Below are 57,671 nucleotides of genomic sequence, written 5' to 3'. Positions count from 1 at the left end.
TTTTGAAAATTTCAGAAAGTATCCAGATCGATTTCGGCGCGGAATACGCGCTGATGGCCGCAAACCTAGTGTATTTAAAATCAAAAGCGCTTCTTCCGGATCCGGGTTTCGAGGAGGAAGACTACGATCCTCCTCTTCCTCCGGAGCTAGTGGAAAAGCTGTTGGAGCATAAGAAATTCCAACTCACGGCGCAAAAACTGTCGGAAATCGATAAGGTCCAGTCTAGCGTCTTTGCGAGAGACACCAACCAAGTGATCGACGAGGAAGAAAATTGGTTGGATTTAAGTCTTTTGGATCTCATTTCCGCCTTCAATACGATCCTGGAAAAACGGGAGGAAGAAGGCGAGATTCCCGCTTTACTTACCGCGCCCCACCGGTATTCTGTCGAGGAAAAGATGGAGACAATCTCCGCTCTCCTCGTCCAAAGATCGGATATCTCTTTCGAGGAATTATTTTCGTCGGTTCAACCCGAGAAAGCCGAAGTTGTCGCCGTCTTTTTGGCAATGCTGGAACTCTGTAAACAGAGGATCCTAGCGATTCGCCAGCATAAAACCTTCGGCGAAATCCGTATTTTCTTGGTGGGAGAACCGTGGAACGCGAAAAATCCGGCTTAAAAGGACTGATAGAGGCCCTTCTTTTCCTTTCCGGGGAACCGCTAAAACTGGCTAGCATCGCCAAATCGGTAGAATGCGAAAAGCACGAAGCCCGGGAAATATTGGACGAATTGATTCTGGACTACCAGGAAAGGGACGGAGGTTTCGTATTACGGGAAATCGCCGGCGCCTACCAATTCTTCACGAACGAAAAATTCTCGGAGATTTTAGCGCAATTATTCAAGGAAAAGAAGCGGGACCAGCTTTCCCGCTCCAGTCTGGACACTCTTGCGATTATCGCTTATAAGCAACCCATCACTTTGTCGGAAATAGACGATATCCGCGGCGTCTCTTCCCGTGCGATGGTAACCTCTTTGATTTCCAAGAAGTTGGTCAAACCGGTGGGGAACAAGGAAGTTCCGGGCCGTCCGGCTTTGTACGGAACCACGAAGGAATTCCTTCTCCATTTCGGTTTAAATAAACTCTCGGACCTACCGGCCCCTGTAGAAGTGAAGGAACTGAAATTCGAAAACCTGGACGATCTGATCGAAAATGAGCAAGAATAACGATAAACTCAAGGAATACCGGGATAAGATAGATTCCTTGGATAAGGAAATCGTACGGGCTATCCAGGCCCGTGCGGATATCGCCTCTTCCATAGGGGAGATAAAAAGGGAAAACAAAGAACCGATTTATCGTCCCGACAGAGAAAAGGACGTATATGAGAAAATTTTAAACTTAAACGGCGGACCTCTACCGGATAAAGTATTGCTCGCGATTTATCGCGAGATCATGTCCGGTTCCTTTTCCGTGGAAAAAGGACTTTCCGTAGGATACTTAGGACCGGAAGGATCCTTTTCCCACCAAGCCGTCCGAGCCAGATTCGGAGCTTCCGTAGAAGCGAGCGAATTTTCTTCCATTCCAGAGGTTTTTCGTGCGGTGGAAACGGACAAGGCGGATTACGGAGTGGTTCCCGTGGAGAATTCCTCCGAAGGACTCGTCAACTCCACTTTGGATCAATTCTTGGTTTCCGATCTGAATATTTATTCGGAGATTTATTTAAGGATCACTTTGAATCTGCTCGGATTCGAACACGATCTGCAGAAGATCAAGACATTGTACGGAATCAAAATCGCGAACGCTCAGTGTCGGAATTGGATCGCGGCGAACTTGGCTCACGTGCAGATTTCGGAAACTCCCTCCACTTCCAGAGCGGCGAGTATCGTCGCGGAAAAAAAGGAAGGCTGTGCCGCCATCGCTTCCACTATCGCCGCCGAGATTTACGGTCTAGACGTGATCCGGGAATCCATAGAGGATATGCCGGGCAATTCCACCCGCTTCCTGATCATCGGAAAGAATCAATGCCCTCCAACGGGAAACGACAAGACATCCATCGTTTTTTCCGTTCCGGATAAACCGGGTTCGTTGTATTCCGTTCTGAAGCCGTTCTTCGATCGAGGAATCAACCTGTCCAAGGTCGAGACTCGTCCGACGAGACGGACTTCCTGGGAATACAATTTCTTCATCGACTTTCAGGGGCATAGAAAGGATCCGATCATTGAGGAAGTTCTTGGCGTTCTTAGGGAAAATACAATCTATCTGAGGATATTGGGTTCTTATCCGATATCTCCACCGAGTCCGTGAATCTTCCGTTTCGAAACATTCTGATTTACGGCCTAGGTCTTATGGGCGCTTCGCTTTCCCTCGCACTGAAAAAGAAAGGGGCCGACGCGAAAGTGACGGGAGTGGTCGGTTCCCGAAAGAGCAAGGAAAAGGGAATCTCTCTCGGCTCCGCCGATCGCATACTTACCTCGGAGGAATTCGGAGAGAATCCGAATTGGAACGATTTCGATCTGATCGTATTCGGAGTTCCGGTCAATACCATCGTGGAACTCATTCCTTCTCTTCCCGAGGATTGGCCCGGATTGATGACGGATATGGGTTCCACCAAACGGGACATCATATCCGCAGTGGAATCTTCCCATTCCTCTTCTCATCGATACGTTTCTTCCCACCCCATGTGCGGTTCGGAGGAATCAGGCTTGGAATTCGCGAATGCGGATCTGTATGAAGGGCGACTCTGCATATTGACTCGTCCCAAAGGCGCGACCGAAAAAGCGTTTTCGGATCTCGAATCCTTTTGGAGATTTCTCGGCATGGAAACCGTGGAGATCCCCGCGCTCGAACACGATAGGATTTTGTCCTACGTTTCCCATTCTCCTCATATCATCGCATCCATCATGACGGATTGGGTTTGGGAAAGCGAATGCGTCCAGAAATTTACGGATCGTTCCCCCTTACCTTTAACGGGAGGAGGATTTCGGGATATGACTCGGATCGCGGGTTCGAATCCTAAAATGTGGGCTCCGATTTTCTCCTCGAATCGGGATGAAATTCTCTCATCGTTACTGGATTTTAGAGGTCATTTGGATCGGATCATTTCCGAGTTGGGGCCGGAAAAGCCGCTCGACCTGGACCATTGGAAGTCCTTCATGGAAAAATCCCGGAACCACCGGGATGGAATCTTAAAGAAGAAGAATGATCCCAAGAAACTCTAGATCTTTCGGTAGAGAAATCCTTGTTCCGGGAGACAAATCCCTCTCCCATCGCTCCGTTTTGTTTTCCGTTTTATCCAAAGGGACGACGTATGTTTCCGGATTTTTGGAAGCGGAAGATCCTCTGAACACCATGCACGCTTTTTCTCGAATGGGATTGAAAGTGGACAAGAAGGGGAGCGGAGAATATCTTTTTACGAGTCCCGGAAAATCCGATTTGCACTCTCCTTCGGGCGAGTTGGATTTCGGAAACGCGGGCACAGGGATCCGACTTTCCGCAGGACTGCTCTGCGGAATTCCGGGAATCCATGCGATCTTAACCGGAGATGCGTCTTTGCGGAAACGACCCATGTCCCGGATCATGAAACCTTTGGCGGCCATGGGGGCTTCCATTCGCGGAGAAGGAGATAAGGCTCCTCTGAAAATTGAAGGAAGAAAGTTGGAATCCTTTTCGTACAAAAGTCCGATCGCTTCCGCGCAAGTAAAATCCTGCCTGATGCTCGCGGCCATGGCGTCCGAAACCACGTTGGATTACGAAGAGGAGATTCTGTCCCGCGACCACACCGAAAATATGCTTCGCTATTTGGGAAACCGGATCGAATACGAGAGCCCTACGCATTTTAAGATCTCTCCGCCTTACCGTTTCGAACCGGCCGAATTCAGAGTACCGGGAGACATCTCTTCCGCGGCTTTTTTCCTCGTCTTAGGATTGTTGTTAAAAGAAGGTTCGATCCTAGTCCGAAACGTGGGGTTGAACCCGTCTCGAACGGGAATTCTGAAAGCTTTGGAAGCGATGGGGGGAAGGATCCGAATCCACAACCGGAGAGTGGAGTGCGGAGAGCCCGTCGGAGATTTAGAGGCGATTTCGTCTAACTTGCATTTTGCGGAAATTCCCGAGAGTTGGCTTCCTTCCTTGATAGACGAGATTCCGGTCCTGACGATCGCGGGACTTTTTGCGGAAGGCGGATTTAAAATACGTCATGCAAAGGAACTCCGGGCAAAGGAATCGGATCGCATCTCGGCCATGGTGGAAAACCTGAGGTCTCTCGGCATTGAAGTTTGGGAATACGAGGACGGGTACGAATTCTCGGAACCGACGAAAAACGGAGTTTCTTCGGAATTGGATTCCTGGTTAAACGGAAAAGGCGGGAATATCCTAACGAATATGGACCATCGGATCGCGATGAGTTTTATGATCCTGAGAGCGGCGACGGGATTGCCTCTGGATCTGGACGAAACTTCCTGGATAGAGACTTCCTTTCCCGGCTTCGAAAAAAAATTGGATTCCGTCTTGCTATGAATGATAATGTAATCGCCTTGGACGGTCCCGCGGGTTCCGGAAAAAGCACGGTAGCCAGAGAACTGGCGACCAAATTGGGATACGAATATCTGGATTCGGGAGCTTTTTACCGAGCGTTAACCTTTTATATTTTTCGAAAATACGAGAAAGAAAATCCCTCGGAACATTTTCAAAATTGGTTGGAAAAGAACGATCCCGAAAGTCTTTATTCGGGTGCGGTGGTCGTGTGCGAATTTTCGAAACTGGGAGAGAATCGGATTTTATTAAACGGAGAAGATGTTTCTGCTGCGATCAGAACTCCGGAAATCACGAGAGAAATCAAACATATCGCGAGTAAGGGTCCTTACCGGGATTATGTGAATGTGCAGCTTCGAAATTTGGCTCTTACCCATAAATTGGTCATGGACGGTAGAGACATAGGTACGGCCGTATTTCCGGATGCACGCTACAAATTTTACCTCACGGCATCTTCCAGAGTTCGGGCTGAGAGAAGGCATTCTCAATTAAAAGACCAAGGAATCGATTCGGATTTGGAGGAAATCGAAAGAGAAATCATTTCTCGAGACCGATCCGATACGGAGCGTGAAATCGCCCCTTTGAAACAGGCAAAAGACGCAATCCTCATTGACACAGATAACTTGCCAAAAAATAGTGTTATTGGTAAGATTCTTGAATGCCTGGACACGGCACTTTAGGCGATCCGCACTATTCCCAAATTAATAATCGAGTAATCCACCCCAATGAATAGCCAACAAGACAAGTCCACTTTTGCAGAAGTCTTCAAACAGTGGGAAGAAAAGAAGAACGATGAAGCCGAGGTCCGGAAAGACCAGGTCGTAGACGGAAAAGTCGTTTCGGTTGATACCGATTTTGTCTATGTAGCTATCGAGGGATTGAAGCAGGAAGGTAGAATTTCCCGCTCCGAGTTTGACGAAAAACCCGAGTTGGGCAGCGTAGTAACCGCGCTCGTAAAACGCAAAGAGTCCACCGATTCCGGATGCATTCTTTCTAAAAAAGAAGCGGACCAGAGAAAGGGTTGGGAAGTAGTCAAAGACGCATTTAAAAATAATTACCAAGTAACCGGTCGGCTCGTAAACGAGATCAAAGGCAAAGGTTATATCGTAAATGTGGAAGGATCCGAATTGTTCCTTCCCGCTTCCCAACTTAGCTATAAGTTCGGAGAAGGAGAAAATTACAAAGGCGTCGAGCTGGATTTTAAGATCATCGAAGTCAACGAGCGGACTCGCTCGGGTGTTGTTTCCCGCAAAAAATTATTGGACGAAGTCAATAACGAGAAGTGGGACGCGTTGGTCCAAAAGGTTAAGGTAGGGGACAAGGTTAAGGCTGTGGTCTCTAAGATCGCGAGCTTCGGGGTCTTTTGCGATTTGGAAGGGGTCGTCGGACTTCTTCGTCAGAAAGATATCTCCTACAAAAAATTCGCACCGTTTAAGCAATATTTTACGATCGGCCAGGAAGTGGAACTCCAAGTCTTGGAAATGGACAAGGAAAATAACAAACTTGCCCTCGGTCTCAAGCAATTGTATGAAGATCCCTGGATCTGGGCACAACGCTCTTTGGAAAAAGAAATGGTCGTTCGGGGAACGGTCACTTCTCTTACCAATTTCGGCGCATTCGTAGAATTGAAAGAAGGTTTGGAAGGCTTGATTCATACTTCCGAATTGACCTGGTCCAAAAAACCTCCTCATCCGAAAGACCTTCTCAAAAAAGGGCAGGAAGTCGAGGCTCTGATTCTGGACATCGATTTCGATAACAGAAGACTTTCTCTAGGATTAAAACAATTACAACCGAATCCTTGGGATACGTTAGGACCGGAAGTTCGCGTAGGGAACACCTTGTCCGGAAAGATCACCGGAATCACCAAATACGGCGCATTCGTAGAAGTGGAAAACGGTATCGAAGGTCTGATCCACATCAGCGATATCACCTGGGACGAAAAACAGAAAAACCCGACTTCTCTTTTGAAAAAAGGGGAAGAAGTCAAGTACGTGATCCTGGACATCAATTTCGACGCTCAAAGAATTTCTTGCGGACTGAAACAGTTGCAGGAACATCCATACGAAGCTTTACGGAATCGTTATCCTGTAGGCTGTGTGGTCGAAGGTAAGATCAAAAGCATCGTGGATTTCGGAATGTTCGTGGAAATAGAGCCCGGATTCGAAGGTCTGGTTCATATTTCGGAAATTCCCGGCGGAAAGGACGTCAATCTTCAGGAGACCTACAAACCCGGAGATATCGTAAAGTGCGCCGTGGTTAAGATCGACTCCAAAAATAAGAAGATTTCCCTTTCCATTAAGGACTTTGACAAGGCCTTAGAAAGAGAAGAGATGGCGAAATATCTCAAAACTTCAGACACTCCTTCCCGGGAAAGTCTGGGAAGTTTTATCAATTCCTCCCTGAAATAAGGGAGGCCAGAAAGCCCAAATGAAGAGGTTCGAGCAAAACTCCACCAATTCCTCCGTGCAGGTGAATGTGGATCCGTATGCGGATCTCAAAGGCGCGGAGCGGGCCTTTACGATCTTTTTTGCCAAGGTCGGAGAATACCGAAAACAGGTTCTGATCGGAGTCGCGATTTTGCTTGTGACGACGGTTGCGGTAGTCGGTTGGAACGAATACAGAGCGGACCAATTCCGAAAAGGAACCATAGCAGTGGAAGCTCTGGAAAAGAAATTTCTACTGAATCCGGGTATCGACATTGCGGAAAAAATCAAGCAGTACGAAGAACTTTCTTCCAATTATCATTCCGAGTCCCTCCGCATCCGCATTTCCAAAACCTTAGGGGACTTGTACGCCCGTAACGGAGAATTCGCAAAAGCGGGCGAAAAATTGGAATGGGCGGGTAAGAAAATCGACGAGTTACCCGAAATCAAGGCGTATTATTTTTATATTGCGGGAAATTACCGGGAAAGCGGCGGGCAGTTTCCCCAAGCGGAATCCGATTTCGATACCGCCGTTTCTCTTTTGAACAACCGAAGAAACGTTTCCGGTTTTTACGCATGGAGTCTTTACCAATCCGGTAGATTGAAGGCCAAGAACGGTAAAAAGGCGGAGGCCAAGGAAAACTTGCGCAAAGTATTGGAGCAGGAACTTTCTTCTCCTTCGGACGAATACAAATCGGTCCGAGAGTTGGCCACGTATCTCTTAGTAAAACTCAACCAAGGAAGTTGATATGCTGACTCTGGCGCTTCCGAAAGGACGGCTTGCGGAGGAGAGTATAGAACTTATGGTCTCCAAAGGTTGGCTGGAAGGCAGACCTGATCCGGATTCCAAAGAATTAATCTATCGGGACCCGAAGGGAAGGGTGCGCATCCTACTCGTGCGTTCCCAAGATGTGGCGACTTACGTGGAGCAGAATGCGGCAGATGCCGGTATCGTAGGTTGGGATGTGCTAAAGGAAGGGGGGTACGACCTGTTACTTCCTTTGGACTTGGGAATCGGAAAATGTAGACTGTCCGTGGCCGCTCCGAACGGTTGGAATTTGAGTTCCGGAAAGAGAAAAGTGCGCGTAGCTACGAAATATCCGAATCTGGCACGGGAATTTTTTCTCTCCAAAGGGATTAGCTGCGAAGTGATAAAGCTCTACGGAAGTATAGAATTGGCCCCTTTAGTGGGTTTGTCCGATTGTATCGTAGATCTGGTTTCCACGGGAAGCACTTTGCGGGCGAATAACCTGAAGGAAATCGAAACTATTTTGGAATCCACGGCGAGGCTCGTATTCAATCGGTCTTCCTTGTATTCTAAGAGACAGGAATCGGGAGAATTTCTGGATTCCTTCGTAGCTTTTGAAAAACGGTTGTGAAATCACGGCCAAAAAAAAACATAGTCGTAAAAAACGATCTTATCTATAGAGAAGAACAATGGCAGTTCCTAAGAGACGAAAATCCAAATCCAAAGTAAGGATGAAGCGTGCACACCACGCGATCGGTAAACCGAACCTAGTTCCTTGTCCGAACTGCAATTCTTTCCGCCCTCCTCACAGAATTTGTCCCGTATGCGGCTTTTATAAAGATCGCGTCGTTCTGGAGCCTAAAGTCAGGAAGTCGAACGAAGAGACCTAATCTCAGTATGGCGCCTTTTTTTCTCGGCGACCGGACCGGAGCCAATCTCCAAATCACTTTTTCCCTCCTGGGGAAGTCCTACAACCGACTGCTTTCGGTGATTTCCGGCAGTCTCCTTAGCGGCATCTAAAGGTTTCTATGTGGGTCGCCGTCGACGGAATGAGCGGCGATTACGGTCCCGATCGGATCGTGGAAGGCGTCGTAGCAGCCGTTAATGAAGACAAACGAAAGGTTGTTCTCGTCGGCAAAGAGGAAGAAATCAGTGAAATTCTTCTGAAATACGAATACGATCCCGAAAGTATTCGTATCGTTCATGCCGGGGAAATCATAGAGATGAACGATTCCCCTTCTATCGCCGTAAGAGCGATGCAGGATTCTTCCGTCGTCCAATCCGCTCAACTGGTGGCGGACAAAACCTGCGTCGGAATGTTTTCTCCAGGGAATACCGGGGCTACTATGGCCGCGTCTCTCCTGTATTTAGGAAGAATTCCGGGTGTTCTCAGACCTCCGATCGCGGCTCCGATTCCGAGAGAAAAAGGTCCTCCCGCTCTTTTGATCGATGCAGGTGCAAATGTGGATTGCAAACCGGAATATCTGGCGCAGTTCGCGATCATGGGGGAAATCTATTCCAAAATGATTTTCGAGATCGAAAGACCTAAGGTAGGTCTGCTTTCCAACGGAGAAGAAGACAAGAAAGGGAATTCCGTCACCTTGAAAGCCTTCGAGTTATTGAGAAAGCTACCGATCGAATTCGTCGGGAACGTGGAGGGCAGGGACTTATACGGCGGTGGCCGCGACGTGGACGTCGTGATATGCGACGGTTTTATCGGAAACATTGTCCTGAAGGCGACGGAGGGGTTATCCAAATCCATCTTTAACGTTTTGAGAGAGAGCATCGCGCAGTCGAGTTTGGCCCAGACGGGGGCCCTTCTTCTAAAACCTACTTTCACCGCTATAAAGAAACGCCTGGATTATGCGGAATATGGGGGCGCGCTTCTACTCGGGGTCGACGGGATCTGCCTGATCGGACATGGTTCGTCCAATGCTCATGCTGTTCGCAGTGCGATTCGAGTTGTGACCGAATGCGCGGAACGGAACGTAAACCGGAGAATTACGGAAAGTATTAAGGAATATGGGATTGGGTAGTCCCCACCCTGCTCTGGGAGGGGGCCGGTGCGGTGGTACCCCCTGCGGTGACGCTCGGACGCGCATAGCATGCAATTTCTCTTACGTAAAGTTTTTTTTGGAAAAATTGTGTGCAGGAGTTCCTGCAGGTTCAAAATCTAAAAAGAAGTTGCCGAAAAGACGTTTTTGTGATAGGCGCTTTGGAGGATTGGCCCACGAGCCCACCTCCTCCACCCGAACCAGGGTGGGGGCCGCACCTTACCCCCCGTACCTCATTACTAGTCCAGAACCTTCTCCTTCATTCGCGCAATAACACCCGATCGCACTCACTCGACTCCTTCCCCCTTAAAACCCCTTGACCCCTAGGAAGGTAAAAATAGGCTAACCGCAGAATCTGGTGAGGAAAGAAACCGATGATTGATTTGAAAGGCAAAAACGCCATTATTACCGGGTCGGCACGCGGAATCGGAAAAGCTACTGCTTTAAAATTAGCACAGGCCGGTGCGAACGTTGTAATTGCAGACTTGAATGAGGAGGCCAGTAAGGCTACGGCCGCGGAAATCGCTAAGGCGACTGGCGTGAAAGCGATCGGAATCTCCGTTAACGTTGCCAACGCGGATTCGGCTCATGCCGGAATCCAGGCGACGGTGGACGCTTTCGGTTCCGTGGACGTTCTCGTTAACAACGCAGGAATTACGAAAGACACTTTGTTACTTAGAATGAAACCGGAACAATGGGATGCAGTGATTGCGGTAAATTTGACCGGTACCTTTAATTGTACCCAAGCCGCCGTCAAATTCATGGCAAAAAATCCGAACGGAGGATCGATTATCAATCTGTCCTCGATCGCAGGCGTGAACGGAAACATTGGGCAAACAAATTATTCCGCATCTAAAGCGGGTGTAATCGGTTTCACTAAAGCTGTGGCTCTGGAGATGGCTTCTCGTAAGGTCCGTTGCAACGCAATCGCACCGGGATTTATCCATACGGAAATGACGGATGCGATTCCTGAAAAATTACGTCTGGCTATGGTAGCGGCGATTCCTTTGAAAAGAGCGGGACAACCGGAGGATATCGCGAATACGATCGCTTTTCTGGCTTCCGATCTGGCTTCTTTTATCACCGGTCAAGTGATAGAAGTGAACGGCGGAGGATTCTTGCCGGGAGTTCAAGCGTAAATTCGTTCGCACTCCCAAGCGATCCTTACTAGAAAAGGCCCGATTTTCATCGGGCTTTTTCATATTTGTTCCGATTTAGGTGAACGCCGTTCGAATCTTTAGAAAGAAAGGCTCTTTTTCTCCTAGCGTTCGTTCGAAAGAGAAGTCGGCTCGCATAACTGGAAGGAATCTAAAGTTGAATCTCCTCTTTTTTTTTGAGCTGGAAAGTTACAATTCTGGAATAAAAAAACTTACTGATCTCGCAAAAGAAAAACTGATTCAATGCGACTTTTCACTTACGAAAAATTTTCTTCGGTTTTTTCTTTTCTAATAGGTTTTTTTCCGAATCTCGCCCGTTAACGCTTGCCAAAACTTTCCGGATAAAAATGTTTAAAAATCGGTGGATGAATTCATCCCCGATTCTAAACCTAACTAAAACTTACATACCACTTCGCTGGTACGGAGGAAACAAATGGCAGATTTCGAAAAGATAAAGTCCATCATAGTTGAGCAACTCGGAGTCGACGAATCCGAAGTTACTCCTGAAGCGCACTTCATCGACGACCTTGGAGCAGACTCCCTTGACACCGTTGAGCTAGTAATGGCTCTCGAAGAGGAGTTCGGTGTTGAAATTTCCGACGAGGATGCTGAAAAGATCCAAACCGTCGGAGACGTTATCAAATTCATCGACGCTCTTAAGTCCTAATCAGACTGGATTTCCGGGTTCTTTTACGGGAACTCGGAACTCTCTTTTCCTTCTTCTTTTATCAAAATCCTTTGATAAAAAAAAATCCCCTCCAAGCAAACGAATCTAAGAAAGCCGTAAGGCTGAAAGACCTTAAAATATTCGCTGAATCGCTCGGGATTCGCTTTAAGAAAATCGAACTTTTGGAACTGGCTTTCGTGCATAGTTCCTATCAAAACGAACATTCCGAATTCGAAGAGGACAACGAAAGACTGGAATTTTTAGGAGATTCCGTTTTAGGTCTAGTAGTCGCAAGATACCTCTATGGTAAATATCCGAAGGCTAGCGAAGGGGAACTTTCACGCCTAAAGTCGAAACTCGTATCGACGACCGTATTGAACTCGATCAGCGACCAACTCGGTCTTAGCGCTCATGTTCTTCTTGGTCGTGGCGAGGGAAGCGGCTCCGGTCAAAAGAAATTAGGAGCGAATCTCTTCGAAGCCTTGATCGGTGCCGTCTATCTGGACCAAGGGATGGAAGCAGCAGAAAAGATTATCCTCAAAAATCTGATCGAATTCGCGGAGAATTCGGAAAAACTGGAATCGGTTAAGGATTTTAAGACCCTTTTACAGGAGGTCTGCCAGAGAAAATTCAAGACGCTTCCCACATACCGCCTGCTTCGGGAATCCGGTCCGGATCATGCAAAAACCTTCCAAGTTTCCGTTAAAATCAGGGATAAGTATGAAACCGAAGGCATCGGAAAAAATAAGAAGTTTGCCGAACAGGATGCCGCACGGAATATGCTACGTATTCTAGGTATCAAGAACGGATAACGAATTTGAATGGAATTCTTCTTTAAAAAAAAGGGACTTCGGGTTCGGGTCGCGGCCCTGATCCGTAACCGAAAAGGCGAAATTCTCCTCCTGCAACAAAGAAAGAAGGACTCCTACTATTGGTTATTGCCCGGCGGGGGAATCGAATTCGGGGAGAATGCGGAAGACGCCCTTCGCAGAGAGTTAAAGGAGGAATTATCCTTGGACGTCACTTCGGCTTCTTTTCTATTCCTGAACGAATCCATAGATCCGAAAGGGAATCGTCATCTGATACAATTGGTGTTCTTAACGAACGTAAGAAAGCAGGATCCGGAAATGAATCTGAAGGAAAAAGCGATCACAGGATTCGGATATTTTCCGATCGCAGCCATCAAGGAGATGGACATACGACCGGACATAAAATCCTATCTTTCTGCCGGAAAATTCAAGCCTTCTCCTTATCTGAAAAGCCAATGGGTGTACGATAAATGAATCCGATCCGGGAAATAAAAGTAAGGACTTCCTCCAAGGAATATTCAGTAATCTTAAATCAAGATTTTCAAGGTTTAAAGGAAGTCGTGGAATCCGTTCGCGAAGTATCTTCGATTTTTATCTTAACCGAAAAGAAATTGTCTAAGTTATTTTCCGGACAATACACTTCCGAGCTTAAGGGCCTGGAACGACCGATTCACGAGATCCATATCCGTAGCGGGGAAAAAAACAAACACATAGGTCGCACCGCGGAAGTCTATAACCGTCTGATTCGATTGGGTGCGGATCGCAAGAGTCTTATCCTTGCCGTAGGCGGCGGAGTCGTCGGTGATTTTGCCGGCTTTATCGCTTCTACTTTCTTGCGCGGAATTAAATTCGCGCAGATTCCGACGACTTTATTGGCCTGCGTGGATTCTTCCGTGGGTGGAAAGGTGGCGGTAAACGCGGATCTGGGCAAAAATATGATCGGCTCTTTCTACCAGCCCGAGTTCGTATTTGCACCTTTATCCGCGCTCGCAAGTCTTCCTAGAAAGGAATGGCGGTGCGGAATGGCGGAAATCGTGAAACATTCCGTTTTGGAAGGCGGGGAATATTTCGAGAAAATCAAATCCCATGATTCGGAGATTTACGACCAAGGATCGGATGTCCTTCATGATTTTATCGCGGAATCGGTACGTTTTAAAGCCAAAATCGTCGGACAGGATGAAAGGGAAGCGGGACTCCGTAAAACCTTGAATTTGGGACATACCACCGCGCATGCGATCGAGTCCCTAACAAAATATCGCAGGTATTCGCATGGAGAAGCCGTCTCGATCGGACTCGTCACCGCTGCGATTCTTTCCTCCGAAAAAGAAGGACTCGATCCGGACTTCATAAATTCCCTGAAAGAGATCCTGAAAAAATACGATTTGCCTTATCGGGACGGCAGCAAATCGAAGAAGGTCGCACAACACGCTCTTCACGATAAGAAAAACGTAGGTTCTTCCGTGCGTTTCGTGTTATTGAGATCTCCTGGAAACGCGGTCTGGGATATCCCCGTATCTTTAGAGGAAATTGCGGACGTTTTTAGACGCCAAAAGAAACTTTAAAAGTCGGAGCCTCGTTCGGATTAGCCTTGATTGCAGGAAGGCGGACCGGTTAAATTGTTCCTTCTAACCTATGTTGGAAATAGTAGAATTATTAAACCCCTTATACTTGCTCGGTTTAAAGGAAAGGTCCTTTACCCAGGACTTCGTTCTCGTTATCTATTTCATTCTTTCGCTTATTGTAATATACAAAAGTTTTGTCTTTTTATTGGATCGCCTGATCCCGCCCGCAGACGCATCGGCACAATACAATAGGAGAAGATTGACCCGGATTTCCTTCGTCTTAGTCGGCGTGATTTCCCTGTTGCCCGTCGTTTTTTCGGGACTTTCTTATCTTCCTACCGTTATGGGATTGGCCGGGGCCGGTATCGTGATCTCTCTCAAGGACGTCACATTGAATTATGTGGGTTGGTTTCTCATCCACGGAAGCAACGGTTTCGAAGTAGGGGACAGGATAGAAATTGAAGGTGTCAAGGGAGACGTGGTCAACATAGGGATCAACCGATTTACGCTCATGGAAGTGAGCGTCGATCCCAAATCCGAGCAATCGACCAATCGTTTGATTCACCTTCCGAATCATTCCGTGATTCTGAATAAAGTGTACGTAATCAAAGAAAAAATGGGGTTTGTCTGGGACGAATTCAAAGTTAAGATCCCTCATTCCGCGGATTGGAAAAAAGCCGAAGAGATATTGAACTCCATTATAAAAAACGAATCCGTGATCGACAGGCCTCAGATCGACTATACCGCTCGCGAACTTTCCAAGAACTATTTGGTCCGCCTAGGGATCACCACGCCGATCGTTTATATTCTTACGGAAGAAGGCGGCGTCCTTTTTTCGTTAAGATACCTGACTCATATCAAGGAAAAGAGAAACCAAAGAGCGAATATCTCCAAGGTCATATTGAGGGAATTCGAAGAGGCTCGGATTCCCTTATTATGAAAATCTATTTTATCCTGTAGATTTGTAAAAAATCCACCGACTTTGCCTGCCCTCCGGGAGCGCCGGATAAGATCACGATGATGTCTCCGGGAGTAAGCCTTTGGTCCTCCGCGAGTTTAGTTTCCATGTAGCGTATCATATCCTGAAACGTGTCCATAAAAGGCATTACGTAAGGTTGGACTCCCCGATATAGTTTCATTTTTCTCGCAGTCGCAAGGTAGGGTGTAAAGGAAAGGATAGGTACCTTCGGTCTCATTTCCGAAGTGATTAACGCGGAGTAACCGCTTCTGGTAAAATTGACGATGGCTCGCGCTCCTATATCGTGGGCGATTTCTCTCGCCGCGGAACCGAGAGCGGCCCTTTCCACTTCCAACTCTGATTTTTTGAGATTCCAGTGGATTTCGTAGATACGATCTATATTTTCCGTTTCCCTTAATATTTTCGCCATCATCTCCGCGGATTCCACAGGATACATCCCGCTGGCGGATTCTCCCGAAAGCATTACGGCATCGGTTCCATCCATAACCGCGTTCGCGACGTCGCTCGCTTCGGCTCGGGTCGGTCTGGGATTTTCCACCATCGATTCGAGCATCTGCGTTGCAGTGATCACCGGCTTTCCCGCGCGATTGGCCTTAAAAATCAGTTCTTTTTGGAGTACCGGGACTTTTTCCGTTTCCACTTCCACGCCCAAATCGCCGCGAGCGATCATGATTCCGTCGGCCGATTCAATGATTTCGTCGATATTCCGGATCGCTTCCGGACGTTCAATTTTCGCGATCAGTCCTATCTGCGAGCCTCTCATCATTTCTCTGGCAAGTTCCAAGTCGCTTGCACGGCGAACAAAACTTAATGCGACGTAATCCACTCCTAGGGTTAAGGCGAATTTCAGATCCGATAAATCCTTTTCGGAAAGCGCAGGGGCGGAGATGGGAGTTCCGGGGAGGTTGATTCCTTTGTTACTTTTTAATATTCCTCCGATCAAAATCCTTAAAACGGCTTCCTTTTCCGTCTTAGAATCCACCTCCAACAGCAATTTACCGTCGTCGATAAGAAGTTTGTCGCCAGTTCTTAGGTCTTCGATTAGAGTGGGAAAGGTAGTGCCGATCGCTTCAGAATCGCCTAGATAATCGGGATCCGCAAGAAGTCGTATCGTTTTGCCCTTTTCGAGTTGGATTTGGGGAACGCGAAGTTTTCCGGTTCGGATTTTAGGTCCCTGTAGGTCAGCGATGATTCCCAGGGGAGTTCCGGATTCGGATTCGCATTTACGCAATTTTTCAAAGACTCTTTTGTGATCTTCATGGGTGCCGTGTGAAAAATTCATCCGCGCGATGTCCATTCCCGCCCTTAAAAGAGCGGTGATGATCGGCTCTTCCGAGGAGGATGGACCTATGGTACAGACGATTTTTGTTTTCTTTTCAGGACTAAACATGAATTGGAGCCTCCGAGATGTTGGACGTATATAAGACCGCGATTTCGTTCTTTACGGGGCAAAACGAAAGGGTAAGCTTGGGAAAAAAAAGGCACGCCCCTTTGCGACAGAAGTTAGATCGGATCGCTCTTGTTTACCATCCGGAATATAATATGGACTTGGGCGCGCATGTGTTTCCCGCACGCAAGTACGGGATGATATATAATCAAGTCAAGGAAGATTCTAGGCTTTCTAATCTTCCTGCATTGCAACCTTCCCCGGTCGGACCTGAGGAATTGTCCTTGGTCCACACTCCCGAATTTCTTTCCGACTTCATGAATCTTCGTTATACGGACAGGACCATGTATTCCGAATTACCTTTGAACCGGGAAATCGTGCGTAGTTTCTGTCTTGGAGTGGGGGGAACCATTCTTGCCACCGAGTCGACCGAGAACTACAAATACGTGTATCATATAGGCGGCGGCTTTCATCATAGTATGCCCGATCGAGCGGAAGGTTTTTGTTATCTGAACGACGCGGCGGTCGCTACCAAATTATATCTCCAAAAATATCCCGATCGAAAAGTGCTGTACGTCGATTTGGACCTGCACCAAGGAAACGGAAACGCGAAAGTCTTCAAGGAGGATCCGTCAGTCTGGACTTTTTCCATGCACCAAGAGCATTTGTACCCTAAAAAGGAACAATCCAGTTTGGATGTTCCCTTGGAAAACGGTACGAATGATAAGACGTATTTGAAAGCTCTGGAAGCCGGGCTATCTCAGACGAGAGCAAATTTCAAGCCGGATTTGATCTATTATTTCGCGGGCGCGGACCCTTTCGAGGACGATTCTCTGGGAGATCTAAAATTGACCTTTGACGGATTGAAAAGAAGGGACAAGATGGTCAAAGAATTTGCCGATTCTTTGGATGTGCCCGTGGTCGTGTTGCCTGCCGGCGGATATGCCAGAAATTTTCACGATACGGTGAGGATTCATTTCAATACGATACGAGTGTTTGCGTCGCTGATTTAAGAATGAGTATTTTTTCCAATTCCGACAAATCCGGTAACGGCCAAAATTACATAGACCCTGACGCTCTCGGTTTGATCGACATCAATCGAGAGTTTAAAACGCATTTAGGGATCGAGGACACCTTATTCAACCGCTTCTCTAAGGAGGACGTGAACGATCTCCTTGTGCAGAGCGGGATGTTCGAACTGTTGGCGTTGCGGGGATTTTACGAGACGAAATTGGAGATCCAGGGGATTTCGGAAGTGGATAATCGGATCTTCATTAAAACTCCGAACGGGGCGGTTTTAGTCCACATGAGGCTGAAATTTTCGGATTTCAGTTTTAAAAAAATCGGTGAATCCTTTCCGATGATCTATATAGATTGGCTATTAAGTCAGAACGTCCGTCTCGGAAAATTGAAGGAAAAAAAAAGATTATTCGAAGGTCAGGAGTATCCGGGATTGAACGTGATGAATGAGATCACGATTTTTATCCGTCTATTGGCTAGTAAGATCGGGGCCGCAGGCGCCTTTAATATCCCGGAATACTTTCATGACGCGGTCCTCTTTCATAAGAATTTTCGATTTTTGAGTCCCGAAAAAGAGGGCGAATTTAGGGCTCTTTTACGCTCTTTCCGGAAGGAAAACCTCCGCTCCCTTTCCGGGGCCATTCATTCCGGACAGGTGGTCGATGCGGAAACTTCGAAAGTATACAACTGGACCTACGGCGAAATGGTCTCTTGTATAAATAACTATTTGGAAAAATCCTTGTTCGACCACGAATACAATTCTACCGTTGCAAAAATTTCCAACACGAAGGAATTCTCCAGGATCAAAAAATGACCTCACTTTCGATAAAGCCCGAAATTCTGATCATCGATGACGATCGCGACGTAGGGGAAGCACTCGAAATTCTGTTGGTAAAGTTGGGATACAATTCGACTTTTTTCGATTCCGTGGACAGGGGAAAGGAATACTTCGAAAAGGAAGCCAATCCGATCGTATTTCTGGACATACACATGCCCCGTACCAGCGGATTGGACGTGCTGCCCTACTTTAAAAACCTAAGTCCTTCCACACAAGTGATCATGATGACCGGCGAAAGGGACATCAACGACGTAATGACCTCCCTGACCCACAAGGCCTCGGATTTTCTTTTAAAACCCTTTTCGCTCCAGACGGTGAGGATCGCCGTCCAAAGAGCCCTGGATTACTATACTCTGGTGAAGGAAAAAGAGGCTCGGGAGGAAAGTATACTAAGAGACCTGCGATTGGCCTCCAAAATACAGAGAAAAATCCTTTCCGTTCCGGATTTATCGCCGTATAAGGTGCTGGTCGATAATATTCCCGCGTCCTTTGTCAGCGGGGATTTTTACGTGCTATCCAGATCGAACGGCTCGGTGATGGCCATGTTAGGCGACATAGAAGACCATGGGGTCACTTCCGGATTGATAGGTCTCCTGATGACGAGCGTGGCCCGGGAAGCGTTCCGCGAAAAGGAGGATCCCTCGCACGTATTACGTAAAATGAATATGGAACTTTCCACCGAGATCGGCACTCACAGCCTGACTGCGGCCGCGGCGGTGATTCGACCCGACCAAAAAAAAATACGATATGCTAGAGGGGGGCATCCCTTTCCCGTTCTGTATAGGCAAGAAGGGATGGAATTGCTGAACAAAAAATCGGGTCAATTGCTCGGGATTATGGACGACCTGGATTTCGAGGCTCACGAGATTTCTTTTCAGAACGGGGACATTCTGTTTTTATACAGCGACGGCCTTCTGAATAATCTCTCTAGTCCTTTATTTGCCGAGTTGGAACAATTGAGAAAGAGGGATAGACCGATCGAGGAATTACAGGCGGCTATCCAAATATATTCCAAGGCGACATTGCCTACCCGGGAATTTCGGGACGATTCGAGTTATATTCTGATTCAGCTTTAGGAGCGCCTCTAATTCTCCGTGTTCGACGGTTCTTGTGATTCACGAGGAGAGGCTTTCGGAAAGGAACCTTTCCGAATATTAAAGAAAATAAGTTCGGGCAGAGAAAAAAACGCGGATTGTAGGCCGCTTTTGACTCTCGCTCCCTTATCGAAGGGAAGGGTGAAGATTCCGACGAATCCGTTGCCCAGTCCGAATCCCAAATTGATCAGTCCGTAAACCGGTCGGACCCAGATCACGTCGTCCGTGAAAAACAAAAAGTCAGAATCCTCCTCGTTGCTTTCGTAAATCGTAGAAGTCCGCGTGTTGGATTCCCTCAGGGAAACTTTCCAAGAGGATTCCGTTTTTCGCATGGATTCCAATTTTCTCTTCCGGAAGGATAGGACGGTCTCTTCCGATACGGACTTCCAATCGGCTTTGATTTTGTCGTATGCCGCAAATGGAATAAAGGCCAGGGAAGTCCGCGGATTTATCCTTCTTCCCAGCCACAATTCGTATTCCTTTTCGTTCAGAATGTCTTCGAAGGAGTCGAAGATTTCCGTCGTGCAGTTTTTCCGGATCAAACGGAAATCGTAGAGTTTTTTTAGGTTATTATAATATTCTTTTTCCCTTTTTTCGCTCAAACCCAACCGGGAGGACAACTCATCTCTCGAGGGAAGAGGAAAAGAGTAAGGGATTGCGGCCGGTAGGGACGGGTGCAGGATTTCGAAAGTATTACGCACGGATATTCCGCGTGAGAGTCCGGTGCGAAGTTCGAACGCGCGGTTTTCTAAATCCTCCCAGATCCGATACTTTTCCTCGTTCCATTCCGCTGCCGCGTTCAAATTTTTCCTGTATTCTATAGAGGCGGCGAACAATTCCCCCGAAGCTCGGTCCGTGGTTTCTTTCTGTTCCAATAACCGGTCGAAAGGTACGAAATCCGATCCTTGCGGAAAGGTGATCAAAAAAACGAGTCTGTCGGATCGAAGAGACTCTTCTATCGCCAGGATTCTCGCCAGAGAGACAAGAGCGCTCGGCCCCCAGTCCGCAGAATCTTCCTCCAGATTCGTTGACAAAGAGTTCAGAAGATCGTCCCGCAGTCCTGATAATTTCGATTTTTCTAATTCGTTGATACGATGGGAAACGGGGGAAAAAATCGTTTCCTTGGACAGACCATTCCCTTTTTCGAGCGTTTCCAGAAATGCCAACTTGGACAGTCGGGAAAGGAACCATTTGGCCGGCCCTCCTTTAAAAAAAGGATACTCTTTTCTTGTCGTGGCGGGGAGGGCGGGAAAATCGGAGAATCTTCCATCTTCTACCGCTTGGAAAAGTTCCTGCCTAAGGCGGGATCTCGTTTTGCCCAACCAATTTCCTCCCAGTCTTTCCCGTAAGAATCCATATACCGAAGAGGTTTCGTCCGAGTCGGATTCCTTCCCGAAATAACCCAGACTCGGTACGGAAACTTTCGGATTCCGGGAATGCAATCCGCGAAAAAAATCCGAATCGGAACGAAGTCCCTCCAGGTTGTTTAGATGTTTAAACTGTTGTAAACTATATCGTTCCAGTCCGTCCCGAAGTTTTTCCAGACCGCTTTCGGGAAGAGAGAGACTTACGATCCGACTGGTACGGTTCGAGTAAATATTATACGAATAGGAAAAATTCTCGTACGGTTCCCGGACGATACGGAAGATTTCGTCCGGATAATATTGGAAGTGATAAACGGTGTCCTGGAATCTTAAGGCGGAGTGTCCTCCGCTGGACTGGCCGGTATTTGCGTCCACATAAATGAAATCCAGTGGAACGTCTTTGGCGTCGATCGGGTAGGAAGAGGCAAGAAAAAGGATCGGAAGGAGAAGAAGGAAGGAAAAGCGGCCTTGGAAAGACCGCTTGTTGATAAGCGAACGGAACACCCTTAGATAGAGGCGAATCCTTTGCGTAGAGCGTTCGCAACTTTCGGACGGGTCAACGCAAATTCGTCCGCAAAACTATTGAATCTATCCGTTTCCACGCCCGCCTTTCTCATTCCTTTACCGATGGAGATGTACGTATCCTCGAGGGATTTCCAGTTATTGACTCCGTTTTTTCGCGCAACGGAAGCCAGGTCCGATTCGAACTCTTCGGAGACCAGGCCTCTGTTCAAATGAATGGCAGTGAGAGTTTCCACATCCTGGCGATACGATTTTCTTTCGTCCTTATCGCTGGAGGAAGAGGAGAAAATCGAGGCCGAGATGGATACGACGGACTTGGATAAGCTTTGGACGGAGTCCGAGGATTTAGACACGGATTGGGAGACGGAAGCGATAAAATCCAGTATGAAGCAATTTTGGAGCGCAAAAAGTGTGAAAACGACCGCTAGGATCCCTACGCTCTTTCTCAATGAATTCATTCGTTAATACCTCAATTATTTCCTTCGAACGAAAAATCCCAAAACGGAAGTTCCGATTCGCAGGGCCAATTTTGGTTTTTTTTTAACCGATCGTCAACTGAGTTTTCCTGAGGAAAGAACTACGGACTCCCACGGCTCCAGCCGGATCTTAAGGGATTTCCTTTTCGAGTCGATTTCGATATTCTCCACAAGTTGACCCGACCAATAATCGATCCTGCGATTTTTCTCCCAGGGAAAGCTCAAGTCCAATCGGATCTCCTTCGAAGTTTCGCTGGGGTTCCAGATTCCGAGAAAACCTGCGGGATTGTACATCGCCGCCGGAAAGAATTCGGAACCGATGCCGATGGGAATCGGAGTCTTATTCCTGCATTTGGATTGGAGGAAGAGCGTTTTTTTCAACAGATCTTCCCGCTCGGGGGAAAGCAATGCGAGCTCGTCCGAAACGAAAAGCATTCCGCCCGACAGCCCCATGACGCTCGCCATGATTCTGGTTTGCGCAGGGGTCATCTTGTTCTTTTTGTCTCTGACAAGAAGGCAGTCCGGGTCGTTTAACCAGAAGTTCCTGTGCATCGACGCCCTCGTAATATCGTTTATCAATGCACGTTCTGTGCAGAGCGCGTTCCGATCTCTCGCAAAAATCCGTTTCTTTTCGCGAAACCAAAACGGTGCGACGTCGCAGGAGATCCGCATCGCGTCGAATAGGCCGATCGAAGGAAGCATCGGAGCTCCGCAACCGAGCAAGAAAGTCTCCTTTCCTGCGACTTTCCGTATCAATTGTATCGCCTTTATGTACCGCGTATGAGGAGAATCGTTTCTGTCGTACGTCCATCCCGGGAGCAGCGCCGAATACAAAAAATCCAATTTCAGATATTCGAAACCGTATTCTTTCACCATCGTTCGGATCACATGGGCCAGAAACTCCTTTGAGGCGGGATGGGAAACGTCGAGCGTGTAGGTGGAATCGAATCCCCAAAGAGGATTCCATAGGGCAGGGACCGGATTTCCTTCCCTGTCCTTCAAGACGGCCTCCGGGTATTTTTGAAAGAATTTGGATCGTTTCCGGACCAAAAAGGGGGCTAACCAGATTCCGGGGACGAATTTTTGCGAGCGGATTGCGTCCGCCATAAGTTTCATTCCGCCCGGAAAGCGGTCGTTCGTTTCCAACCAATCTCCAATCTCGGACTGGTAACCGTCGTCTATCTGAAAGACTTTCAATCCAAGGTTCCTGGTTCTAAGTTCTTTCAAATTTTTTAATATTATTTTTTCCGAAATCTTAGTGTAGTAATGATACCAGGAGCACCACCCGGTCGGGGCCGGAGTTTGGGGAAGTTTCACTTTGAACGCCCTGCCCAATTCCGCGAAGTAGTTCTTTAGGAATAAGGATTCGTCTCCTTTGAACCTGGAGATTCGGATCGGAGTCAGGTGGAGCCTGTTCGTTTTAAAATCCTCGAATCTATGGATGTCGTAAACGACGCTGACTTCCGTACCCGGCAAGTCCTTTCCTGCTGATTCCCGAGCGACTTCGGAGGAGCGGACCCTGAATTTTACCCCTTCTTCTCCCTTTCCGATCGCCCCGGCGAAATAATTCTGCTCTTTTGCGGAGGAGGGAAATAAAAGAACGAACATCTCGGACGTCCAATCCCCCTTTTTTCCGGAATGGGGCGTGTATACGTTCTCCTGAGAATACTGCAGGAAGGAGAGTTTGGGAGATTCGTCCGCTTCCTCCCAACCCTGGCTGGCGGAAAGACTCCAGGATTGGTACCCGTGACGGAAAAAACGCCCGTGAGAAATTCCGTGCTTAGGCAATTCCAGCTCCAAAGTCAGGATTTCCAGACCGGCTTGGGGGCGTTTGCTCGAGACCCATTCCAGTTCGGGAAAAAGCGTGGTTCTCCCTCCGGATCTCACCGACTTCAGAGTAAATCTGTAGTTCCCGCAATCACTGAGAGTTTCTTTGGAATCTTCGGAACAACGGAATCTTGAAACGGAATGTTTTTCGTAGATTCTCGTGCGTAGATAAGCGTTCATTTCCGTCTCTCCATCCTTTTTTTGTCCGATGGCAATTTAGCGTTTCCTCGTTCCGCTCCTGTGCCTACGAAAAACGGCTTCGGGACGGAAACAAAGACGATAGTTTCCAAAAGTGGAAGGCGGAAAAGGAAAAAAAAGGAAGTTTACTCGCTTTAGGCAGGACGGAGCGGTACCTTGGTTTTATGGCATCGAATCGTCCCGCATTAAAACCGGATCTGTTTCCGGGAGATCTTTCCGAAGAAAGACTGAATGAATATCTCACCGACGACCGTCTCGCGGTCGATTGCGAAATGATGGGATTGAATCCTCGTAGGGATAGGCTTTGCGTGGTCCAAATCTGCGATTCCCGAAACAGAGTCAGCTTGGTACAGATTCTTCCCGAGCAGAAAGAGGCTCCGAGGCTGAAACGTTTATTCGAAAAATCGGATATTATTAAGGTTTTTCATTTTGCCCGGATGGATACCCTATTTTTGCGTTATCGCCTCGGTATAGAGACGAAAGGGATCTTTTGCACCAAGATCGCTTCGAAGCTCGCAAGAACGTACACGGATCGACACGGGTTGAAAGATATTATCCGGGAATTTTTCGACGAAGTGTTGGATAAAAAGAACCAATCTTCCGACTGGGGGGCGAAAATCCTTTCCAAAGACCAGATCGATTACGCCTCCGGAGACGTGATTTTTTTGATCGCTTTAGAGCAGAAATTGACGGGGATTCTATTACGGGAAGGTAGATTCGAACTTGCCCAGGAATGTTTCCGATGTCTGCCCGTCTTCAATCAATTGGATTGGTTGGAAATGGAAAATTTATTCGAACATTGAAGAAGAAATTAGGCAAAATCTTTCTCTGCCAGGCTTGCGGACAGGAATTTTCACGTTGGGCCGGAAAGTGCGATTCCTGCGGTAAGTGGAATACCATCCAGGAGGAGTCGACAGGGGATCGTTTTTCTTCCGCTCCCTCTTCGCTCCGAAAGAACGCGAGTTACAAACAGCCGATTCCGGTGGATTCCGTTCCGGAAGAAGATACGGAGAGAGTGGAAAGCGGACTCTCCGAACTGGATTTGGTGTTAGGCGGAGGTTTTGTTCCCGGAAGTCTGATTTTGATCGGAGGAGAACCGGGTGTAGGAAAGTCCACTTTGGTTCTCGAAATCAGCAGGCGCCTGGTTTCCCGAGGCAAAATGTTGCTTTATATTTCCGGAGAAGAATCCGCGTCCCAGGTAGGGCTGCGCGCTGCCCGTATGGAAGTACTTTCTCCGAATCTGCTGATTTCGTCGGAGACGTACGTGGAAAATGCGGGCGCAATGATAGAGGATCTGGAACCCGACCTGGTCTTCGTGGATTCCATACAGACGATGACACGAGAGGCCTTACCGAATCAGGCAGGAACGGTCACTCAACTCCGCGAATGTACACAACATTTATTGGAAACGGCTAAACGAACCGGAATTCCGATCCTCATGACCGGGCATATCACGAAGGACGGAGCGATTGCGGGACCGAAAATTCTGGAGCACCTGGTGGACACAGTGCTTTATTTCGAAGGCGATAGGCTGAATTATTTTCGTTTATTGCGGGCGGTTAAAAATCGCTTCGGTGCGGTCGGAGATCTGGCGGTTTTCGAAATGCACGGAAAAGGATTGAGGGAAGTAAAGGATAGACACCGAGTCTTTATCAGCTCCCTTACGGAAGGAAAGAGCGGTTCAGTGATCAGTGCCGTCCTGGAAGGAAGCCGCGCCCTCAGCGTGGAGGTGCAAGCGCTGGTCAGTAGAACGAATTACGCTCAAGCGAGGCGTATGGCGGAAGGGCCGGATACCAGGAGGCTCATCCTTCTCGCTGCGGTAATCGAAAAATACCTAGGTCACAAACTCTCGGAATGCGATATTTTCGGAAATTTGGCCGGAGGATTGCAGGTCGACGAACCCGCTTTGGATTTGGCGATATGCGCCTCGATTCTTTCCAGCTATACGGATCGTCCGATAAAAGGACGGATCGCAGTCTTGGGCGAAGTGGGACTTTCGGGAGAGGTTCGATCCGTCGGACAGATCTCCCTTCGTTTAAAGGAATTGAAGGGGATAGGAATGGAAAAGGTTTATATACCCTCGGGAAATCTTTCGGAGACGGAGCCGATCCAAGGTTTGGAATTGGTCGGGATCCAATCCCTTTCGGAATTAGAAGGATTGTTCCGGTGAATTCGAATCCGGCAAGAGCGGTCCTGTTCGTTTGGCTGCTCTTCGCTTTCGGGACTTCCAACCTAGTCGCCCAGGAAGCGGAAAAAGAAATCGATCCGCTGCTGAGGCAGCCCTGGTTTGGCGATCAGGAAAAAAAAGAGGAACTCCTTCACAATCGTCTCCAAAGCGCTTTCCGAATGAGTGCGCATTTCGTTTGGAAAACCGATTCGCGGGGTCGGAATTATCGTTTTTACAAGGACGGAAGAGCGGAATTCGTGTTGGATCGGGACTTTCGCGAAGTCTTTCCCAAAACGGAGGAGTTGGACGTTCATTATAGCGAGGCGGAAGCGCTGGAAAGACACGGGAACCCCTTTGCGGCAATTCGCTTATTAAAAGGAATGTCCGTCTGCTATCTTTTGCGGTACGGAAAAATGACCACGGAAGGAAGCAGGAAAACTTCCAAACTCCTGAGCGCTTACATGGACCGGTATTCGCATAAGGAAAAGGAGATTTCCAGGCTGACGGATCCGTTCGGTTGCATCCATGGAGGTGTGTTGCGCGTCCGGAGCACGGACTTCGCGTTTTCCTTGGATTTGGATTCGAATCTAAAATATCTTTTTCCCGACGAGGATCGGAATTTTTCGGGAGAGGATTCCGATCTGGTCTGGCAAGTGCATCGATTTTATCGAAATCTTCCGACGGAAACACTCCCGGAAAATTGGGAGAGAGAATATCGGAAAAACCGGGAAGGTCTTCTTTTTTTTCGCCCGGATAGAATCCTTTTTTCGATCGGAACCACTCTGCACTACCATCCTCTCGCATTCGATGCAAAAAATTATTACCTAGTGTGGGACGCTTTGCGCGGAATCAATTCCCGAACCATGCAGGAATGGGAATACAGGCGTAAAAAGGAAGGAGAAATCTATAGAACCACTTTGACCGTGACGACTCCCGATGGCAGAAAAATTCCGACCGTACTCCTGGAAAGGTTCTATCTTAGGGGAAGAAGGGGCATTCTTTTTTGTTTATCATTTCCGGAACGTTACGAAGCCGAAGCTAGAAAAATCTGGGATGGATTTTCCGATACGATTGTCGTAGAATGATCGGAATTCCGCGCTGTCGGACCCAAGGAAGTGATTTCGGATGATCGTTGCTCTCGTAAAAACTTGGGACAAAAGCCGCGGACCGAAGCCGGAACCTCCCTGGCGCCTTCTCGGTCTGGGACTTCTGTTTGTGAACGGAATGGCCGCCTTTTTTTTACCCGTAGGTATTTTCAGCGATTTCTCCTCCATTGTGGCGCTTTTAATTTTTCTTTTTCTCCCGTTTTTCTTCCTGGCGTTGCGGCTTACAAAAATCTATGGAAACGCGGTTTTCTTTGCCTTATTTTTAGGGTTCTTGGCCGGACCCATTTCCGCTTTGTATTTAAGCCATGCTTTCGGCTATTTTTTAGGGCTACATTTCGGAGGGGTCCGGGAACCCGGATCCTTGGCGGAGTTTCCCGGGGTTCGGATTTTCAGGATCGCGGATGCTCGGTTTCTGTACAAATACCAAGCCAAAAAAACCTCTGTGATCCGGCCGAAGGCGCCTGGTTCCATTTTAAAACCTTTGAATTTTCATGTGGTTCCTTGGGTTTCTTCTAGTTGGAAAGAGGGGGATCCGATCGAAGTTTGGGCCGCCTGTCCGAATTTAACGGAGCAAGTTTGTGATTGGGAAATCCAAAATACCGGGGTAGGGGAGTCCCTTTCCCGCTCTTCGCTTTACCCTTATTATCTGGAAGCCGTGGAGGAAGCCGGTCATCTACACGGGCTAAAAATTTCTCCCAAACCGAAAATCCTAATTCCTCTTTCCGATCCGGAGGCGGCGTTGGTTCGAACCGGAATTTACGGGATGTCCGGTCTGGTCGTTTTAAATTATCTCTGGGTCGTGGGGGTGGTGGTATGGAGGAGGAGGTGCTAGGTCCCCACCCTATTTTGGGCGGGGGCTGGTGTGGTGGTACCCCGAAAGCCCCACGACTTGGGACAGTTATCAGAATTCACCGGTTTCTACAAGAATGTTTTTTTAGCGGATTGCTGTAGGAGGTCCTACAAAGAATTTGTATTTAAAGGAGTGGCGGAAAAGAGAGAATTGTGATCGAGAAACGTTCGGCAATTGACCCTCGAGCCCGCCACCTCCTTGATTATGTATCCTTTCTTCTTTCTGCGGATTTTTTAAAGAAAGGGCTAAAAAACTTTTTAGTTGGCTAATTTTGGAACTTCGACTACCGATATTTATACACAGAGACGGGAGGAGAATTGGATTTTGGACTCGGAAATCCTGACCGAAAAAGTCGCCACGCAGAGTAAAAAATTTCTCGTGGACTTGAAGCGGAATGAAAACGGATACTACCTTAAAGTTTCCGAGTGGTCCAATAGTAAAAAATCCTCTATATTTATTCCGGCCGAAGGAGTCGGTCGAATGATAGAAGTACTTCGAAAGTTCCAAACTCTTATCGAGGATGGATCCGTCGAGGAAATGGATTTTCCGCCGTCTCGGAATTAGTTAGGATTGCACTAAATCGTTTAGGAGAATTTCTCATGGGGAAAAAGACGTACCTTCTCGCCACAGTTCTCTTTTTCTTGGCCCTGACCGGAACTTCCGGACAGCAGACCGGGGGAAACCAGAACCAAGGCCAAAACCAACAGGCGGGAGCTCCGGATCCCCTCGAGAAGATCATGCTCGAGAACTTCGAAGAGGCGGAAGACTGGAGAGCAAAGGCCACGACCCCGCTGGGAGAAACCAAGACCTTGAAAATGGTCCAGCGTGGATTGATCCGCGACGTATTCGACGAGAATACGGTACCGGACAACGGTGGAGATCAGATCGATAAAAATCATATCCTCGGAATCAAGACCTATTTTAACGACCGCGGTTTCGATCGGGTCGAAGTGTTTCCCCCTCACGAATATGTGATCAAAGGAAAGGCCCGTCAGGTTTCCATTTGGAGTCTCGGGAGAAAGTTCCGGCACACTCTTTTCGTGAAACTCCGGGATTATAAGGGAAAAACCCATAATATTCGCCTGGGTCGTTTGGATTACTTCGGATGGAGAAAACTTACCGCGACCGTTCCGGGTTTCGTTCCCCAAAGCACTCGCTTTGCACTTTTGGACAAGAATCTTCGCTTCGTATCGCTGTTTGTTACCAGCGACATCCACGAAGTAGGCGGTTCTTTTTACTTTTACGTTGATGATTTGGAAGTTCGTGCCGATAAATCTGATACGAAGTATCCCGGTTCCGAGATCAAAGACAACTGGTAATCTTCCCCTAGGAATTTACTCATGAGAAATTTCAGCAAAACTTTCAAAGCGACTGTTACGATCACTTTCGTAGCTTGCACGGTACTTCTCTTGGGAACCGTTAGCGCTCAGTTCATCAAGAAAAAGAAGGGCGGGATCGAAACCCCTACCGGTATGGACGTAAGCAGCATGGAGTTGCGCTCCATTACCGTAGAATCTTGGGACAATCCTGCAAACGGAGTCCCGTACGGCTGGGAAGTCACTACGGATAAGGATACTCAGGTTCCCCAAGGACAGGCGGCCCAGTACCAACCGACGGCTTCTAACGCTCAGGCACTCCGGGAGGTGAAACTCCTTCCGGGAAAACCTGGTGATATCAAAAACGTAGACGCGACCACTTCCAAGGTTTTGGGCGTGAAATTCGCGTTCACCTATCCTGGAGAAAATAGCGTAACTATTCGTCCCCCGAAAACGCCGGAATACGAAGTGATCCGTAAGATGGCATATCTGGATGCGAACAACAAACGCAAGGAATTCAAAATCTACGGAGTGGAATTCCCCGGGGTGGCTAAGGCCGTTTCCATTTGGGTTTGCGGTCGCGGAAACGAGTATGATTTAGAGGGCTGGCTCGAGGATTGGAAAGGAGATTCCCATATTCTCCAATTCGGATCTCTGGACTTTATCGGATGGAGACCATTGACTTTCGAAATTCCCCCATACGTTCCTCAGGACGTAAACTCTTATCCGCAAGTCAAAACCCTGGTATTCAAACAGTTCAAGATCCGTTCCCGTCCTGATACGAGCGGAGAAACCGTGTATCTTTTCTTCGACGAATTGAGAGTTCTCTCCGACGTATTCGAAGTCCACTTCGACGGAGCTTCCATCGATTTCGACGGAGACGATTGCCGTTCGAAACGCAAATTGGATAAAATGTTGAAGGTAAAAGCCGAGAAAGAATGCGAGGGCGGAACCGCTCAAAACAATAAGCAGTAAAATTTCCTTCGGATTTTTGCCGGATTCGTCCGGAAAAATAGCGGCGCGGATTCTTCTTCGGAAGGTCCGCGTTTTTATTTTTCCCCCGATGATTTTTGCAGGAACTCCTGCAAAATGAACAAAAAAAGCTTGAGCTATTTCGGCGCTTATGGTAATCGAATCTCCGAAACAGAGCGCCGCCACCATCCCCCTCCCAAAAAAGGGTGGGAACCGACTCGAGGTTTTAACCTTCTCGGAGGTGATTCGATGGAAAGAAAACGGCTGAAACCCTCATTTTAAAACTTGGAGAAATTCCAAGTTCGGCCTTGCCTACTCCCGCCTTTTGCCGAGGAAATTCTAGTTTACGGATAATCGTTCTCCGCTATAATTGATTTAAAAGGGCCGAAACATCAAAAATACAGGCCTATCCATACTATTTTCGAGCCGACTCCATCGGCGGAGTAAATCCTATGTCTAACGAAACTGCGACAACCGCGGAAACAAAGCCTGCCAACGATTTGGACAAGCTAACCTCGCTCTTTAACGAGGAGATTTACGTTCGGTCGGATGCCAATTCTATTCCGGCGTCCAAATTCAAAATCTATGACGACCTAATTGAATCTTTTACCTCCGCCGGTTTGACGGATTCCGCCAAAGTGAAGCTCGAAGAGCATCTTACGGAACATCCGGAAAGCATTTCCGCCAGATATTTGTTGGGTATTTTGGGACTCCAAAAAGGAAGTATCGATGCGGCGTCTTATTTTAAGAGCCTTCTCGACGCCTTCAAGCAATCGGGAAAATGGACGATCATCGAGCATATCACCGATAATATCTTGAAATACGGCGAAGATCGCTATGCCCTCCGTTTCAAAGCGGAAGCTCTGGAAAAACTCAAAAAAAACAAAGAGTTAAAGCCTGTTCTTGAAAAGCTCGCCAAGCAAGACCGGAAAAACCCTGAAATCGCTAAAAAGTATGCCCTTGCAATCTTAGATGAAAACAGAGAAAGAGCGGTCGCGTACCTAAAACAAGCCATCGAAACTTTCGCCAAAACCAAGGATTACGAACAATTTGAGGAAATCTGGCCGATTTTCGTTTCGAATAGCTACGACGACATCCAGTTCGTCGAAAAAATCGAAAGAATTCTACTCGGACACCGCGAAAAGACCCGCCTTGCGGGTTACCTTTATCCTTTAGTGGAGCCTCATAAAGCCGTAGAGGACTGGGATCGCGTGATCTATCTTTTGAAAAAGATCTTGGATCATGAACCCATTTCCAACAAGGCGCGTAATGAATTGATTCGCGTTTACAAATTGAAATACGCGAATCACAGTCTTTTGGAAGATTTTCTTAAAATGTCCGAACTGGGCAATAACCGCAAACCGGTGAAAATCTGTATTTCGAATTTCGAAAGAAACATCGTATTCGACACGGACAACTACGTTCTTCATAGAAATTGGGGAGTCGGAAAAATCGTTTCCATTTCCCCGAACGGAGATTCCATTTTCGTAGATTTTAAGGACAAGAAGAACCACAAACTTTCTATCCAGATGGCGATCACCAGTCTCAAACCCTTGAAAGGGGATCATATCTGGGTCAAATTTTATGAGAACAAAGAGTCCGTTACCGATCTTTTCGAAAAGGACATTCCCGGGTTCTTTAAGGAATTATTAACTTCTTTCGATGGCCACATGTTGGTCGCCGAAATCAAGAACGAAGTCGCAGGAAAGTTCCTTCCCACCGCCGAATGGTCCAAATGGTGGAATAAGGCCAAGAATATCATCAAGAAGGAACCGAAGCTCGGATTTAATCCCAAGAAAAAAGACGAGTTGTGGTATCGAGAAAAGCCGATCACTTTTGCGGAAGAGCTGACCGAAAAATTCAGCGCGACTGCGGATCTTTCCAAAAAGCTGGACATCGCAATAGAAGCGCTTCGCAACAAAGAAGAAGCGGAAGGTGCGATCGATACGTTTGCCCATCATTATTTCGAGGAAGAGGAAGCGCACGAACCGTTCCGTAGAATCGTCGCCTATCTGTATCTGGAAGAAGTTGCAGCTACCATGGAAAGCGAAGACGGAACTCCGTACGATTTCCAAAGACGCCAAAAAGAGGAAGACGTTGCCCAACTGGTCAAAACTCAGGGAAGGGACGAACTCCTGGATATTTCCGCTAGAATCACGAACCTTGATATAAAAAAATCCTTCGTGGATCTGGTCAAAAAATTCCACAAAGACTGGGTCAACGTATTGGTCGGTCTTCTGTTCGAAGTGCCCGTTAAAAACAATAAATACGTGGTTTCGGTACTCGAAAACGATCAAAAATACGCCGAACTGAATCTTTTCATCGAGACTGCCGCAAGCCGAGCAAAAGAGAATCCGGAAGTTTTCCTTTGGGTTGCGAAATCCATCCTTTGGCATACTTGGGAAGAGGAGTGGATGAACGTTTCTCGTCAGGATCTGATCTTACGGGTACTTCGCCTTCTGAAGCCTTTGAATAAAATCGAGGAAAAGGGGACCAAGCTCAAGAACACCTGCCACGAAATTCTCTTCGGAAACGATGCGGCGATCATTACGGAGGCGATCCAAAACGGGGATTCCGAATATATCCGTAAGGTATACGCTCTCTATCGCGAAGTTCCGTACATAGAAGAAACGGAAAAAGATAAGCTGCTAAGTTTGATCCGATCTCTGAAACCCGATTTGGTTTGGGAAGAGGAGGAAGAAGAGGAAGAGGACGACGACGTTCTGGCAAGGATACCGGAGAACGCTGTTCTTGTGACTCGTTGGGCATTGAACCAGAAAAAGGCGGACTTCGAACACCTGGTCAACGTGGAAATGTTGGAAAACTCTCGCGATATCGGAGAGGCCCAAGAAAGAGGGGACTTACGGGAAAACGCGGAATACAAGGCGGCTATGGAACGTCAGGTTCAATTGCAGGCTCAGATTAAGAAGCTGGAAGCGGAGCTAAAAACCGCGGTCGTTTTGGATCTGTCCAACGTAAAGACCGATCGGATCAATATAGGCACTACCGTAAAACTGAAGAACGAATCCAGCGGCGAAAACCAGACCTATTCGATTTTGGGAGCATGGGATGCGGATACGGAAAAGAACATCATTTCCTACCAATCTCCTTTGGCCAAATCCTTGCTAGGAAAACGCATCGGGGATACGGCGGCTTTAAATCTGGGCGGAGCGGAGACCAAATTCAAGGTTTTGGATATCAGCCGCTTTTCTCTCCAAAGCCAGGAGAGCTGATCTTCCGGAGAAATCTTGGTGAAAAAGGGGACCTTGTTGGTCCCCTTTTTTGTTTTATTTCCTATCTTTCGGAAAGGCGAATCCAGTCCGTGAACCAACCGGAACTGTTGCCGGCGCGATCTTTGATTCTCATCTGTAAGAGGTATCTTTTTTTCCAAGAAAACAAGGATCTAGGAATTCGGAGTACCAACATTTTACGGTCTCCGTCGAATTCGCTCGGATAGGATTCTCCTTCCAAAAGGATTTCCGCTCCTCCCGCATAGCCGGAACCTACGTCACTCAAAACATAAAGCCTTTCCTCCCAGTCTTCCTCCGAGGCTTCGGGAATCCTTCTATGACGGGAGATCAGATACGGATGAGCGATGGTAGGCTTTGCATTGTCTTCCAGTACGGCTAAGATTCCCAACTTGGAAAGATATGCGAGCCCTCCGATTTGCTTTAGGCCGGACCATCTCTTTGTACCAGGATCGTAGATGTAGATTCCGTCTTTTTTTCCCAATCTAAGTCCTTGCCAATTGAGTTCCGCTTCTCCCACCCAGGATAGATCGGAAGACTCCAATTCGTAGGCCTGGCTTTTTAAAACGAGTCCTTCAGGAAGCGGAGCGATCTCCGAAAGATTCGATATTTTTTGAAACGTGAGCTGTCCCGCTCCGTACGTGGTTTTGGCGGGAGTCTTGATCCTTAAGATTCCGTCTTTTGAAGTAAAATCCGTCTTTTTTTGCTGGGTTTCTTTCCGTTTTGCGCCCGCTAAGACGGAGATCGGAATCCTGATTTTGGATTCGTTGCCCGCATGATCGGACGCCGAGACCAGGATTTCTAAAGAGGTTCCGGCAGGGTATGAGGACAAATCCGAGCTAGGTCCGTGAGAAGGGAATAAATTGTAAACGTAGACCGCCGGATTCAGAGAGGAGCGGTTCGAATCGAAGATATCTTGGTGATTTCTGGCTTCTTCATAGCTCATTCCTCTAAAAGACCTTTCATACATGGTCGTCTGGCCAGAATAAACTCCTACAAAGAATAAGTTATTCTTGTTCCGAGACGTCATGAGGTCGTAAGCCCCCAGTCGAAAGCGAACGGCGCCGCTCAAAGAAAGTCTAGTACCGGAAGGCAGTTCGAAGATTCCTTCCTCTTTTTTTTGCAAAGGAAACCGGAGCCGGGTTCCGTCGTCCGAATCCACGTATAAGAATAGGAGCTCGGGGGGTTGCCTATCTTTTCCCCGGAGAGGAAGATACGGAAGAGGATTTAAGGTTCCTCCGGGCAAGTGCAATTCGAAATGTAAATGACTGACTCCGGTACCGGATTCTCCCAAGCGAGCTAAGGAATCTCCTTGTTTCGCATAATAACTCGGTTGAGCGAATTTGATCTGGAATTCTCCGCCGCTTAAAAGAGAAAGAGCTTCCCGCAAAAGTTCCAAGTCCTTTCGAATTCCGTTGAAATCCAAGAGATGCGCCAATTTCGCTTTCAGAGGAGAAGAGTAGGATTTCAATACTAGATTCACTCCGTATCCTTTAGCGGATTGAGCGATGGATTCCACATATCCGGAAAACGGCGCTTTGGCATACAATCCGTTCGTGTGAAAAGTTTTAAAATCGCAACCCATATGCAGGTGGTGGATTCGATACTCCGCGTAAGAACCTGAGATCGGCGTTTCCAATTCCATGGGAAAACTTAAATTTCCTAGGTCGGCCAATACATCGGGTGGCAATTGCTTCCAGATGGGAAGCGTATTGCCGTTCGGAGTCCCGAGGCGATTTTTTGTAGGAAGGTTTTGTCCGACGGAGGGATCCGGGAATGACAAACAGAAGACCAAACAAAAGACGAAGGTCCGGCGGAAACTTCCCGGTACGGCGCGAAATCCTTTCTTCATTTGCGAATTCTTAGTTTCTCTCCTTCGAAATGTAAAGCAGGAATCCGGGAATTTTCTTGCCCTAGAAGAGGACGGAATCAGCCTGAAAGATATGCGTTTTCTTATTTTTACTTTGCTGCTCGGATTTTTTTTACCTGGTTGCACCGTCTTTCATCGGGAGCCGGGGAATCCTCCGAAAATAGACGGAGTTCCGATTCCGGATTCGCAACGTACCGTTTATGTGCAGAATTTTCGGAACAATTCCTACGGGATCGCTTTGCAGACCCAGCTCACGGATCTAGTGAAGCAGGAGATCAATAACCGGGGGAGATTTATCCAAACTCGTGACAAATCGCAAGCGGCGTATAGAATCTACGGTGAGATTTCCCACTACCAACAAGTAGGAGTGCTACTCGACCAAGGCGGTCAATTGCTCAGTAAAGAGATGCTCATTATTTGCAAAGTAGAATTGCAAAAGGCCGGAGGGGAGAGGATCCGTTTGGAGAGGGATGAAATTCCTGCGAGGGTGATTTATTCCGATCAAGTAGGATACTTGGAAACGGAAGCGCAAGCGCAGTCTAGGGCGCTTCGGATTCTTTCCATTCGGATTTCCGAAGAGTTAGAGAGAGCTTGGTATTATTCGATTTCGGGGAAGATCGATGATTAATGTTTGGTCCCCACCCTCACTGGGCGGGGGCTGGAGCGGTGGTACCCCGACTGCAATGATTTCGGACAGTTATCAGAATTGCGCCGATTCTACAAGACTGTTTTTTACCGAATTGTTGTAGGAGGTCCCCGGAAGAACGGACGGAAAAAAGGAGTTGTGGAGATTTCGATTTTGTGATAGGGAAATCGGCGACAATTGGCCCACGAGCCCACCACCTCCACCCGAACCAGGGTGGGGGCCGCCCAAAAAAAAACCTAGCAACTCCTAGTCTCGCCGAAACCACATTCCGTCAAATTGACTCTCATCAATTCTTTCCTCCAAAAGAGGCACTGAATTGGAGTGATCGCTTTCCTACACTTAACAAAGCTCAAAGGTTCCGGTATCTAAAATGCTTGCCGGATATTCTATATCTGTTTTAATACGGAAAGACCGGAAGTGACTCGCATTTTCGAACCCAACGTAAGAACCTTTGATCGATACGATCCAGCAAGAGATGAATAAGGATAAGGAAGCCGAAATTCTAAAAACCGTGGATGAATCTGTCCGCATGGAGATCAAAACTTTCTCGGATTATCTCCAAAAGAAAGGATTGAAGATAACGAACCAGCGGATGCTTGTTGCGGAACGTATTTTTTCCTTACACAATCACTTCACTGCGGAAAGTCTTTTAGAAGAATTTAAAGATCAAAGGGATAAAATATCCAAGGCCACGATCTATCGGATCTTATCGATTATGGTGGAAGCCAAACTCCTGCAGGAACACAATTTCGGCCAAGACTATAAATATTACGAACACATCATCGGTCATAGTCACCACGACCACATCATCTGCGTCGACTGCGGAAGGATCGTGGAATTCATGGATGAAAGAATCGAACAATTGCAGGAACAAGCCGCGGCTGCAAACGGTTTTAAAATCACCGGCCATAGCCTGAATATCTACGGAAGTTGTCTGGATCCGAATTGTCCTCGGAGAAAATGATTTTTCGGGAAAAAACCCGAGACCCTCATTCGCAAGCCCGAACCGGAACTTTACTCCTAAACGGGATAGAAATCGAAACTCCGGTTTTCATGCCTGTCGGAACAAGAGGTGCAGTGAAATCTCTGGATTCCGGCGATATCGACGAACTCGGTTTCGATCTTATTCTCGGAAACACCTACCATCTCTACCTTCGTCCCGGAATGGAAGTTCTGGAGCGCTTTGGAGGATTGAAAAATTTTATCTCGTACAGAAGGGCTTTGCTTACCGACAGCGGCGGATTTCAGGTTTTTAGTCTAAATTCGCTTTTCAAATTTGAAAGAGACGGAGTTCAATTTCGTTCCCACATAGACGGGAGTCCTCATACGTTTACTCCGGAAAAGGTCATAGATATCCAAAGGGTCATCGGTTCGGATATCATGATGGTGCTGGATGATTGCCCCCCCGGAGATGCAAGTTTGGTTCGGATCCGAGAGTCTTTGGACCGGACCCACCGTTGGGCGGAAGTGGCCGTAAATCATTGGCAAAAGCGTACGAACGGACAGCATTTGTTCGGAATCGTACAGGGCGGGACGAATTTGGATCTGAGATTGGAAAGTTTAGGGGTCCTGAACTCTCTTCCTTTTTCGGGAATCGCGATCGGTGGACTTTCCGTAGGTGAGCCTAGGCCCGATTTTATCCGTACTCTCGAGGGAATTTCCCGTTTTACGGATCGAAATCGACCCCTTTATCTCATGGGCGTAGGTACGGTTCCGGATATTTTGGAAGGCGTGCGGAACGGCGTGGATATGTTCGATTGCGTTTTACCGACCAGAAATGCGAGAAACGGCCAGGTCTTCACTTCAAAGGGAAAAATCAATTTACGAAACGAAAAGTGGAAGTTTTCGGATGAACCTCTGGATACCGAATGCGAATGTAAAGTCTGCAAACGATACAGCATCGGCTACTTAAGGCACCTCCATCATGTGAAGGAGCTAACCGCCTTTTCGCTTAGCACTTTTCATAATCTAAGTTTTATGAAAAAATTCATGTCCGAGCTGAGAAGCTCGATCCAAGTCGGGAAATTCGACGAGTTTTTCACTAAATGGAAAATTTTGTACGAAAGACCGGAAATTTCTCGTTGACTATATAGAGTTTGGCCCCCCTATAGTAGGTTGGTTCAAAAAGAGACAATAAGGAGTTGCTGATTTTTTATGGAAATCACCAGAAGGGAAAGCGGTAACATCGTAATTCTGGACATCAACGGCGAAATCGATCTATATAATGCCCCCGAAATCAAGGATGTGATCGCTAAGCTCATTGAGGAGCAGAAATATTACACGATCATCAACTTGGAAAAAGTCTCCTATATCGACTCCTCCGGAATTGGTGCTTTGATTTCCAGCCTCTCAAACCTCAAGAAATATCAGGGCGGGCTTAAGATCATCAACGTTGCGGGATCCGTTCGTAAGGTTTTCGAACTTACGAAATTGACATCCTTCTTCGAGATTTTCGATAACGAAGCCGACGCTGTCAGCGCTTTTAAATAAAGCCTTAGATAGATAAAAACCGAATTCTTCCAGGCTGGTGCAAAATACATGAAATTCTTACGAGTTCGATCTTTTCGATTCCTGATCCCGCTTGGGATTCTGGTTTTTTTAGTCGCCTGTGGCTCCGAGCTTCCCGTACGAGAACTTGCGGAAGCAAAGTCTGCGATTACGAAGGCTAGAGAGGCTGGCGCCGAAAAATACGCTTCCGGTGAATACGAGGAAGCTAAAAAAAGCCTTTTTGCCGCGCATGAAAAAGCTTCTAACGAAGATTTAGGAGAAACCAAGAAGAGCGCAGTGTATGCCAGAGCGAAGGCATTAGATGCGCAGGAAAAATCCTTTCCTTCCTTGACAGAAGAATCCAAAAAACAGGCTTCTTCTGCAATCGAAGAAGCGGACGAGGCATTTGCTTCCCAGTTGGCAAGCGAGCCTTACAATAATGCGATCGAACTCAGGAAAGAGGGCGATAGCTTGAGGGACAACGCGGATCGTGCTCTGGAATCTTATCCTAAGGAATCCGGGGACGATACGAAGCTCAAGACTAGATTGGCCGCTTTCGAACAGTTCGAGCAGAGCAACAAGAAGTATCTAGATTCCAAAAAATCCGCTCAGGATGCGAAGTCATTAGCGCTTTCCCAAAAGCAACAACTGATCGATTCGCTTTCCGACATCGAAAAAAACCTGAACGAAGCGGATCGTTATGCAGGCGGGCAGGACCCCGAGGTCGGACAGACAAGAGACCGTCTCAATGCCGCTAAATCGAAAATCGATGAAGGAAAGATCAAAGAAGGATACGCCGACGTCGAAGAACTTCGTAAAAAATCCAACGAACTTGTAGCAAGAAACATCCAGTCCTATGCTTCCAAGAAAAAAGAAGAAGCGAAGGAAAGCATCACAAAAGCAAAGGATAAACTTGCCGGAATCGACCAGTCGAAAGTAAGTTCCAGCAAGGATATTCAAACTTCCTACCAAAGAGCGGATGAAAATTTAAAAGCGGCCGACGAATCTTTAGCTGCCGCAGAAGAATTCTATACTTCCGAAAAATATGAGGATTCCATTAGCCGTTCCGAGGAAGCGATCCGGCTTTCTAGAATCGTAGTGGACCAATCCGACGATATCGCAGAGCGGATTCGTTCCGGAGCTGCCGTTGCCGGTAGGACAGGGTCTGCCGACGGAGAAACTTCTACAGAAGGAACGGCGGGCAAAACGGATAAGACCAGAACGAAGTCCGGCGATAAGACCACTACTTCCTCTTCTTCAGGATCTTCCGCTTCCGGTGAGCTTCCGGAAGGTTGGAAAAAATATGTCGTACGAAAAAGAGTACCTGCGGATTGTCTTTGGAGAATCTCCTCCTACAAACAGCATTATGGAACGGGTCGTCTCTGGAAAAGAATCTACGACGCCAACCGCGGCAAAATCAAAAATCCAAGCCTGATTTATCCTAAACAAGTTCTTTTGATCCCGCCGAGAAAAGGATCTACAAAATTCGATCCTAAAAAGGTGAAAAAGAAACCAACAGGCAGTGAAGAGGTAGAAGCTGTTACCGACGATAAGAAGAAAAAAGAAGAACCTTCTTCCAGCGAAGCTCATACGGATGAGCCGCAACAGCAGTCGAATCCTCAGGAAGAGCACACTGCTCCGCAACAACAGACTGCACCGGAAGAACAGCACCAACAACAACCTTCTACCGAAGGCCAGCAGACCCCTGCCCCTCAGCACGAAGAGCATACTCAGCCTTCTCCACAACACGATGAAGGACAACAGGCGCCTGCTCCTTCCGAAGAAGAGCAATCGGAAACGGAACCGACGGGAGAAGGAGAGCATACGACTCAACCTTCCGCTTCCGGGGAAGAGTCTAAACAAGGAAAATAGTCTTAGGTTTTAGCAAACTCCTATTTCGATTCCTATCAATGGAATAGCCCGAACCGGTTTGGATCGGGCTTTTCTTTTTATAGAATACAAAACCAGGAATTCCGCTTGATTCGATCCGAAGAGGAGTCAGACTTTTTAGTAATGGTGTCACTGTGAAGAGGGCTTACACAACGCCTGTTTCCCAGCTTTTTACCGAGGACTACTATCCCTTGGTTAAAATGGCCTGGGAAGAAGACTGTCCCGAAGAAGATATCACTTCGGTTTCTCTTTTTCCCCCCGATAAAAAAACCTCCGCTTATTTGAATGCCCGAGAAGAGGGAATTCTATGCGGAAGCGGAGTCTTGGAAGCCCTTCGTTCCCTATCACAAGAGGATCTTGACTCCAAATTTTTTTTTCGGGACGGAGAGCGATTTAAAACGGGCGACACCATCGCCGAATTGCAGGGTAGCTTACTCGTCCTACTCAGAATCGAACGAATTCTTTTGAATTTTCTCCAATACCTTTCCGGGATTGCGACGGAGACGGCTAAGGTCGTGGACCGCTTCGGCAATCGAGGTCTGATGATCTTGGACACCCGCAAAACCCTTCCCGGTTACAGAAAGCTCGCCAAATACGCGGTGTATTGCGGCGGCGGCTCCAATCATAGACTCAACTTGTCCGAAATGGCCATGATCAAGGACAACCATCTTGTACTATTCGAACACGCTTCCATTCCCGTAAAAAAAATCAGGGATCGGTTTCCGGGACGGTTGGTGGAACTGGAGATAGATTCTTTAGACCAGTTGGACGATGCATTAAAGGCGGATCCCGACGTTCTCCTGTTGGATAATTTCAATTTGGAAGATACGAAAAAGGCGATCGAAATCGCTCGAAGCGAAAAACCTCGAATACGTATCGAATGCTCGGGACGAATCACCCCCGAAAAATTGGAGGCTTTGTCCGGATTCGACGGAGTAGGCGTTAGCATGGGATATTTGACCCATACGACGCGTTTTCTGGATTTAGGTTTGGACATACGGACGGATCATTCATGGGATTTATAAAAGCTCCCGCTACCAAGGAAATGCTATTCGAAGCGGTTCGAGATCGCTTGGGTCCGGAAGCCCTCGAGTTGGTGGAGAGGGCCTACAAAATTTCCGACGACGCGCACCAGGGACAATTTCGTTTATCGGGCGAACCTTATGTAGTGCACCCGCTACAAGTGGGTTATATTCTCTACGAGTTGGGATTGGACGAAAAAGTGATTTCGGCAGGTCTACTTCACGACGTGATCGAGGATACGGTTTATTCCCGCTCCGATATGGTTCGGGATTTCGGCACTGAGATCACTCAATTGGTGGAAGGCGTCACGAAAATATCCGAAATCAAAAGTCAGTCCAGAGAGACGGAAGCTGCGGAAAATATCAGGAAAATCATTATCGCCACTATCCAGGACATACGGGTCATTTTGATCAAACTGGCGGATAAGACCCATAATATGAGGACTCTTTCCTTTCAGCCTCCCGAAAAACAGAGAAGGATAGCCAACGAGACGTTATCCTTATACGCGCCGATTGCGGGAAGATTAGGTATTTATAAAGTAAAATCGGAATTGGAGGATCTTGCCTTCCAGGTCATATATCCTGAAGAATATCAGGATATTAAAAAGAGAATCAACGTAAAAAAATCGGAGCGGGAGGAATACATAGATAAACTCCAGCTCATTCTGAAGCAGCGATTGGCGGAGATCAACATCAACGCCCAAGTAGAGGGTAGGGCGAAACATTTCTTTTCCATCTATAGGAAAATGAAAACCAAGGAGAAGACGTTCGACGAAATCTTCGATTTGCGCGCGATCCGTATCATTACCGACGAGATCAAGGACTGTTACGGGGTCTTAGGAATCGTCCACACTCTCTGGACTCCCGTTCCGGGTAGGTTCAAGGATTATATCGCTACGCCTAAGACGAATATGTACCAATCCTTGCATACTACCGTTATCGGCCCGGACGGAAAGCCTTTGGAAGTGCAGATTCGGACGACCGAGATGAATGCGATCGCGGAATTCGGTATCGCGGCACATTGGGTATACAAGGAAGGAAAAGCTCACGCGAACGAGCGTCACCTAACCGTAAAATGGTTGGAAGTTCTCCAATCATGGCAGGACTCCGCCTTGGATCCTAAGGAATTTTTGGAGGAGCTGAAATACGATCTCCACGAGGACGAGGTATTCGTTTTTACTCCGAAAGGGGAAATCATTCAGCTCCCGAAAGGAGCAACCGTGTTGGACTTCGCTTTTCGGATTCATACGGACGTAGGTCTGCATTGCAAGGGAGCAAAAATCAACAGTAGGATGATTCCTTTGCGAACGGAGTTGCGGAGCGGGGATCAGGTCGAAGTCGTCGTTGACAAACGTTCCAAACCTTCCCCCATCTGGCTACGGATCGTAAGGACGACTTCCGCGAGACAAAAACTGAGAGCCTACTTCCGCAAGCTGAGGGAGGAGACCCGTAAAGATCTGGAACAGGGAGCGGAAAGCGCGGCAGAACTTACGTTAAACGCGGATGTCCTCGAGGAGTTAAAGCGCAAGCCTTCCCACGATAAAAGCCAAAAACAGGGGCAAGCCGTTCAGGGAAGGGTGCTCGTGGCCGGACTCCGAGATATTCCCGTCAGACTCTCCGGATGTTGTTCCCCTTTGCCCGGAGACCAGATCATAGGATTCGTGACGCGCGGACGGGGAGTCTCCGTTCATAAGAAAAATTGCAGCGTGGCAATGAAACAAAGAGAGGAAGAACAGCTCCGGATGATCTCGGTGGATTGGGATTACGGCCAAACCGAGCCCGTGCCCGTTCGGGTGGAAGTCAAGGCCCGGGATCGTCAGGGAATTTATTTGGAGATGGTAAAAAGCATATCCGGAACCCAGACGAATATTCTGGAAGCGGGGGCTTCCACCGTTCAAAAGGACACTCTTATGGCGAGATTTATGATCGAAGTCGAGCACTTGGACCAATTAAAGGAAATTCTCGGAAACCTGAAAAGAATTCCCGACGTGGTATTTGCGCACAGAGTAAAATAGGTTTTTAAGGCCCGAAAAATCCCTCCGAAATTTCCGTATTGGGTTTGCCCGAAATGACCTTCTCGGAAATTCTTTTAGGACGAGGTGCACATTGAAACGGGAAAGGAAAGGCGGCAAAAAAATCCGGAATTCGATCTTATTCTTGGCGGTCCTGGTTTGTATCGGGGGCGTTTTAAGCTGCGGTGAAAAAGAGGAATCCGACAACGGAACGGTAGTCAAGGATCAACCCTGGGAAGGCGCTTTAAGTTCCATTCCCGAGTCCCTGAGAACTCCGAATCCCATGGTTTCGCCTAACGCGAAAAAAGGCGGAACTTTACGGATCTATAGCCACCAGTTCCCGAAATCTCTGAATTATTATCTGGAACAGTTTTCCACCACTGCGGAAATTTTCCAGACGATGTACGAACCCTTGTTGGATTATCATCCGATCTCTTTGGAACCTATACCGCACCTGGCAAGTTCCTGGAAAATTTCCCCGGACAAAAAAAAGTTCACTTTCACGATAGACAAAAACGCGAAATGGTCCGACGGGAAACCTGTTACCGCAAAAGACGTGGTCTTTACCTACGATACCTTGATGAGTAAGGATAACAACACCGCGGTTTTTAGGATCGGTCTTGCCCGTTTCGAGAAGCCGAAAGTGATCGGCGAATTCGAGGTGGAGTTTACGCAGAAGGAAATTCACTGGTCCAACTTCGAGACGGTCGCCCATTCCTTGTTCATTCTTCCCGAACACCATTTCCAGGGAAAGGACTTCAATAAGGAGAATTTCGAATTTCCCGTCGTTTCGGGCCCGTACGAACTTCTATCCGCCAAGAAGGGAAGATATATCCGTTTGAAAAGACGGGGGGATTACTGGATGCGTGCTTATCCTTTTTATAAGGGCAGCGATAATTTCGACGTTCTTTTGTTCAAGGTATATACCGAGGAAGCCGTCGCTTTTCAAGCTTTCAAAAAAGGGGATATAGATATTTATCCCGTATATAAGGCGTATACCTGGGTGAAGGAAGCCATAGGAGAGGCCTTCGATAAGAATTATATAATTAAGCAAAAGGTCTACAACGACAAACCCATCGGTTTTCAAGGATGGGTTTTTAATATGCGAAGACCTCCTTTCGACGATGTCCGAGTGCGTAAGGCGATCGCCCACCTCGTGGATCGCAAATTGTTGGTCGAAAAACTCGCGTTCAACGAGTATGACCTTACCGATGCGTATTATACCGGAGTATGGCCTCCCAATACCGCTCCGAATCCTCCTATCGAATACGATCCTGCCAAAGCCCGTAAATTGTTATCCGACGCAGGTTGGAAACCGAATGCGAAGGGAATCTTGGAAAAGAACGGTAAGGAGTTCAAATTCTCCATATTGGATCGGGACAAAGGAACCGAAAAATATTTCACGGTCTTTATCGAGAGGGCCAAGGAACTGGGTATCCAAGCGGCGATCGATTTTACGGATCTGGCCGAATGGAGTTCCCGTATGGACAAATACGATTTCGATATGACCTGGGCGGCTTGGGGAGGCGGTTTGTTTCCGGATCCGGAACCGATGTGGTTCTCAAAGTATGCGGACGAGAACGGCCAAAATAATTTGGCGGGATTCAAAAGTCAGGAAGTGGATAAATTGATCCAGGAGCAAAAGACCGAGTTCGACGTCAAAAGGCGCAGCGAGATTCTTAGGAAAATCGACAAGGCTCTAACCAAGGAGGTACCGTACGTTCTCCTCTGGAACACCAAGTCGACACGGTTGCTGTACTGGAACCGATTCGGTTTTCCGGCAAACCCGCTCGGAAAATACAGCGGCGAAAACGGAGCCAACCATTTGTGGTGGTTGGAGGAGAACAAGTCGGACCTACTGAACTCGAGTAAGAAAACGAAAACCGCGCTGCCGACTTATTCCTCTGTGCTTAAATATTCTCCTCTGAACTGAAACATGGCAAAAAAAGGAAGGTTCGCAGAATTCGGGGACGCAATTCGGAATTTTTGGAATTCCCCCGGAATCCCGAATTTCATCGAAATCCTTGAAAAGGGTCTCGATAAGGAACTTTTCTTCGATCCGGAAAAGGCCGGAGAGCGCATCCCGCTCGAAGACCTTCCCGTAGATTTCCGACTGAGGCAGTCCGGTTTTTTGCGGAAGTCTTACGAGCGGATTTTTCCGGTTTCCCATCTATTTCGCATAACGCATAGATACGAGAGGGAATTTCTGGACGGTTTTATGCCCTTGGCGGCGGAAAATTATATCGGTAGAGGTTCCTATAAGTTCGTTTATGCGCTTCCCTGGAACCAAGTCGTGAAAATAGGAAAATCCAAACTTCCTTCCGATCCGATTTTCGGTTCCTTATATAAGGAAGTCCAAAAGAATCTAGGAAAATACCTGAAGCCGGAGGAGATCCGACTGATGGAATTCCTGCAACAAGGAGTCTGGAGGGAATCTCTCCGCGACGAGATCCGATTCAAGTTCGCCCGTTTGGGATTGGAAAGGTTGCATTATTGGAAACTCAAAAGCCTGATTCCGGATCTCGTTCTGCCCACTCGTTTTTTTATGGGATTGCGTTTTCGAAAGAGTCCTTTCGGAATCCCTGTGATCACATTGACGCCTTGCGACAATCAAAACCTGCTTCCGGGAAAGCATCTGAAGGAATTTATCCGCTTAAACGAAAAGATCCGGCAGAATCCCATCCAGGACGCGCTCTTTCCTAAATGGAAGTTGAACTTCGACACTCATCGTTTCGGCGTGGTAAGCAAAGCGAAGCTGAAGAAAATCGCCCTGGATTTTCATCGTGTCATAGAAGTTACCCGTCATCTCGCCAACGAGGAAAAGCTGATCTTCGATATCCATTCGGAGAATATCATTATCACGATTCCCGATTTCGAGCTGAAGATTTTCGATTATCACGTTTTTGACGAGCATCTGTACGAACCGAGTAAGGAAAATCCTTCTCCCGAGGTGGATCACATCAATCTAATCAAGGAATTCGTACGTTCTTTCGAGTTAGGTTGATTCTTTCCGGATTCCGCGCGAGGGGAGTGGGAAAGAAAGGGCATTTTTCTCGCGTCATTTCTTTCCATCTTGTGCTGAAAAAAGTTTATTTTTTCCTTCGTCTAGATTTGGAAAGATCCACCAAGGACTTTAATCTCAGCCGAAGTATTTGACGGCATTCTTCCAACACGGCTTTTCCCTGTTGCGAGTCCAGCTCGTTCGCAAATCGAACGAGGGTCCCCATGGTATGACAAGTATAGAGTGCGAAGGGTCTCAAGTCGTTTTCCTTCAGTCCAGGAAGACAGCGCAGTCCCGTTTTTACGATAAGCTCCGCGTTTCGGTGCGTATCCAAATTATCCTCGGTGATCAGTTCGGGAACGGCTCGCGCTCCTGCCCAAAGATTTGCCAGAGCCGGATCTTTTTGGAAAAACTCCGCAAACTGTATGAGCGCTTTTTCTCCTAGAGATTCGAATTCTTCCGCATTCCTAACGGATTCCAATAAGGTCTTCGTGCCTTCGTTGATCCTATCGTAATATTCCCGCATGATGGCAAGTAGCAGAGAGTTTTTCCCGGGAAAATATTGGTACAAGGAGCCGATCTGTATCCGAGCCGACTGGGCGATCTCCCTCATACTGACCGCATCGATTCCCCTTTTCCCGATCAGATCCCTGGCAGTTTTCAGGATCATATCTACTCTTTCTCTACTTCTAGATTGTACCGGGATGCGGGGCTCCTGTTTCATATAGGGACACCGTACTATTTTGTCCCCTTCCCGGACTACTTTTTTCTTCCGTAGGAGTTTTTTGTTTGACTCTCATTTTAAATATGATCATTGACCATATTTAAAATGAGAACATTGCTCATTTTTGGAGCGAAGGCAATGAATGAGAAAATTGAAATCAGATCGAATTTAAAAGAGTCCGGAGTTTATTGTATCGTAGGGGGCGGACCCGCCGGATTGTCCATGGCAAGGTCCTTGAAGTCGAAAGGAATTCCGTTTCATGTCTTCGAAAGACATTCGGATGTGGGAGGAATTTGGGACATCGACAATCCCGGATCTCCGATGTACGAAAGCGCTCATTTTATTTCTTCCAAATATCTTTCCAATTATGCGGATTTTCCGATGCCGGATGATTATCCCGATTATCCTTCCAATCGTCAGATCCTGGCTTACCATCGCGCTTTTGCGAAAGAATACGATTTGTACAAGCATATCAGATTTAACACCTCCGTCCGTTCCGTGGAAAAGAATGGGTCCCAATGGTCGGTCGCTTTGGATAACGGAGAAACTGCATTGTACGATGGAGTGATCTGCGCGAGCGGGATCACCTGGTCTCCGAACGTACCCAAGTTTCCCGGACAGGACACCTTTAAAGGAGAGATCCTTCACAGTGTAAAATACAAAGAACTGTCCTTGTTCCGGGGCAAGCGGGTCTTGGTCGTAGGTGCGGGAAACTCCGGTTGCGATATCGCCTGTGATGCCGGGGTCGCCGCGGACCGAGCTTTTATCAGTGTTAGACGGGGATATTATTTTATACCGAAACATATTTTAGGAATACCTGCGGACGTTTTCGGCGACGGAGCACATTGGATCCCGAATTGGTTTTCCCAATGGGTATTCGGAATCATCTTGAAATTCCTTGTGGGAGATCTGACGAAGTTGGGACTTCCCGCACCCGATCATAAAATTTTCGAAACGCATCCGATCCTGAACGATCAACTCATTCACAATCTGCGTCACGGAGACGTGATTGCGAAAGGGGACATTGCTCGTTTGGAAGGAGAATACGTGGAGTTTCAGGACGGATCCAAAGAGAAGATCGATCTTATCGTTGTCGCTACCGGTTATCATTGGTCCATTCCGTACATGAACGAAACGTATTTCGAATGGAAGAACGGTCGGCCGGAATTGTATCTGACGCTTTTCAATCGTAACCACGAGAATCTTTACGCTTTGGGTTACATGGAGACGGACGGAGGAGCATACAAGATGTTCGACGAAATGGCGAATCTGATCTCTTCGTATATAAAGGCGAAACGGAGCGGGGACGTTTCCGCGGAAAAATTCGAACGTCTAATACGAAGCGACAGACCTCTATTGAACGGTGGAATCAAATACCTGAATACGGGACGTCATTCCGTTTACGTCAATCAGGTGGCGTATAAAAAATACCGTTCCAAATTGCAAAAGAAAATGGGTTGGCCGGAATTGAAAGCCGGTCAATTTGAATCATTAAAAAAACGGAATGAATTCGCTAAAGCCGACCGGCTTGCGGGAACGAACGCGTGAATTTGCGCCGTTTTTCGGGTTATAGGATCGTTCCGGTTACGGGAGCCGGGGGAGGGATCGGAGAAGCGATCTCTCCGGTGGGACAAATCGGGCCGTCGCGGGCGGCTTCGCAAAAGGGGATAAATCCGGAGACGGATTACGCGCAATCCGTTTCGTCTTGAACGGGAATCTCTATCGTTTTGCGGAGAGGAGCCTTTCTTCTTCTCTTCCCTCCGGTCTTCAAAAACCGTTTACGAATCGACCTCGGATAAAAATCCTATCAATGGGGATATTTCCCCGGGGAAATCGGGAATGATAGATCGGTATTCGAATCCGGAAATCGCTAAGATTTGGGAATTGGAGAATAAATTCGAAATCTGGAAGGAGATCGAAATCCTTGCCACCGAGGCAAGGACGAAAAAAGGGGAGGTCCCCAAAGAGGATTTCGAGGAAATCCGATCCAAAGCTAGATTCAACGTGGATGAAATTTTGGAAATAGAGTCCAAGGTTCATCACGACGTAATCGCATTCTTGACGAACATGAATTCCTATATAGGTCCGGCCGGACGTCACGTCCATTACGGACTCACGTCCTCGGATATCGGGGATACGGCTCTTTGCGTGCAGATGGTTCAAGCCATGGATCTGATTCTGAAAAAGACGGACGAACTCATTCTTGCAATTCGTGAAAAGGCGATCCAGTTCAGGGATCTTCCTTGCATCGGAAGATCCCACGGCATTCACGCGGAGCCCATGACCTTAGGTCTGAAGTTCGCCCTTTTTTATGAAGAGATGAAACGAAACCGGGATAGGTTGAAGGACGCCAAAGAGGAAATCTCCGTAGGAAAACTTTCCGGAGCGGTCGGCACGTATTCCAACATTGAACCGGATATAGAGGAATATGTTTGCGGGAAGTTGGGACTCAAGCCTGACCCGATCGCAACCCAAGTCGTATCCCGCGATAGACATGCGGCTTATATGTCCACATTAGGAGTCACTGCCGCTAGTTTGGACCGCTTTGCAACGGAGATCCGTCTTTTGCAAAAAACGGAGGGAAGGGAAGTGGAGGAACCGTTCGCGGCGGGACAAAAAGGATCCTCCGCCATGCCGCACAAACGGAATCCGGTGATCTGTGAAAGAATTTCCGGAATTTCGAGAGTGATCCGATCCAACGTTCAGACCGCATTGCAAAACGTTCCTCTTTGGCATGAAAGGGATATTTCCCATTCTTCCGCAGAACGTATCGTGATCCCGGATTCCACGATCGCCTTGGAATACATTTTGGACAAGATGCTTTTCGTGGTCAGGAATCTCCACGTTTATCCGGATGCGATCGCAAGAACTTTAGGTATCACAAGGGGTTTGATTTTTTCCCAAAAGGTGCTTTTGCATCTTATAGAAAAGGGCGGAATCACCAGAGAGGACGCCTATGCGATCGTGCAAGGACACGCTATGGAAGTTTGGGCGGATCCGGGCAAGAACCTGAAGGATCGTCTTGCCGCCGATCCTAAGGTTCAAAGTGCGTTAAGTGCAGCGGACCTAGAGGAGATTTTCAGGATCGAACCTTACCTATCCAAGGTGGGATTGATCTATAAGAGACTCGGCCTGGATTAGTCATGTCCAAGCACGCGATTTTAGGTTTAGGTTATACCGGTCTGAGAATACTGGAATCGTTAAACGATGAATTTCGGATCACCTCCTTTTCCCGCAAGACGACGGTCTCGAACTCTAAAATCTACGATTTCGGCGACGAGGAAAGCGTCCGAAAGTTCGTCGGTGAATACGAGAATTCCCCTTTCGATTCCTTGATCATTACGTTTCCCTTACATTCCGTTCCCACGAAATACCTCCTGGCGGAGGCTTTCTCGAAAGTCTCGCGCCGGAAATGGCTTTTGGGAACTACTAGCATTTACAGGCGGGAGGGGGAAATTCGCGAAAGCACGCCTAAGAATCTGGAACACGAACGATTCGAAATCGAAGAGAAATTTTTGGAATCGGGGGGGAAAATACTTCGCTTAAGCGGGATCTACGGACCTTTCCGGAATCCGGCGGATTGGATCCGCAAAGGATTGGTTCGGAAATCCAAACGACAACTGAACTTGTGCCATATTTCGGATATCACCGAAGCGGTTCGAGGGATTTTATCCGATTTCGAGGACAAGTTGCCTTCCGAACTGGTACTTTCGGACAACCAATGGCATACTTGGTGGGAAATCTTTCAATTTTTAGAGGAAAAAGGTCGTATATCCAACTATCCCGAAGTCGAACCCGATCGAGAAGATGCGTTCGTGGATAGCGGTCTAATTCGGAAATTTCTTCCTGGTTTACAAACAAAGGACTTTTGGAGAGAGTTGGAAAAACTGGAAGAGTCCCTTTGATCTCCGAGATCACAAATATTCTACATTATTTTTGTCTCTCCAACCTGATCTTCCTGATAGGGTTGTTCGCGTGGAAATACAATTACGATCTCAGGATCCGCATCGCGGCAGGATTTTCTTTCGGAATCATTTCCTATATTATTCTCAGCCTGGATCCCGATCTGAGGATTTCCTTTCCGCTCCGTATCGTATTGTTTGCCGGGCTACTCAGCTTGCCTTTCTTTTTTTGGATCTTAAGCTCGGCGATTTTCAAGGACCATTTCCGACTCAAAGCCTGGCACTGGCTTTTACTCCTCGGAAAGATCGCCGTTTCCGCCTTACTCGTTTATCCGGTTCTGGATCAGATTAGCATGAGAGGGCCCATAGAATCGGAAACGGTTTTGGCCCATATCGTCGTTCCGACTTTGATCTCCCTAGCTTTCGTTTTATTCGCGATCTTTCAGACATACTCCGGTCGTAAGGACGATTTGGTGGAAACGCGCAGGAGATTACGCGAAGTGCATATATTGATGACCGGTAGCGTGATCACGTTCGGAATTTTTTCCCACTTGATCCTGAGGGGAAAAACGCTGTCGGAAGTTCTGGATTTGATCAACGTTCTTCTCGCGTGGGGATTGATCCTCGCGTTCATGTATCTGGTATTGGAATTGAAGGACGGTCTCGTCGACCCGGAACCCTCGATGGGAACCGAGGAAGAAGAAAGGATCGTCCAAGCGGATCCGATCCTGAAAAAGAAACTCGTACTGGCCTTCGAAGAGGAAAAACTCTATCGCAAGGAAGGACTGACCATCGGCCAATTAGCCGAGGATCTGGAAGTACAGGAATACAAATTAAGACGATTGATCAACCAAGCCATGGGGTTCCGTAACTTTCCGGATTTTTTAAACAGATACAGAATCCAGGAGGCCTGCGAAATTCTCCTGGATCCGAAAAAAGACGAATTGCCCATCATTCGGATCGCCATGGATTTGGGGTACCAATCCTTAGGTCCCTTCAATCGTGCTTTTAAGGAACTCACCGGAGTGACCCCCACGGAGTTTCGTAAAAATCGGGAAAGGCAATTGCAGACCTGATTTCCGCCCGAAATCCTCTCCGATTTCGGAATCGGCTAGAGTTTTTCAGGATTATCTGGCCGAAGAAAGGTCTCATCGTATAGAATCTGGAAACAAAGAACCTGAACTCGAGGTGAAACCATGACGGAATTAGTGCAGAAATACGGATTGGACGGTTACTATCTTTTCTCCCTTGTCACCCTTTGGGTGAGATACCTGATCATGGCCGGGTTGGCTTACGTTTTCGTCTGGCTACTCTTCCGGGATAAATTGAAGCATAGGATCATCCAGTCCAAACTTCCGGAAGCGGACAAGATCTGGCACGAACTCAAATATTCCGCGCTGACTCTGTTCATCTTCGCAGCCTCCGGCGTGCTGGTATATCTGATGAAAGAACAGGGATGGACATTATTATACGATAAGGTTTCAGATTATGGGGTTCCTTATTTGGTCTTCAGCATAGTTGCTCTGATATTCTTGCACGATACTTATTTTTATTGGACTCACCGTCTCATGCACCATCCTGTCCTATTCAAGAGAATGCACTTGGTGCACCACAAATCCACCAATCCTTCCCCCTGGGCCGCTTTTTCCTTTCATCCCTACGAAGCCGTCATAGAGGCGGGAATCGTTCCCCTCGCGGCCTTGATTCTGCCCTTGCATTCCATGGCTCTACTCGTCTTCTTTTTTTACAGCAATTTTCTGAATGTCTTAGGGCACCTCTCATTCGAGCTGTTCCCGAAAGGATTTTTGGACAACAGGTTCTTAAGCTGGCATAATACTACGACGCATCATAACATGCATCATAAATACTTTAACTGCAATTACGGATTGTATTTCAATATCTGGGACAGGCTGATGGGAACGAATCATGCCAAATACAAAGAGACGTTCCGAGAAGTGACGAATCGGCTTCCCGAGGAGACCCAGGAAGTAAGACCTCAGAGCGCCGGGGTGTAAGCGGGAGCCTTTAGCCCAGCATCGGAAATCTGACTCGAGTGGCGGTTCCTTTCGGACAAGGTATATCGGAGACGGTTCCTTTCAGTTGTTTCGTTAGCAGAACCACAAGCTCGAGTCCCATGGTATCTAGAGCGTCTTTCAGATGTTCCTTTCCCCCGCCGTTGTCGCTGACTTCCAAATGGATCCAGGAATCCTCCCTGTAAAAGGCGATTCCCAAACGCTTCGGTTCGGAGGGGGATTTGTCCACGAACGCGTGCTTCAGAGTGTTCGTAACCAATTCGTTTAATATGAGGCCGACGGGAATAAAGGCGTTCTGCTTCAGGGGAATGGATTCGCATCTCAGATCTATTTCGATATCGTTATGATCGAAGCCGTAGGACCGTAACAGGCTCTCCACCAATTTCCTGACATACTTCGGAAAAAATTCGTCGCTTACCGACGTTCTCCCATACAGGGATTCGTGCACGTAAGCCATGGACTGTATTCGATTTTGGCTTTCGAGCAATATGGATTTCGATTCGGGGTTTTCGCTCTTATCCAATTGGAGGGAAAGAAGACTAGAGAGAACCTGAAGATAGTTTTTGACTCTGTGATGGACTTCCTTCAGCAACAATTCCTTTTCCTTCAAGGTTTCCGCCATGATCTCCTCGGCGGCTTTTACCTGACTGAAATCGGTGATAAAACCTTCCAGAGCCACTATTTCCCCGTTTTCCCCTTTTACCGCTGAGCCTTGTTCCCAGAACCATCGGATTTCTCCGTTGCGATGATGGATTCTATAAACCAACCGGTAAGTCCTGTTCGCGTTGATCGCTTCTACAACGTCGTCGTAGACTTTCTGAGCGTCCTCCGGATGGATGATGCTTCCGAACGAAACGGTCCGGTTGTACACAAAATCGGAAGGAGAATACCCGGTCAGTTCGAAACAACCTTCGCTGATGAACTCCATGGTCCAATCCATATCCACTTGGCACCGATACGCGATTCCCGGAAGGTTTTTCATCAAGGTGGAAAGTTGGCGTTCCCGTTCTTTAAGCGTACCTTCCGCCTTTTTGAAGGGCGTAATATCCGTGCTCATTGCCAATGCGCCTTCGTAATTTCCGTGAATATCGAATATGGGACTACTGGACATGAGGAGCCATACCGATTCTCCCATTTTGTTTTTAAAATGGAATTCGTGGATTTCGCTGATTCCTAGTTTTCTCTCCCTTAACCGTTTGTCCAACAGGGATCTGTTTTCGGGTGCGACAAAGTCATACAGGGATTTTCCCAAGAAATTGCGCTGGGGAATTTCCAGAAACTCGCACATTTTTTGGTTCACGAAAGAGGTGTTAGCTTCCTTGTCGATCATCCAAATCCCTTCCTGCGTAGTCTCTATTATTTTTTTATAATTATTCTGGGTCTGTAAAAGCGCCTCTTTGAGTTCCTCGAAAAAAGCCAGTAAGATCGCGATCGCGGAAGCCATGCGGAAAAAAGTTCCTAAAAGAAAACCGAAATGTGCGAATTTGACGGAACTTCTGAGGAAAGGATAGTTCAATACGTGAAATCCCCAAAGCAAAAAGATCCACCCCGCGATTTTCTTGCCTAGATTCTCATGACTGTTTCTCAGGAATACGTAGCCGGTATAGCTCATCGAAATCCCGACCAGAAGATAGATCGGGGATATGAACAAATCGCTCCTGTCGTTGACTAGATCCAAGTATATCGCCCAAGTTCCCACCGTAGCGAATATTCCGATCAAGAATCCCGGGGTTTTACGTTTCAGGAAATTCATGCATCCGGCCAATTGAAAGCATGCCTGAAGAAAATCCACAGTTACGTTCGGGTAATATTTATAGATCGTCTCCGCTTCCGTGATCCTGAGTATATTGCCTACGTAAAAAAGAATGTGAAAGAACCAACAGATCGCCCAGAGTAAAAGCGCCCTTTGCTTTTCCTTATAATACAGATAAAGATAGATCGCGAATAAGAGAAAGCCCGCCGGAAGAGAAGCTAGGATTGTCGGCAATAGCCAAGGATGCGACACGATCTTAGTCTCCCGAATCGAGATTTTCCGAAAGAAAGGAAATTACATTTTGATTAGACGATATTCTTTTATGCAATATTGCCCGCTCTCATGTCTATGTTCCGAAATAAGAGTTGCGGAATACCCCAAAGATTCCGTTCTTTTCCGGTTCTTTGTCGGCAATTCGCAATCCGGCCCGATATAAACCAATGTATCAAATTCTTCCCAATTCCTCCAACGATATTTGTTGTCGTTTCGGAATTTCCCTTGTTCCAGAGTCTTCAGGCGCATCAAAAGATCGAACTCGGAGGCGAGGAGTCTTCCCGGAGTCTGGAAATTTTCCTCTTCGTGAAAAGCGTTGAAAGCGATGTACCTACCTTTCGGATCCAGGAATGCGGCAAAATCCCTGGCCGGTTGAAAGGCTTTTTCTTCGAAACCTTTCAGGCAAAACGCGTGAGCGGAGCCGTAAGAATCTCTTAGGAGTCCACCGGGGCGGAAGAATAACGAGATCCCCCATCCGAACGTAAGGAGGGAAACCGTTATCGCGACGTACTTCGTCCGGTCCTCTTTTGCGTCCCGTATCGTGCGAAAAAACCATAGACTCAGGATCCAAATGAGGGCCGGCAAAGGATAGAACACGTGTCTTAATTGCTTGTTTCCCGTGCTCAGATCGATGACGATGTACTGCAAAAATACCACGGCAGTCACCGCTAAAAGAGGATCACGGAGAGCGCTCGGCCAGGATAGTCTTTCCAACTTTTCTAATATACCGCCCGATCTTTCGGAAATGCCGGTCGATTCCGTTCCCTCGGAAGTTCCCTTTTGCCGTTTTTTCCGGATTTCCGAATAAGACCAGTAAAGGATCCAAGCAAGGGCGACGACAAAGAAAGCGCGAAAAATCCAGGGATGGTCGAAAACGTGGCTAGCCGGAATTTTATCGCTTGGCGATTCGAAAAGGCTGAGTATAAAACTGCGTACGAATTTGTTCACGATCATTTGGGCGTTCACCAGACTCATGACACGGTCCAGATTCGCGAACAACCAAATAAAGGAGGGGAGGATTGCATAAATATAAAGAATTCTTAATGAAGGAGGGGCGAGCGCCTTTGCTTCTTTTCTATTGGTAAACAGGAAATAATTGAAATCCAAGAACAGAAGTACGGTCAGGAAATATAAGATCTTCTTGAAGTTCTTTTGGTCTAGATTCCAATCCGTGACCGCCCGTAAAAGTGGAAGGGAAAAAACCATTCCCACGACCAGGATCAAAAAAACGAGTCGCAATCCTTTGTAATGCGTACGGATCGAAAAGCGGAGAAATCCGACAAGCTCCGGAAAGCGGGACAAGGTTTCGTACGCGAACAGGGAAATGAAAAGAAGAAGTCCGTACGGATATTTGGTGAAAAAAAGCGCTAACAAAGAAACGGAGATGAGGCTTCGAACCGATTTATTTTGCGGATCCAGTTCCGAACCTGCAGGAAGGTCCCGGACGGAATCGTACAGTCTGTACAGAGAGAAATATACCCAGAGTAAAACGAACATCCCTTGGGTTTCCAACATGGAGGAGAGACTGTAAGCCGGGGTCTCGGTGGTGTGCAGTGTCATCGCTAGGACGAAGGCGGAAACAATTCCCGAAAATAAGAGAGAACCCGTGATTCTAAAACTGATGAATACGAGCGTAGGAAAGCAGAGCGCGTAAAATGCCAGTCCTAAAAAAGAATCCTTCCAAGTAATCGGCCAGTCTCCCGGTCCCCAAAGTAGAAACAAGGAGAGGATGGAACGCAAAGGGGGCCAAGTCGAGGCTTCTAAGAACGGAAAAAATCCTCTCCAGTACCTCCCGTCACGGAAGTCCTGGTATTGGTCCAACAATTGGCTCAATCTTATATTTTCGTCCCAAGTCAGGAGGTCCTTCATCGGACAGAGATCCAGAAAAAAGGTCCAATGTTTCCAGACCATCATTCCTGTGAGGAGGAAAGCCGCGGCTACTGTGAACGCGCCGAGGATTTTATCCGCGAGACGATTCATTCTTCCTCCGAGTGTCTTCACGACCAACGCGGGAATTTTTCCTGTGTTCCTGCGTTTCGACGGAGTAGATCTTTTCGATCACATAGAGCGGGCGGTTTTTGGTCTGATCGTTGACGCGACTCAGGTATTCTCCTATCATTCCTAAGGCCAAAAGCTGTACGCCTCCCAAGAGCAGGACTACGACCATGACGGAAGTCCAACCTTGGATCGTATTGTTCGTGAACAATTTCAGATACAGTATATAGATCGAATATAGGGAACCCGCAAATGCGGCGGAAAATCCCAAATAAGAGGATAATTTCAGAGGGGCGGAAGAAAAGGACGTGATCCCGTCCAAAGCGAATTTCAACATCTTTCCGACGGAGAACTTCGTTTCCCCGTCGAACCTCTCGTCCCGGTCGTATTCGAGTCCCGTTTGCCGAAAACCGATCCAGGCGATCAAACCGCGGATGTACCTATGCTGTTCCCTCATCGAGACCAGGACGTCCGTAACCCGCCTGCTCATGATCCGAAAATCCCCCGTATCGATCGGAATATCGAATCTAGTAAGTTTCTTTAATGTCCGGTAAAAAAGATGGGCGGTTAGAAGTTTGAAAACGGATTCCCCTTCGCGAGTTCTCCGTCGGGCATACACCACGTCATATCCGTCCTTCATTTTTTCGAATAAGTCCGCTACGAATTCCGGAGGATCCTGCAAATCTCCGTCCATAACCGCCACGTTTTCCCCCCTCGCAACGTCTATCCCGGCGGTGATCGCCAACTGGTGACCGTAGTTTCTGGATAGATTTATGAGGGAGAAGCCAGGGGTGGATCCGCAAAATTTTTTCAAAA

Annotated in this window: 52 protein-coding genes (2 of these 52 cut by a window edge); 43 read left to right on the top strand and 9 right to left on the bottom strand. The window is 47.5% G+C overall.

Features of this window, described 5'->3' with window-relative positions; translation table 11 throughout:
* The 17 genes from EHO61_RS09360 to EHO61_RS09280 all read left to right on the top strand — a co-directional run.
* Positions 1 to 614 carry the 3' portion of a segregation and condensation protein A gene (locus tag EHO61_RS09360; protein ID WP_135813350.1) on the top strand. 163 nt of this gene lie to the left of the window's left edge, so 614 of the gene's 777 nt are visible here — the last part of the coding sequence; its start codon lies beyond the left edge, outside the window; its stop codon occupies positions 612 to 614.
* Positions 590 to 1,159: an SMC-Scp complex subunit ScpB gene (gene scpB / locus EHO61_RS09355; RefSeq protein ID WP_135768120.1), complete on the top strand. Its 570-nt coding sequence runs from the start codon at positions 590 to 592 to the stop codon at positions 1,157 to 1,159. Before EHO61_RS09360 ends, scpB begins: the two co-directional genes overlap by 25 nt.
* Complete coding sequence (gene pheA, locus EHO61_RS09350; RefSeq protein ID WP_135813349.1) at positions 1,146 to 2,237, top strand: prephenate dehydratase; 1,092 nt, start codon at positions 1,146 to 1,148, stop codon at positions 2,235 to 2,237. The genes scpB and pheA overlap by 14 nt, the downstream gene beginning before the upstream one ends.
* Positions 2,234 to 3,151 (top strand): prephenate dehydrogenase, encoded by a 918-nt coding sequence (locus EHO61_RS09345; RefSeq protein WP_167884843.1) that lies wholly within the window; start codon positions 2,234 to 2,236, stop codon positions 3,149 to 3,151. The genes pheA and EHO61_RS09345 overlap by 4 nt, the downstream gene beginning before the upstream one ends.
* Positions 3,132 to 4,448, top strand: a complete 1,317-nt coding sequence (aroA, locus tag EHO61_RS09340; protein WP_135813348.1) for a 3-phosphoshikimate 1-carboxyvinyltransferase — start codon at positions 3,132 to 3,134, stop codon at positions 4,446 to 4,448. Before EHO61_RS09345 ends, aroA begins: the two co-directional genes overlap by 20 nt.
* A complete protein-coding gene (cmk, locus tag EHO61_RS09335; RefSeq protein WP_135813347.1) occupies positions 4,445 to 5,143 on the top strand; it encodes a (d)CMP kinase in 699 nt (232 codons plus the stop codon). The genes aroA and cmk overlap by 4 nt, the downstream gene beginning before the upstream one ends.
* Before the next feature lie 45 nt (positions 5,144 to 5,188).
* Entirely contained in the window at positions 5,189 to 6,871 is a 1,683-nt protein-coding gene (locus EHO61_RS09330) for a 30S ribosomal protein S1 (RefSeq protein WP_135813346.1), read from the top strand.
* Positions 6,872 to 6,890: 19 nt separating this feature from the next.
* Positions 6,891 to 7,634: a YfgM family protein gene (locus EHO61_RS09325; RefSeq protein WP_135813345.1), complete on the top strand. Its 744-nt coding sequence runs from the start codon at positions 6,891 to 6,893 to the stop codon at positions 7,632 to 7,634.
* Position 7,635: 1 nt separating this feature from the next.
* Positions 7,636 to 8,265, top strand: coding sequence for an ATP phosphoribosyltransferase (hisG, locus tag EHO61_RS09320; protein ID WP_135813344.1), 630 nt, complete (start codon positions 7,636 to 7,638; stop codon positions 8,263 to 8,265).
* Between the two features lie 58 nt (positions 8,266 to 8,323).
* A complete protein-coding gene (gene rpmF / locus EHO61_RS09315) occupies positions 8,324 to 8,524 on the top strand; it encodes a 50S ribosomal protein L32 (protein WP_010570513.1) in 201 nt (66 codons plus the stop codon).
* Between the two features lie 138 nt (positions 8,525 to 8,662).
* Positions 8,663 to 9,670 carry a phosphate acyltransferase PlsX gene (gene plsX, locus EHO61_RS09310; RefSeq protein ID WP_135813343.1) on the top strand — a complete coding sequence of 336 codons (1,008 nt, stop codon included), beginning with the start codon at positions 8,663 to 8,665 and terminating at the stop codon, positions 9,668 to 9,670.
* A 392-nt stretch (positions 9,671 to 10,062) separates the two neighbouring features.
* On the top strand, positions 10,063 to 10,827 hold the full coding sequence (gene fabG / locus EHO61_RS09305) for a 3-oxoacyl-[acyl-carrier-protein] reductase (RefSeq protein WP_135768129.1): 765 nt from the start codon (positions 10,063 to 10,065) through the stop codon (positions 10,825 to 10,827).
* 451 nt (positions 10,828 to 11,278) lie between these two features.
* Positions 11,279 to 11,512: an acyl carrier protein gene (gene acpP / locus EHO61_RS09300; RefSeq protein ID WP_010412054.1), complete on the top strand. Its 234-nt coding sequence runs from the start codon at positions 11,279 to 11,281 to the stop codon at positions 11,510 to 11,512.
* Positions 11,513 to 11,583: 71 nt separating this feature from the next.
* On the top strand, positions 11,584 to 12,324 hold the full coding sequence (gene rnc / locus EHO61_RS09295) for a ribonuclease III (RefSeq protein WP_135813342.1): 741 nt from the start codon (positions 11,584 to 11,586) through the stop codon (positions 12,322 to 12,324).
* Between the two features lie 9 nt (positions 12,325 to 12,333).
* The gene (locus EHO61_RS09290; RefSeq protein WP_135768130.1) at positions 12,334 to 12,795 is read left to right on the top strand and encodes an NUDIX domain-containing protein; all 462 of its coding nucleotides are present in this window, start codon (positions 12,334 to 12,336) and stop codon (positions 12,793 to 12,795) included.
* Complete coding sequence (gene aroB / locus EHO61_RS09285; RefSeq protein ID WP_135813341.1) at positions 12,792 to 13,883, top strand: 3-dehydroquinate synthase; 1,092 nt, start codon at positions 12,792 to 12,794, stop codon at positions 13,881 to 13,883. The genes EHO61_RS09290 and aroB overlap by 4 nt, the downstream gene beginning before the upstream one ends.
* A gap of 70 nt (positions 13,884 to 13,953) precedes the next feature.
* Positions 13,954 to 14,823, top strand: coding sequence for a mechanosensitive ion channel family protein (locus tag EHO61_RS09280; protein WP_135813340.1), 870 nt, complete (start codon positions 13,954 to 13,956; stop codon positions 14,821 to 14,823).
* Positions 14,824 to 14,827: 4 nt separating this feature from the next.
* On the opposite strand, the gene pyk is transcribed toward EHO61_RS09280, so the two are convergent.
* Complete coding sequence (gene pyk / locus EHO61_RS09275) at positions 14,828 to 16,252, bottom strand: pyruvate kinase (RefSeq protein WP_135813339.1); 1,425 nt, start codon at positions 16,250 to 16,252, stop codon at positions 14,828 to 14,830.
* A 152-nt stretch (positions 16,253 to 16,404) separates the two neighbouring features.
* Between pyk and EHO61_RS09270 the strand changes: the two genes are divergently transcribed.
* The 3 genes from EHO61_RS09270 to EHO61_RS09260 are packed head-to-tail and all read left to right on the top strand — an operon-like array spanning position 16,405 to position 19,183.
* Complete coding sequence (locus EHO61_RS09270) at positions 16,405 to 17,262, top strand: histone deacetylase family protein (RefSeq protein ID WP_167884850.1); 858 nt, start codon at positions 16,405 to 16,407, stop codon at positions 17,260 to 17,262.
* Positions 17,263 to 17,264: 2 nt separating this feature from the next.
* On the top strand, positions 17,265 to 18,083 hold the full coding sequence (locus tag EHO61_RS09265) for a hypothetical protein (protein ID WP_135813337.1): 819 nt from the start codon (positions 17,265 to 17,267) through the stop codon (positions 18,081 to 18,083).
* Positions 18,080 to 19,183, top strand: coding sequence for a PP2C family protein-serine/threonine phosphatase (locus tag EHO61_RS09260; protein WP_135813336.1), 1,104 nt, complete (start codon positions 18,080 to 18,082; stop codon positions 19,181 to 19,183). The genes EHO61_RS09265 and EHO61_RS09260 overlap by 4 nt, the downstream gene beginning before the upstream one ends.
* Before the next feature lie 8 nt (positions 19,184 to 19,191).
* Here the strand turns inward: EHO61_RS09260 and EHO61_RS09255 are convergent, their stop codons facing one another.
* The 3 genes from EHO61_RS09255 to EHO61_RS09245 form a co-directional block, all read right to left on the bottom strand.
* Entirely contained in the window at positions 19,192 to 21,069 is a 1,878-nt protein-coding gene (locus EHO61_RS09255) for a hypothetical protein (RefSeq protein WP_135813335.1), read from the bottom strand.
* A gap of 2 nt (positions 21,070 to 21,071) precedes the next feature.
* A complete protein-coding gene (locus tag EHO61_RS09250) occupies positions 21,072 to 21,545 on the bottom strand; it encodes a putative lipoprotein (RefSeq protein ID WP_135813334.1) in 474 nt (157 codons plus the stop codon).
* A gap of 93 nt (positions 21,546 to 21,638) precedes the next feature.
* Entirely contained in the window at positions 21,639 to 23,570 is a 1,932-nt protein-coding gene (locus EHO61_RS09245; protein ID WP_135813333.1) for a glycoside hydrolase family 36 protein, read from the bottom strand.
* 182 nt (positions 23,571 to 23,752) lie between these two features.
* On the opposite strand from EHO61_RS09245, the gene EHO61_RS09240 reads away from it, so the two are divergent.
* The 8 genes from EHO61_RS09240 to greA all read left to right on the top strand — a co-directional run bounded on the left by EHO61_RS09240 (position 23,753) and on the right by greA (position 33,232).
* Complete coding sequence (locus tag EHO61_RS09240; RefSeq protein ID WP_135813332.1) at positions 23,753 to 24,391, top strand: ribonuclease D; 639 nt, start codon at positions 23,753 to 23,755, stop codon at positions 24,389 to 24,391.
* Positions 24,388 to 25,758 carry a DNA repair protein RadA gene (radA, locus tag EHO61_RS09235; RefSeq protein WP_135813331.1) on the top strand — a complete coding sequence of 457 codons (1,371 nt, stop codon included), beginning with the start codon at positions 24,388 to 24,390 and terminating at the stop codon, positions 25,756 to 25,758. The genes EHO61_RS09240 and radA overlap by 4 nt, the downstream gene beginning before the upstream one ends.
* Entirely contained in the window at positions 25,755 to 26,840 is a 1,086-nt protein-coding gene (locus EHO61_RS09230; RefSeq protein ID WP_246032065.1) for an LIC10775 family protein, read from the top strand. Before radA ends, EHO61_RS09230 begins: the two co-directional genes overlap by 4 nt.
* A gap of 40 nt (positions 26,841 to 26,880) precedes the next feature.
* The gene (locus EHO61_RS09225; protein ID WP_210415328.1) at positions 26,881 to 27,693 is read left to right on the top strand and encodes a hypothetical protein; all 813 of its coding nucleotides are present in this window, start codon (positions 26,881 to 26,883) and stop codon (positions 27,691 to 27,693) included.
* A gap of 342 nt (positions 27,694 to 28,035) precedes the next feature.
* The gene (locus EHO61_RS09220; RefSeq protein ID WP_135813330.1) at positions 28,036 to 28,275 is read left to right on the top strand and encodes a DNA-binding protein; all 240 of its coding nucleotides are present in this window, start codon (positions 28,036 to 28,038) and stop codon (positions 28,273 to 28,275) included.
* A gap of 35 nt (positions 28,276 to 28,310) precedes the next feature.
* A complete protein-coding gene (gene flaA2 / locus EHO61_RS09215; RefSeq protein ID WP_135813329.1) occupies positions 28,311 to 29,030 on the top strand; it encodes a flagellar filament outer layer protein FlaA2 in 720 nt (239 codons plus the stop codon).
* A gap of 21 nt (positions 29,031 to 29,051) precedes the next feature.
* Entirely contained in the window at positions 29,052 to 30,002 is a 951-nt protein-coding gene (gene flaA1, locus EHO61_RS09210) for a flagellar filament outer layer protein FlaA1 (protein WP_135813328.1), read from the top strand.
* Between the two features lie 449 nt (positions 30,003 to 30,451).
* Positions 30,452 to 33,232, top strand: a complete 2,781-nt coding sequence (greA, locus tag EHO61_RS09205) for a transcription elongation factor GreA (protein ID WP_135813327.1) — start codon at positions 30,452 to 30,454, stop codon at positions 33,230 to 33,232.
* A gap of 61 nt (positions 33,233 to 33,293) precedes the next feature.
* Here the strand turns inward: greA and EHO61_RS09200 are convergent, their stop codons facing one another.
* Positions 33,294 to 34,892 (bottom strand): M23 family metallopeptidase, encoded by a 1,599-nt coding sequence (locus EHO61_RS09200; protein ID WP_246032064.1) that lies wholly within the window; start codon positions 34,890 to 34,892, stop codon positions 33,294 to 33,296.
* A gap of 298 nt (positions 34,893 to 35,190) precedes the next feature.
* On the opposite strand from EHO61_RS09200, the gene lptE reads away from it, so the two are divergent.
* From lptE to EHO61_RS09155, 9 genes are all read left to right on the top strand, one after another.
* Complete coding sequence (lptE, locus tag EHO61_RS09195; protein WP_167884842.1) at positions 35,191 to 35,745, top strand: LPS assembly lipoprotein LptE; 555 nt, start codon at positions 35,191 to 35,193, stop codon at positions 35,743 to 35,745.
* 493 nt (positions 35,746 to 36,238) lie between these two features.
* Entirely contained in the window at positions 36,239 to 36,727 is a 489-nt protein-coding gene (locus EHO61_RS09190) for a Fur family transcriptional regulator (RefSeq protein ID WP_135813471.1), read from the top strand.
* Positions 36,724 to 37,848, top strand: a complete 1,125-nt coding sequence (gene tgt, locus EHO61_RS09185) for a tRNA guanosine(34) transglycosylase Tgt (RefSeq protein WP_135813326.1) — start codon at positions 36,724 to 36,726, stop codon at positions 37,846 to 37,848. The genes EHO61_RS09190 and tgt overlap by 4 nt, the downstream gene beginning before the upstream one ends.
* 69 nt (positions 37,849 to 37,917) lie before the next feature.
* Positions 37,918 to 38,253, top strand: coding sequence for an STAS domain-containing protein (locus EHO61_RS09180; RefSeq protein WP_135647720.1), 336 nt, complete (start codon positions 37,918 to 37,920; stop codon positions 38,251 to 38,253).
* Between the two features lie 48 nt (positions 38,254 to 38,301).
* Positions 38,302 to 40,122, top strand: a complete 1,821-nt coding sequence (locus tag EHO61_RS09175; protein ID WP_135813325.1) for a lipoprotein LipL71 — start codon at positions 38,302 to 38,304, stop codon at positions 40,120 to 40,122.
* Between the two features lie 152 nt (positions 40,123 to 40,274).
* The gene (nadC, locus tag EHO61_RS09170; protein WP_135813324.1) at positions 40,275 to 41,165 is read left to right on the top strand and encodes a carboxylating nicotinate-nucleotide diphosphorylase; all 891 of its coding nucleotides are present in this window, start codon (positions 40,275 to 40,277) and stop codon (positions 41,163 to 41,165) included.
* Complete coding sequence (locus EHO61_RS09165) at positions 41,153 to 43,177, top strand: RelA/SpoT family protein (RefSeq protein WP_135813323.1); 2,025 nt, start codon at positions 41,153 to 41,155, stop codon at positions 43,175 to 43,177. The genes nadC and EHO61_RS09165 overlap by 13 nt, the downstream gene beginning before the upstream one ends.
* Positions 43,178 to 43,268: 91 nt before the next feature.
* Positions 43,269 to 45,107, top strand: coding sequence for an extracellular solute-binding protein (locus tag EHO61_RS09160; protein WP_135813322.1), 1,839 nt, complete (start codon positions 43,269 to 43,271; stop codon positions 45,105 to 45,107).
* A gap of 3 nt (positions 45,108 to 45,110) precedes the next feature.
* Positions 45,111 to 46,178 carry a hypothetical protein gene (locus EHO61_RS09155; protein WP_135813321.1) on the top strand — a complete coding sequence of 356 codons (1,068 nt, stop codon included), beginning with the start codon at positions 45,111 to 45,113 and terminating at the stop codon, positions 46,176 to 46,178.
* 85 nt (positions 46,179 to 46,263) lie between these two features.
* On the opposite strand, the gene EHO61_RS09150 is transcribed toward EHO61_RS09155, so the two are convergent.
* Positions 46,264 to 46,845 (bottom strand): TetR/AcrR family transcriptional regulator, encoded by a 582-nt coding sequence (locus tag EHO61_RS09150; RefSeq protein WP_246032063.1) that lies wholly within the window; start codon positions 46,843 to 46,845, stop codon positions 46,264 to 46,266.
* Positions 46,846 to 47,037: 192 nt separating this feature from the next.
* Here EHO61_RS09150 and EHO61_RS09145 point away from each other — a divergent pair, with 192 nt between their 5' ends.
* The 6 genes from EHO61_RS09145 (at position 47,038) to EHO61_RS09125 (ending at position 52,816) form a co-directional block, all read left to right on the top strand.
* Positions 47,038 to 48,447, top strand: coding sequence for a flavin-containing monooxygenase (locus EHO61_RS09145; RefSeq protein WP_135813319.1), 1,410 nt, complete (start codon positions 47,038 to 47,040; stop codon positions 48,445 to 48,447).
* Positions 48,444 to 48,608 (top strand): hypothetical protein, encoded by a 165-nt coding sequence (locus EHO61_RS17225; protein WP_167884841.1) that lies wholly within the window; start codon positions 48,444 to 48,446, stop codon positions 48,606 to 48,608. Before EHO61_RS09145 ends, EHO61_RS17225 begins: the two co-directional genes overlap by 4 nt.
* 130 nt (positions 48,609 to 48,738) lie before the next feature.
* On the top strand, positions 48,739 to 50,040 hold the full coding sequence (gene purB / locus EHO61_RS09140; RefSeq protein WP_135813318.1) for an adenylosuccinate lyase: 1,302 nt from the start codon (positions 48,739 to 48,741) through the stop codon (positions 50,038 to 50,040).
* Between the two features lie 2 nt (positions 50,041 to 50,042).
* Entirely contained in the window at positions 50,043 to 50,804 is a 762-nt protein-coding gene (locus tag EHO61_RS09135) for a Rossmann-fold NAD(P)-binding domain-containing protein (protein ID WP_135813317.1), read from the top strand.
* A complete protein-coding gene (locus EHO61_RS09130; RefSeq protein ID WP_135813316.1) occupies positions 50,801 to 51,877 on the top strand; it encodes a helix-turn-helix transcriptional regulator in 1,077 nt (358 codons plus the stop codon). The genes EHO61_RS09135 and EHO61_RS09130 overlap by 4 nt, the downstream gene beginning before the upstream one ends.
* A 120-nt stretch (positions 51,878 to 51,997) precedes the next feature.
* Entirely contained in the window at positions 51,998 to 52,816 is an 819-nt protein-coding gene (locus EHO61_RS09125) for a sterol desaturase family protein (RefSeq protein ID WP_135813315.1), read from the top strand.
* Positions 52,817 to 52,826: 10 nt separating this feature from the next.
* On the opposite strand, the gene EHO61_RS09120 is transcribed toward EHO61_RS09125, so the two are convergent.
* The 3 genes in view from EHO61_RS09120 to EHO61_RS09110 are tightly spaced (at most 42 nt apart) and all read right to left on the bottom strand, a layout consistent with a single transcriptional unit that may run on beyond the window.
* Positions 52,827 to 54,839, bottom strand: coding sequence for a PAS domain-containing protein (locus tag EHO61_RS09120; RefSeq protein WP_135813314.1), 2,013 nt, complete (start codon positions 54,837 to 54,839; stop codon positions 52,827 to 52,829).
* A gap of 42 nt (positions 54,840 to 54,881) precedes the next feature.
* Complete coding sequence (locus EHO61_RS09115) at positions 54,882 to 56,840, bottom strand: hypothetical protein (protein ID WP_135813313.1); 1,959 nt, start codon at positions 56,838 to 56,840, stop codon at positions 54,882 to 54,884.
* A protein-coding gene (locus EHO61_RS09110) for a glycosyltransferase family 2 protein (RefSeq protein WP_135813470.1) crosses the window boundary here: on the bottom strand, positions 56,821 to 57,671 show its 3' portion. 184 nt of this gene lie beyond the right edge of the window; only the last 851 of its 1,035 coding nucleotides appear in the window; its start codon lies off the right edge, out of view; it ends in the stop codon at positions 56,821 to 56,823. Before EHO61_RS09110 ends, EHO61_RS09115 begins: the two co-directional genes overlap by 20 nt.

This window comes from Leptospira fluminis (genome assembly GCF_004771275.1).
Lineage (GTDB): Bacteria > Spirochaetota > Leptospiria > Leptospirales > Leptospiraceae > Leptospira_B > Leptospira_B fluminis.
Note: the sequence above shows the minus strand (reverse complement) of the source record. Positions and strands in the feature narration are given on the sequence as shown.

Coding starts and splice junctions, on each gene's coding strand:
- tgt (WP_135813326.1), top strand. CDS start 36,724: ATGATTTTTCGGGAAAAAACCCGAGACCCTCATTCGCAAGCCCGAACC.
- EHO61_RS09250 (WP_135813334.1), bottom strand. CDS start 21,545: ATGAATTCATTGAGAAAGAGCGTAGGGATCCTAGCGGTCGTTTTCACA.
- flaA2 (WP_135813329.1), top strand. CDS start 28,311: ATGGGGAAAAAGACGTACCTTCTCGCCACAGTTCTCTTTTTCTTGGCC.
- flaA1 (WP_135813328.1), top strand. CDS start 29,052: ATGAGAAATTTCAGCAAAACTTTCAAAGCGACTGTTACGATCACTTTC.
- EHO61_RS09125 (WP_135813315.1), top strand. CDS start 51,998: ATGACGGAATTAGTGCAGAAATACGGATTGGACGGTTACTATCTTTTC.
- cmk (WP_135813347.1), top strand. CDS start 4,445: ATGAATGATAATGTAATCGCCTTGGACGGTCCCGCGGGTTCCGGAAAA.
- EHO61_RS09175 (WP_135813325.1), top strand. CDS start 38,302: ATGAAATTCTTACGAGTTCGATCTTTTCGATTCCTGATCCCGCTTGGG.
- EHO61_RS09155 (WP_135813321.1), top strand. CDS start 45,111: ATGGCAAAAAAAGGAAGGTTCGCAGAATTCGGGGACGCAATTCGGAAT.
- EHO61_RS09330 (WP_135813346.1), top strand. CDS start 5,189: ATGAATAGCCAACAAGACAAGTCCACTTTTGCAGAAGTCTTCAAACAG.
- EHO61_RS09150 (WP_246032063.1), bottom strand. CDS start 46,845: ATGATCCTGAAAACTGCCAGGGATCTGATCGGGAAAAGGGGAATCGAT.
- pyk (WP_135813339.1), bottom strand. CDS start 16,252: ATGTTTAGTCCTGAAAAGAAAACAAAAATCGTCTGTACCATAGGTCCA.
- EHO61_RS09280 (WP_135813340.1), top strand. CDS start 13,954: ATGTTGGAAATAGTAGAATTATTAAACCCCTTATACTTGCTCGGTTTA.
- EHO61_RS09270 (WP_167884850.1), top strand. CDS start 16,405: ATGGACTTGGGCGCGCATGTGTTTCCCGCACGCAAGTACGGGATGATA.
- EHO61_RS09165 (WP_135813323.1), top strand. CDS start 41,153: ATGGGATTTATAAAAGCTCCCGCTACCAAGGAAATGCTATTCGAAGCG.
- aroB (WP_135813341.1), top strand. CDS start 12,792: ATGAATCCGATCCGGGAAATAAAAGTAAGGACTTCCTCCAAGGAATAT.
- plsX (WP_135813343.1), top strand. CDS start 8,663: ATGTGGGTCGCCGTCGACGGAATGAGCGGCGATTACGGTCCCGATCGG.
- fabG (WP_135768129.1), top strand. CDS start 10,063: ATGATTGATTTGAAAGGCAAAAACGCCATTATTACCGGGTCGGCACGC.
- EHO61_RS09260 (WP_135813336.1), top strand. CDS start 18,080: ATGACCTCACTTTCGATAAAGCCCGAAATTCTGATCATCGATGACGAT.
- acpP (WP_010412054.1), top strand. CDS start 11,279: ATGGCAGATTTCGAAAAGATAAAGTCCATCATAGTTGAGCAACTCGGA.
- EHO61_RS09135 (WP_135813317.1), top strand. CDS start 50,043: ATGTCCAAGCACGCGATTTTAGGTTTAGGTTATACCGGTCTGAGAATA.
- greA (WP_135813327.1), top strand. CDS start 30,452: ATGTCTAACGAAACTGCGACAACCGCGGAAACAAAGCCTGCCAACGAT.
- purB (WP_135813318.1), top strand. CDS start 48,739: ATGATAGATCGGTATTCGAATCCGGAAATCGCTAAGATTTGGGAATTG.
- aroA (WP_135813348.1), top strand. CDS start 3,132: ATGATCCCAAGAAACTCTAGATCTTTCGGTAGAGAAATCCTTGTTCCG.
- lptE (WP_167884842.1), top strand. CDS start 35,191: ATGCGTTTTCTTATTTTTACTTTGCTGCTCGGATTTTTTTTACCTGGT.
- rpmF (WP_010570513.1), top strand. CDS start 8,324: ATGGCAGTTCCTAAGAGACGAAAATCCAAATCCAAAGTAAGGATGAAG.
- hisG (WP_135813344.1), top strand. CDS start 7,636: ATGCTGACTCTGGCGCTTCCGAAAGGACGGCTTGCGGAGGAGAGTATA.
- EHO61_RS09325 (WP_135813345.1), top strand. CDS start 6,891: ATGAAGAGGTTCGAGCAAAACTCCACCAATTCCTCCGTGCAGGTGAAT.
- EHO61_RS09145 (WP_135813319.1), top strand. CDS start 47,038: ATGAATGAGAAAATTGAAATCAGATCGAATTTAAAAGAGTCCGGAGTT.
- EHO61_RS09265 (WP_135813337.1), top strand. CDS start 17,265: ATGAGTATTTTTTCCAATTCCGACAAATCCGGTAACGGCCAAAATTAC.
- EHO61_RS09200 (WP_246032064.1), bottom strand. CDS start 34,892: ATGGAATTGGAAACGCCGATCTCAGGTTCTTACGCGGAGTATCGAATC.
- EHO61_RS09190 (WP_135813471.1), top strand. CDS start 36,239: ATGAATAAGGATAAGGAAGCCGAAATTCTAAAAACCGTGGATGAATCT.
- EHO61_RS09115 (WP_135813313.1), bottom strand. CDS start 56,840: ATGAATCGTCTCGCGGATAAAATCCTCGGCGCGTTCACAGTAGCCGCG.
- pheA (WP_135813349.1), top strand. CDS start 1,146: ATGAGCAAGAATAACGATAAACTCAAGGAATACCGGGATAAGATAGAT.
- EHO61_RS09290 (WP_135768130.1), top strand. CDS start 12,334: ATGGAATTCTTCTTTAAAAAAAAGGGACTTCGGGTTCGGGTCGCGGCC.
- EHO61_RS09225 (WP_210415328.1), top strand. CDS start 26,881: ATGATCGTTGCTCTCGTAAAAACTTGGGACAAAAGCCGCGGACCGAAG.
- EHO61_RS09180 (WP_135647720.1), top strand. CDS start 37,918: ATGGAAATCACCAGAAGGGAAAGCGGTAACATCGTAATTCTGGACATC.
- EHO61_RS09245 (WP_135813333.1), bottom strand. CDS start 23,570: ATGAACGCTTATCTACGCACGAGAATCTACGAAAAACATTCCGTTTCA.
- EHO61_RS09240 (WP_135813332.1), top strand. CDS start 23,753: ATGGCATCGAATCGTCCCGCATTAAAACCGGATCTGTTTCCGGGAGAT.